This window comes from Aliiroseovarius pelagivivens (genome assembly GCF_900302485.1).
In the GTDB taxonomy this organism is placed as follows: Bacteria; Pseudomonadota; Alphaproteobacteria; order Rhodobacterales; family Rhodobacteraceae; genus Aliiroseovarius; species Aliiroseovarius pelagivivens.
This window is the reverse complement of record NZ_OMOI01000001.1, coordinates 1,250,570-1,307,160: the sequence shown is the minus strand read 5'-3', so window position 1 is coordinate 1,307,160 and position 56,591 is coordinate 1,250,570. Positions and strand designations below refer to the sequence as shown.

Here is a 56,591-nt window from a genome sequence, read left to right as displayed (position 1 = left end):
TGATCACGGGCGGTAGCGGCAGTAGCGGAAACGGCAGCGATCGCCAGGGTTGAGGCGGTCAGTTTCACGAAGGACATGGATAACTCCTGTTTGATCATTGTGACGCCCGTTGGACGTCTTGGCGCTGTCCTAGCGCCGCTGATCAAAGCTTTTGTGAATGTTATGTAACAGCCGTGTGACAATCGCCGATTTTTGCCAGAAAAACGGATAACCTAGGGGAAAATCTCGCCTCGGCACCGCCATCACAAAGTTAAAGATCGTCACGCAACAAAACCGAGAACTTGCTGCCCTGCCCTTCGTCGCTTTCAATCCGCAAGCGCCCGCGATGGCGATTGATGATGTGCTTCACAATCGCCAACCCCAGCCCGGTCCCACCCAATTCGCGCGAGCGGTGGTTGTCGACGCGATAAAACCGTTCGGTCAATCGCGATAGGTGATGCCCCGGAATTCCCGGTCCATCATCTTGAACAGACACGCAAATTGCAGCGCCTTTAAAGGCGGGAAACACCGGCATCCGAAAGACCGAGACCGCTACCTTCCCGTCCTTACGGCCATATTTGATCGCGTTCTCGATCAAGTTTGTGAAAACCTGAGCCAATTGGTCCAGATCGCCTGCAACCAGAACCGGGGGCTCAAGTTCTGTCTCAATGGACACGGAAACGCCCCGGGCATCGGCGGTTTGCGACAACGCATTGCGCACCGAATTCAGCACAGCGCAAAGGTCTACGCTATTGGCAGGACGAATACGCGCCATATCTTCGACCCGACTTAGCGACAGAAGATCGGCGACCAATCGATTCATGCGCTTGCCTTCGGTTGCCATAATGCCCAGAAACCGATCCCGTGCTTCTTCATCATCGCGCGCAGGACCACGCAGTGTTTCGATAAATCCGGTCAGTGCCGTCAGCGGAGTGCGGAGCTCGTGGCTGACATTTGCAACGAAATCAGACCGCATCTGGCCAGCCTCTTCATGCGATTTGACGTCCATGAAGGACAGAAGAACGCCATTTTCACGGGCGTCATCTGTGATGATCCGCCCAAGATGAACTTCGTAGACGACTTCTCGTCCAGCTTCGGTGTGTAGAAAGTCGACTTGGCCGCCAACACCCTCGGTCATGGACTTTTCAATCTGCTCCAAAAGAGATGGCTGGCGTAGCGCAGTCACATAGTGGCGACCGTCGATTTGCATATTCAGCAAGACCCTTGCCTGCTCGTTGGAACGCCGAATACGACTGTCTTCGCCGATGAAGATCGCCGGGATGGGCAATGCATCCAGCATGCTGTGCGCAACCATTGGTCGTCCTACCCCTTTGTCTCGCAGCCGTCGTTTTCAGCCTCGCAAGACATGACGTGCCAATCAATATGGGTCAATTGTTGATTTTGTCTTCTCAGGTTGCATTGTCGCTTCATCATTATTCTTATTGGTGATATTTCTTTGTGACCATCGAATGGCACAGGCTAAGCACGCCCCCCCCCAATCTCTGAACATGATCGAATGAAGAAATAATCGTGCAATCATCACCAAAAACCTTACTTCTGGGAAACACCCGAGACCTCGTCACCGTGGATGATACCTCGGGGCAAGAGATTTTCATGTCATGCAGTGATTTCGAGCAGCTTGACGAAAAGCAACTTGCAGATCTGCGCCTCGATGTTGTCGCATCTCTGTTCGTCTGCGGGACACTGGATTGCCTGGAGATCGGTCAGCGATTGGTCGAGGCCGGGTTTTCGGGCAGGTATTATGTGCTGATACCCGAGCTTCCGGATCCACAGATCATAGTCGACGAAATTACCCAATCCTGCCCAAGTATCGACATTCAGGTCGTCACAAACCCGCTGCTTATCTAGTTGCAAATCAATAGATAAGCTCGTGATCATCGCCCGATTGACCATCATAGTGGCGCGCAAGGTATTTAAGCGCGATCCGAAGCATGTACTTGCCGGACCTGGCCGGCATCAACAACTCGCGCTCAACACATTCCATACCCTTTTCATGACAGCAAACCGCCACAGCCAACTCTGCCAGTTCCGGACCAATCGCCTTTATGGCGGCGGCAAACCTGCGGCGCGCATCCAGTTTTCGATCTGAGCGATGACTGGCAGGATCTACAGACAGGCTGTCCACTCCATCCCGCATCCAAGCTGACCATCCCCCTTGCGTTTCCGAATGCTCAAGCTGACCAAGGGCAAAATCCCGATTTAGGCGTTCCGCTGCCATGACGAGATCTGCGCCAAGATAAGGTTTGTCTTTTTGGCGTTTGCGCGCCAATACCCGGACCGGGCTTTCGGTGCCTGCAGAGCGCGGATTGCGTCGCGCCGATCTTGATCGCCGCTTAGAATGATCGCCAACGGCCTGAACAGCGATCCCACCCTTTCCTGACAAGAAGGCCGTCTGGCTTTCAGAAAATCCTGTCGCACGTGCCTCTTGCTGGGCTAACAATTTGTTGAAAGCCTGACGTCCAGATTGCGTGATTTGATAGCGAACGACACGACCTTTGGCACCGCCCTGGATCCAATCCAATAGCGCCATCAATTCAACCACACTGACGGGGGCTTTTGCGATGGCTGTCGGGTCTTCCTCTGGCCCGGTTTTCAGCACGACCGCCGTTTCAACGCCTTCTGCGACCACAAGGCTTGTATCAGGGGTCGACAACGCTCGAAGCACACGGGTCAGATGCGGTGTCATCGGGTCTTTGTCTGAAGACTGAAACGAGAATGTCGCCCTTTGTTGCGATTGATCACGCAACTCATCCCCCAGGCGCGACAAAAGCGAGTCCACCAAAGGATCATCCCGGCGCGCTTCCGTCTTGCGCACTTGGCGCAGTACAGTTGACGCGTGGACCCCCATATTGCGGGCGATCGCTCGGATGGATTCACCCTCTTCGGTATGTTTCAGATAGGTTTGAACCTCGTTGGGCAACCAGTTCATGATGGACTTGCAGTCGATTTCAGTCCCGAATGAGTTTTGCATTTATGCCCCTCCAGTTTGAAACACCGTGGCGTGTATCGAACCGCTCTCACACGCAACCCCCGGTTGTTTTTGAGCCGAACAGGCCTATCCATTTATGGTTACCCGTTCGTTAACTATGTCATTAGTTATCAACACTAGTTTCTAAAATGATAACAACTGTTAACGCCTGCGTACGGCAGATCTGAACAGCGCAACACCCCCTTAGGTTGAGTCATTATCGCCCTGAATCACAACAGCGAGGCCACAATGACTACAACCATCGACATGCTGAAAACCCTACGCCGTCCCCGCCTTCTGGTTCGCGCTGCGCGGTTTGGCTTGAGCGAGTACAATCGTGACAAGGATCTGAGAAAGCTGATGAAAACGTCTTCGACTCCCTCACCCACCCAAGCGGTAGACGGATTGCTGGTGGCCGAGGCTCAACTGGAACACACGCGCAAATCAGGGGATGCGTCTTATTCCTGCGCGCAACACGTAGAAGTGTTGATCGCGCTTCTTGCTGAACTGCAATTGCTTCCACGAAGCAACCAACAGGCATAGTTCTTCGTTCTCAGCCGACTGCAAAAAAAGGGGGCTCGTTAAGCCCCCTTTCCGGATTGTTAATCAATCTGAATGCTAGACAACTTACGTAAACGCGTCCGGCATCGATGCTTTCTTCTCGGCGATATAGTCCTTCAGACCCTCTGCAATCCCCGGATCCAGCGTCGGTTCCTGATAGTCGGACAGCATCTTCTTGACCTTCTCGGTGGCAAGCGCCTGCGTGTCGCGCGCGCCTTCCTCTTCCCAGGTCTCGTAGGGTTTGTAGTCCAGTAACTCAGAACGCCAGAAAGCCGATTTGAAGTTTTGTTGCGTGTGGTCACAGCCAAGATAATGACCACCCGGCCCTACTTCGCGGATCGCGTCCATGGCTTGCCCATTCACGTCCACTTCGACACCCTTGGCGATGCCATGCAGCACGCCCAGTTGATCGGCATCCATCACGAACTTCTCGAACGACGACACAAGCCCGCCTTCCAGCCAACCGGCCGAGTGCAGCATGAAGTTCACGCCGGACAGAAGGCCAGTGTTCAGGCTGTTTGCGGTTTCATAGGCCGCCTGTGCGTCAGGCAGTTTCGATCCGTTGAACGACCCGGCCGAACGATATGGCAGGCCCAGACGGCGGAACAGCTGCCCCGCCCCATAGGTCACGTTGGCCGCTTCCGGAGTGCCAAAAGTGGGCGCACCCGAGTTCATGTCGATCGAGCTTACAAAGGTCCCGGCAATCACCGGCGCGCCTTTGCGGATCAGCTGGCTGTAGGCCACGCCGGCCAGAACCTCGGCCAGAACCTGCGTCAGCGTACCAGCGACCGATACGGGCGCCATTGCGCCGCCCACGATGAACGGCGAAATGATCGAGGCTTGGTTGTTGGCCGCGAACACTTCCAGTGCCCCCATCATCACATCGTCGAACTGCATCGGCGAGTTGATGTTGATAAGCGAGGTCATCACGGTGTTCTGCTGTACGAAGTCTTTACCGAACAGAATACCGGACATGTCGACACTGTCCTGCGCACGTTCAGGCGCCGTGACCGAACCCATGTAGGGCTTGTCCGACAGGGTCATGTGGGCGTGCAACATGTCCAGGTGACGTTTATTCACCGGTACGTCGGTCGGTTCACACACTGTGCCGCCCGAGTGGTGCAGCCATTTGGACATATAGCCCAGACGCACGAAGTTGCGGAAATCCTCGATCGTGGCATAGCGGCGACCGCCATCAGCGTCGCGTACGAAGGGCGGACCATAGACCGGGGCCAGAACCATGTTCTTGCCACCAATCTCGACACTCCGCTCTGGGTTGCGAGCATGCTGAGTGAAGCTGGACGGGGCTGTCTTGCACAGCTCGCGCGCCAAACCACGCGGAATGCGCACGCGTTCACCGTCTACATCAGCGCCAGCGTCTTTCCAGCGCGCAAGAGCGGCTGGGTTCTCGACGAAGTTAACGCCAATCTCTTCCAGCACGGTTTCCGCGTTGTATTCGATGATCTCCATCGCCTCTTCATTGAGGATTTCGAGATTCGGGATGTTGCGCGTGATGAACTTTGCACATTCAAAATTGACAGCAGTACGTTCAGCGCGACGGGCGGCACCTCCGCCACCACGGCGGCGTGTTCGAGCCTCGGCCATGGGAAACCTCCTATTTGTCCTGTTGCATCTTTGATATGTGACACCGGCGCGTAAAGCTGTCCCCAAACGGCTTTGCAGAGGCAAAAACGACATTCCGACAATTTTGACGTTTTTCACCCGTTGCCGCGTCAGGTTTTTAGTCGTCGTTGGCAGATTCCCACGACAGCGATCGGATGTTGGAATCAAGCATCAACGGAGCCACAGCCGTCTTGATCAGACTGTCGCTGTTGTCTTCCACATTGACCAACACCTCTAGCGTGCTCTCGTCACCGTTTTCTGTCACGTCGATCGACACAAGAGCTAAACCCGGCAGGGCAAGCTTGTGCACAATGGTCGAGCGCACCTTGTTTTCATGCTTAGAACGACAGGTAATCCACAGCCGAAACTCCAAAAGTAATGGCTGGCCCGCACGGGTTTTACGTTTCAGGAATTTCACCAAGGGGCGCAGGCCAAGATTCACAAAAATGATCAATCCGCACATCAACGCAGCAAACCCAACGGCTCCGACACCTGCCATGACGCCGATTGCGGCCGAACACCAAAGAGTCGCTGCCGTGTTCAGACCATGAACGGTAAAGCCATGACGAAAGATGATTCCTGCGCCCAGAAAGCCAATGCCGGATACCACTTGCGCGGCGACACGCGTTGGGCTGACCTCATGCGGGAAAAGGGCAGCAAAGACGACGAATCCCGCCGCGCCAAGCGACACAAGTGCATTGGTCCGCAATCCCGCCATGCGTTGACGTACCTGCCGTTCTGACCCAACCAACGCGCCCAAAATCACCGCCACTGTCAGGTTTATGGCGGCCACGTCCAATGTGATGGCTTCTGGTGTCATGCGCGTTACCTCTTTTTGGAAAGTGTCATGCCTGTGCGGATCTGATGATCAGGCAAATGCGACGGTTTTGACGCCGGAATGATACAAAGGTGCTTATTACGGGTTCTTCTAGGTCGGAAATCTACGTTCACACCCGGCTTGGGGCTTGCGAAAACCCGCCCCCTGCCCTAATCGGTCAACATGACAGATCAGAGCCACGACCGCCTTCTTATCATCGACTTCGGAAGCCAGGTGACGCAGCTGATTGCGCGTCGCCTACGCGAGCTGAACGTCTATTGTGAAATCCACCCCTATCAGAACGTCACGATGGAGTTCGTGCGCGAGATGGCACCCAAAGCGGTGATCTTCTCGGGCGGACCGGACAGCGTGACCCGCGAGGGCAGCCCACGCGCCCCGCAAGAGATTTTCGACTATGGCGTGCCGATTCTGGGCATCTGCTATGGTCAGCAGACAATGATGACCCAATTGGGCGGCAAGGTCGAAAGCGGCCATGGCACCGCTGAGTTTGGCCGCGCCTATGTGACCCAGAAAGGCCAGCTGGATCTGCTGGATGGCTGGTTCGCGGATGGTGACGAGCAGGTCTGGATGAGCCACGGCGACCATGTCTCTGAAATCGCACCGGGTTTTGAGGTCTACGGAACCTCGCCCAACGCACCGTTCGCGATCACTGCGGACACGGAACGCCACTTCTATGCCGTGCAATTCCACCCGGAAGTGCACCACACACCGAACGGCGCCAAGCTGTATGAACAGTTCGTGAAACTGGCCGGCTTCAAAGGCGACTGGACCATGGGTGCCTATCGCGAGGAAGCCATTCGTCAGATCAAGGAACAGGTCGGTGACAAACAAGTCATCTGTGGCCTGTCCGGTGGCGTAGACAGCTCGGTCGCGGCGGTTCTGATCCACGAAGCGATTGGCGATCAGCTGACCTGTGTGTTCGTGGACCACGGCCTTCTGCGCAAAGGTGAGGCCGAAGAGGTCGTCACCATGTTCCGTGACCACTACAACATGCGGCTGATTCACGCGGACGAGCAGGAACTGTTCTTGGGCGAGTTGGACGGTCAATCCGACCCCGAAACCAAGCGCAAGATTATCGGCAAGCTGTTCATCGACGTGTTCCAGAAACATGCCGATACCATCGAGGGCGCCGAGTTCCTTGCCCAAGGCACACTGTATCCGGACGTAATCGAAAGCGTCAGCTTCTCGGGCGGACCTTCGGTGACCATCAAGTCACACCACAACGTGGGTGGCTTGCCTGAAAAGATGGGTCTGAAACTGGTCGAGCCGCTGCGCGAGCTGTTCAAAGACGAAGTACGCGCCTTGGGACGCGAGCTGGGCTTGCCTGCAAGCTTCATTGGGCGCCACCCCTTCCCTGGACCGGGTCTTGCCATCCGTTGCCCGGGCGAGATTACCCGCGCCAAGCTCGACATTCTACGCGAGGCTGACGCGGTCTATATCGACCAGATCCGCAAGCATGGCCTGTATGACGAAATCTGGCAGGCCTTCGTGGCCATCCTGCCCGTGCGCACCGTAGGTGTGATGGGTGACGGACGGACCTATGACTATGCTTGTGCGCTGCGCGCAGTGACCTCGGTCGATGGCATGACGGCAGATTACTATCCGTTCACCCATGAGTTCCTTGGTGAAACCGCGACACGCATCATCAACGAGGTCAAAGGCATCAACCGCGTCACCTATGACGTGACCTCGAAGCCTCCGGGCACGATTGAGTGGGAGTAAGCGCCGACCCGAAGGGGAAAATCAGTCCGGTGGATTGATTTTAGGTGCGAACACCTGAAGGCTTTGCCTGAAGGTCGGAAGCAAAATCACAAATACGCCGTCCATCTGGGCGGCGTTTTCTTTTTCCTCTCGCCAACCTGCACCTTGCTTGCTAGCCCTTGGGGCATGACACAGACACCGAACATCGTTCTGACCGGCCACATCGACGTGCCTGAAGACCGCCTTGAGGCCGTACGCGCCGCTTTGCCAGCACATATAGCGCTGACGCGCGCCGAACCCGGCTGCTTGTCCTTTCTGGTGGTCGAAGATCGCTGTCACCCCGGTCGCTTCAACGTCTCGGAACGTTTTACGGATCGCGCTTCCTTTGACGCCCATCAGGAACGTATGAAAGCATCCAACTGGGCACAAATCACAGCTGGCATCCCGCGCCACTATTCAGTGACCGAGGTCGCTTCGTGACCCCAACCGCCCGCGCCGCAATCTGGATGAGCGGTGCCATTGGGTCATTTTCAGTCATGGCCTTGGCCGGGCGTGCGGTCAGCTTGCAGTTGGATACGTTCGAACTGATGCTGTACCGGTCATTTGTCGGGCTCAGCATCATTCTAGCCGTTCTGACCATGACAGGTCGCTGGCACATGGTCTCGCGCCGGAATCTTGGCCTGCATTTCACCCGCAATCTAGCCCACTTCGCGGGGCAAAATCTGTGGTTCTATGCGCTGACTTTAATTCCCTTGGCACAAGTTTTCGCGTTGGAGTTCACATCGCCGCTTTGGGTCGTGTTTCTGGCCCCCTTTCTGTTGGGTGAACGTCTGACGCTTTCGCAAATCCTTTGCGTTGCCAGCGGCTTTGTCGGAATACTAATCATCACGGCACCAACTCTCTTTGAACCGGCGACCACGACAGGCACATTGGCGGCAGCTCTTTCCGCGATCTGCTTTGCCCTGACGGCCGTCTTTACGCGCAAGTTAACCCGAGATCATTCCACCCTATCGATCCTGTTTTGGCTGACCAGCATGCAGTTGGGTCTCGGCCTTATCTGTTCTGGAGTGGATGGTTCGATTGCTGTACCTCACGGCTTGAACATTCTCTGGCTGTTTGTCATCGGCTGTGCCGGACTGTTGGCCCATACCTGTCTGACACTGGCTTTGTCGCTTGCACCAGCATCTGTCGTTATCCCAATCGACTTCACCCGACTTCCTTTGATCGCTCTGGCCGGAGCAGTTTTCTATGATGAACCCATCGGGATTGCGCTGATCATCGGTGGCGTCATCATCGTTGCAGCGAACATCGTCAGCATCCGATTGTCAGACAACCGACGCTCTGCGTGAACTATCAAACGTATGTAAATGCACATTAAAACAGAGATTGTCGTGTCATATCCACATCGCTGATCAGCCAATTTGCGACCTGACGTCACATGACCTCAGGTAAAGATTGACCAAAGAACACCGCTCCAAATACATTTTTTCGCAATGCTGTCGCCAAGGAGGAGGCGGCCAACACGAAAGAATTCCCTGGGAGAAGACATGAAAAAGCAAACCTTAACGATTGCAGCTGCGTTAACCGCTGCGGCGACATCCGCTCACGCTGGTATTGACCGTTCTGGTCAGGACATCGGCGTGCTATTTGAAGAAGGCAACTACTTCAAATTCAGCTTCGCCAATATCAGCCCGAACATCACCAGCGACGTGACTGGCACCACTCAGTCAGCTGTAGATTTCTCGACCTTCTCGTTTGGCTACAAGCAGCAGTTCAACGAAAACTTGAGCTTCGCTCTGATTTGGGACCAGCCTTACGGCGCAGACATCCAGTATGTCGACGGCCCGGCAGTTGGGGGCTTTGCCTTTATCGACAGCCGTCAGATTACCGGCATCCTGCGCTATGAAATGGGCAACGGTTTCTCGGTTCACGGTGGTGCTTTCTCGCAGAAGATCTCGGGCCGCGTTTTGACGGCATCAGGCCTGCTAGATGCGGACAGCCGAAACGAATGGGGCGGGGTTGCTGGTGTCGCCTATGAGAAGCCAGAAATCGCCCTGCGCGTTGCTCTGACATATTTCAGCGGCATTGATCACGAACTGACCGGCACACATTCCCTGCCGCCCGGCGCACACCCCTTCTTCCCCGCAGGTGTGACCACAGCCGCGACCGGCAGTGTTTCGATGCCAGAAGCCTTTAATCTGGATTTCCAGACCGGCATCGCAAAAGACACCCTGCTTTTTGGTTCGATCCGCCACGCAAAGTACAAAGGTATCTCGCTGGATACGACCAGCACCTTGGGTGATGTGGCTCTTGGTGCGTCAAATGACGTGAACTGGGTTAACTTCGTCGATGATGTCACCAGTTTCGAGCTGGGACTGGGCCGCAAGCTGAACGACAACTGGTCGGTTGCCTTGATGCTGGGATACGAAGCTGGCGCTGATACCGGGACCACCTTCCTGGCCCCGGCTGGCAGCTCGACATCCATTGGCCTTGGTGCGACCTACACCCACGAGAACATCAAGATCTCGGGCGGTGTACGTTATACCAAGTTCAGCGAAAAATCTGTGCTTGGCGTCCCGTTTGAAGGCGACGCTCTGAGCGCCGGCCTGAGCATTGGCATCGGGTTCTGATCCTAAGATCATATGACACGAAAACGCCTCGCCTTACCGCGGGGCGTTTTCTTTTGAAGCTAAGGGTTTGACCCGCCCGTTGCAGCCTATTACCAAAGGCTGAAGCAAACGAGGCCGCAGATGATCTATCAAACCGCTCAGGACTGGCAAAACGCTCCGCATAAACGCGTGCTGTTTTTCGGCATGTCTGGTCTGGGCAAGACGTATTTGTCCAACCTTCTGCGCGACCAAGGCGACTGGTTTCACTATTCGATCGATTATCGCATTGGCACCCGTTACATGGGCGAACATATCGCGGACAACTTTAAAGCCGAAGCGATGAAGGTGCCTTTCCTGCGCGAGCTTCTGATGTCGGATTCGATCCGCATCACATCCAAGATCAGCTTTGAAAATCTGTCCCCCGTCGCGACCTATCTGGGCAAACCCGGCAACGTCGAAAAAGGCGGGCTGCCCATTGATGAATATCGTCGTCGGCAAGAGCAGTTCAAAGCGGCTGAGATTTCGGCCCTGATGGACACCTCTGCCTTCATTGATCGCGCCGAGCGCATCTATGGCTATCCGCATTTCATCTGCGACAGCGGGGGCTCTATCTGTGAATGGATTGACCCTGCACTCGGGGAACATGATCCCATTCTGGCTGAACTCAGCAAACACTGCCTGCTGGTCTGGCTAAGGGGTGACGCAGCGCACACGCAAAAGCTGGTCGAGCGATTTGACCGCGCGCCCAAGCCAATGGCGTATCAGCCAGAGTTCCTTGCGCGTGTTTGGGGTGAATATCTGAACGAATTCAATGTCAAAGAAGATGATATTGATCCTGACGCCTTCATCCGCTGGACCTATGCACAGGCCCTCAATCATCGCCAGCCGCTTTATGAACACATGGCGCGCTATGGCGTGTCCCTCTGCGCCCATGAAGTCGCCCAGATCAAGTCCCCACAGGACTTCGACCGGATGATCTCTGCGGCCATTGACGCGCACTAAACGCGCCCCATCTATACACCCTACCCGAACAATAAAGGACCGGTTCCATGCCCATTAAGATCCCCTCGACCCTCCCAGCCGTAGACGTGCTGAAGGACGAAGGCGTAATGGTCATGCCCGAGGATCAGGCCGCCAAGCAGGACATCCGCCCGATGCGGATCGCGCTTCTGAACCTGATGCCCAAAAAGATCGAGACCGAGACGCAGTTTGCCCGTCTGATCGGATCCCATCCGCTTCAGATTGAACTGACATTGCTGCGTCCATCCGAACATATCTCGAAGAACACGAGCGAAGCCCATATCGGGGCCTTCTATCAGCCGTGGGAAGAGGTGAAGGACCAGAAGTTTGATGGGCTGATCATCACCGGCGCTCCGATCGAGCATCTGCCCTTTGAAGAGGTCACCTATTGGGATGAACTGACCCAGATCCTCGACTGGACCCAAACGAACGTGCACTCCACCTTCGGCGTCTGCTGGGGTGGCATGGCAATGATCTATTACTTCCACAAGGTAAAGAAACACATGCTGGATGCCAAAGCATTCGGGTGTTTCCCCCAGAAAAACTTGGCGCCGGCCTCGCCCTATTTGCGTGGATTTTCCGATAGTTGTGTGGTTCCCGTCAGTCGCTGGACTGAAATGAAGCAAGACGAAGTCAATGCCGCTACCGGGTTGAAAACCCTGCTTGGGTCAGACGATACCGGGCCCTGCCTGATCGAGGACAAGGCTCATCGTGCGCTCTATATCTTCAATCATTTTGAGTATGATGATCTGACCCTGAAGGGCGAATACGACCGCGACGTGGCCAAGGGTGCACCGATCAACGTACCTATGAACTATTACCCTGGTGACGATCCGACGCATACGCCTGAAAACCGCTGGCGTAGCCATGCGCATCTTTTGTATCAGAACTGGATCAGCGAAATGTATATGACCACTCCCTATGACATTTCCGAGATTGGTCAGTCGATCGAGGATCGCCGCGGCTGAGGTGATTGCCAAACCCAACCCGCATGCCCATATTGGTGTGAAATCAGGAGTTTGCGCATGTCACTGCCCTTTGACGGAGCCATTTCAAAGTTTTACCGCGAGGCCGCGCCCAAAGAGGTGCGCGCCGCCATTAAAGGCGCGTCGAAAAAGGACATCCTGTCGGATAGCTATCCCTATGAAAAGCCTATCGACAAAGACGACTATGAGGCCATGCTCGAGGCACTTCAGCTAGAACTTGTGAAGTTTCAAGCTGATGTAAAGGCCACCGGCAAGCGGGTCGTCGTGGTGTTTGAAGGTCGCGATGCTGCGGGAAAAGGTGGCACAATCAAACGCTTACGCGAAAACCTGAACCCTCGTGTTGCACGGGTTGTGGCGCTCTCCAAACCCTCGGACCGCGAGGCGGGAGAATGGTATTTTCAGCGCTATGTCCAACACTTGCCGACCGAAGGCGAGATCGTCCTGTTCGACCGAAGCTGGTACAATCGCGGCGTGGTCGAAAAGGTTTTCGGCTTTTGTGAAGACAAACAGCGCGAGGCGTTCTTCCGGCAACTGCCTGAGTTCGAAGATATGTTGGTCGATGAGGGCATCCATTTCGTAAAAATCTGGCTGAATGTCGGCCGTGCAGAACAGCTACGCCGCTTTCTGGCACGCGAAAAGGATCCCCTGAAGCAATGGAAACTAAGTTGGATCGATGTGGAAGGCTTGAACCGCTGGGATGCCTATTCCGAGGCGATCAAAGAAACTTTCGAGCGCAGCCACCGCGACGTGTCCCCTTGGACCGTCATCCGATCCGACGACAAAAAACGCGCACGTTTGTCTGCCCTAAAAGCCGTCCTGCAAGGGGTCGACTATGCTGGTAAAAATCTGAACGTCGCAAATGCGCCGGATGACAAGATCTGTGGCGGTCCCGAGATCTGGTCTGGGATGAAGAATGCCTAAACGTGGCTATCATCATGGAAATTTGCGTCAGGCCCTGATCGACGCAGCCCTTGCTCTGATCGAAGAGAAAGGACCAACCGGCTTTACCCTATCCGAGGCCGCCAAGCAGGCTGGGGTGACGCCAGCTGCTGTCTATCGTCACTTTGCCGGGCGCGAAGACCTGATCGCCGAAGCCGCGCGACAAGGGTACGAAATTTTCGCCGACCTGATGGAATACGCCTATGACAAAGGCCAACCCTCGGCGCTTGCCAGTTTTGAGGCGACGGGACGCGCCTATCTCGCCTTCGCCCGCAAATATCCGGGCCACTATATCTCGATGTTCGAAAGCGGTATCTCGGTCAATCACTCGCCTGATCTGGCCTTGGTGTCTTCCCGCGCCATGGGCGTGCTTGAAAAAGCCGCTGCAAAACTGACCGAGAACATGCCCGAGGACAAGCGCCCACCAGCCCGCATGGTCAGCGCCCACATCTGGGCCATGAGCCACGGCGTGGTCGAGCTGTTCGGCCGCGGCAGCCCCGGACAGAAAAGCCCGTTTCCCCCCGAAGAGCTTCTGGAAAGCGGGATCGGCATCTATTTACGTGGGCTTGGATTGATCAAGTCGGACGACTAAGTCGCACTCTTACATTTTCTTACCAGAAATATCCTGGGGGAGTCAGAGGCCCTATGGCCTCGGGCGGGGGCAAAGCCCCCTCTAGGCTCACGAAGTGAGCGATCTTCGGTTCAGGCCAACAGCTTGTGGCACAGCTCCAGACCCTCAACCAACCGATCAACTTCCTCGGTCGTGTTGTACAAACCGAAAGATGCTCGTGCTGTCGCGGCCACGCCCAGATGCTCCATCAAAGGCTTCGCGCAGTGATGCCCTGCACGTACGGCAATGCCCTTCTTGTCCAAGATGGTCGAGATGTCATGCGCATGCGCTGCCCCGTCCATCGTGAGCGAGAAGATCGCCGCCTTGCCCGTCGCATGACCCTGTACATTCACCCAGTTCAGCCCCGACAACCGTTCGGTCGCATAGGCAGCCAACGCCGCCTCATGAGCTGCAACATTCTCCATCCCCAGATCCATCAGGTATTCCAACGCCGCGCCCATCCCAATGGTTTGAACGATCCCCGGCGTCCCTGCCTCGAACTTCAAAGGCGGCTTGGCATAGGTCACAGCCTCTTTCGAGACCTCATTGATCATGTCACCGCCGCCCATGAAGGGCTGCATCTCGGCCTGACGATCGGCGCGGATATAGATCGCGCCTGACCCTGATGGGCCATAAAGCTTGTGACCAGTGATCGCGTAGAAATCACAGCCAATATCCTGCACATCCACCGGCATATGCACGGCCCCTTGCGAGCCATCCACCAAAACCGGCACGCCCTTCGCGCGCGCGCCCGTGCAGATCGTTTTCACATCGACCACCGTGCCCAACACGTTTGAACACTGCGTGATCGCAATCAGCTTGGTTCGATCCGTGATCGCGTCCAAAACCTTCTGCGGATCAAGCGACCCGTCCAGTTCCGGGTCGATCCATTTCAGAACAACGCCCTGACGTTCGCGCAGGAAATGCCACGGAACGATGTTGGCGTGATGCTCCATCGTGGACAGGATGATCTCGTCCCCTGCCTGCATCTGCGGCGCCGCCCAGGCATAGGACACAAGGTTGATGCCTTCTGTCGTGCCCGAATTGAAGATGATCTCGTCCTCGGACCCGGCGTTCAGAAACCTTGCCACGATCCCGCGCACAGCTTCGTAACGCTCGGTCGACAGGTTCGACAGGTAATGCAGCCCGCGATGCACGTTCGAATATTCTTCCGCGTAGCCGCGCGTAATCGCGTCGATCACCACCTGCGGCTTCTGCGCCGATGCGCCGTTGTCCAAATAGGTTAACGGCTTGCCGTTCACTTCGCGCGCGAGGATCGGAAATTCACTGCGGATCTTTTCGATATCATACATGGTCAATTCCGATCATTGAGCAGGCAATTGGATGGGTTCGACACCAAGCAGCACCAAGATAAAGGACAGAGCAAACACAGCCAGAACCATGAAAACCAGGATCGAGGTAAAGACGAGCCCAGCCGACTGGAACGCATGATTTTCCACTGTGAAATGGGTCAAAACCCAAAAGAAGATAAAGACCGAGGCAAAGATCAGCAGAGCCGCCATCGCCGGTGCGATCAATGTCAGGATCACGGTCAACACCTGCAAACCCAGAAAGACGAACTCCATCCAGACCACGGTCATAATCGCGTTTTCCAGACTGCCCTGCCCGCCCATCAAGCGACCAATCACATAGATCGCCATGGTGAGCCCGAACATGAACGCTCCCTCGACGACGCCCAATATGATGGGGCTGGACAAGACCGGCCCCATAAGCCGTGCATCAATCGGGAAAATAATGTCGGCCACAACGCTTATACCGGTGGCCAATATGACCATCAGCAGCAGCGCGGTCCACAGGGTTTCGCGGCTCAGACCGAGGTTGAACAGATCACGCGCGACCTTGCGCGGCTCTGGCACGGTCTGAAGCGCCATTCCAAACAGGTATCCGGGTGTAAATTGCATCAATCTGCCTTGCCAGTTTCAATGAGACCACGTTCAGCCTCGCGCAGATTGATAGACCAGAACAGCACAAACACCACAAGAGCCAGAAGTCCGACCAGCGACAATTGGACACCTGGGCCGATAAAGCCAGCCACAAGTCCCCAGAGAAGCCAGATCGGAGCCGCGCAGAGAAGTGCCCAAAACAGCGCGAAACGCGCAGTATATGAGCTTCCTTTGCCGCCAAATATCCGGGCAATGACATGGCTGACCGTCCCCAGCGCATAAAGCACCAAGGGCATGATGAAGAGCCATCCCAACAGGGTCGCCCCCAGCAGCATGTTCAGTTCTTCACCAGTTTCATGTGCCTGACGGGCCAGACGTGGCATTTGGGCGGCGAAGACCAGTGCGCAGGCGAACATCAGAACCGCCAGCGCCCGATCTTCACGCGGGACGTCCCCCACGCGGCGGCGAAACACCGCGCGCGGGTTGCGATAGGACTGAACCATATCATGCAGGACCGACACCAGACGCCCCCCTCAGATCAACCGCGACGACGTGCTAGCCAGGCGTCCAGACGCCCGGTGACATCAGCAGCGATATCTTCGTCCTCGATCTCTTCGATGGCGTCGGCCAAGAACGCCAGCACCAGAAGATCGGTCGCAATCGGCGTCGGAACGCCACGCGAACGCAGATAGAACAGTGCCTCTTCGTCGATCGCACCTGTGGTGGACCCATGCGAACAGATCACGTCATCGGCGTAGATCTCAAGCTCGGGCTTTGCCTGGAAGCTCGCATCGTCATCCAGAAGAAGCGACTGGGACTTCTGATAGCCATCCGTTTTTTGCGCGTCCGGTTTCACAAGGATCTTGCCTTGGAACACACCTTTTGCACCGTTCTTCAGCACTTTCTTGAAGACCTGACGGCTTTCGCAAGCCACAGCATCATGCGTGATGAAAACCGTGTCGTCGTGATGGAATTCGTGTTCAGCCCCGTCACCAAGCGCCGCGCCAGCAATATGGGCCACGGCGTTGTCCCCGATGATATCGATCACGCATTCATTGCGCGTCAGCTTGCCGTTCACCGTCACGGTGAAGCTTTTGAAGGTCGCTTCTGCATCAACCCGCGCGAAGATATGCGTTACGGCCTGACGGTCATGATCACGGCCCTGCGCACGCACATGGTGGAAGGCCGCGCCTTTGGCGACATCCACCTCGAGAACACTCGAGAACCGCGCAGCGGCTGGACCGTTTTCAAGCAACGTCAGCTCGGCCCCGTCTTCCAGCCGAATGACGCTGTGCAAAATCGCATCCGAGTTGGCATCTTCGTGGCGATACACCAGGCTAACAGGACGGCTGACTGCGCCCGTAACCCGGATCACCACCCCGTCGGTGGCCATCGCGGTGTTGTGCACGGCGATGGGGCGCTTGACGGGGGTTTGCCCACAGGTTTCCAGCACACCATACAAATCTTTTGCCCAGTGAATGTCCTTGGCTGCCGCATCCGCGAGGCGCTCGATCTCAAGCCCTTCGCCTTCCAGCGCATCAGATTCCTCGGCACTAAACACACCGTCAACAAACACGACCTTCAGGCGATCAATGTCGCTAAAGAGCGGCTCTTCACCTTCATAATCAAGAACTTCTGCGGTGTCCGCGACGGCGCTGATCAGGCTGTCGGGGCGGGTCCATTTCCAATACTCATCCCGGCGCGTGGGCAGGCCCATCGTAGCCAAACGGCTTGCGGCATCTGCACGTGCATCCGCCAACCAAGCCCCCGAGGCCGGGCGCGCGTCGGCGCTGATCAGAGCTGCCTGCATTTTCACAGCGGTGCTCATGCGTCGATCTCCGCCAGGATATCGGCATAGCCGTTGTGCTCAACTTCCAGTGCCAGCTCGGGACCACCCGATTTCACGATGCGGCCAGCAGCCATGATGTGCACCACGTCAGGTTTGATATGGTCAAGCAGACGCTGATAGTGGGTGATCACAAGGAACGAACGTCCCGCATCGCGCAGCGCATTTACGCCTTCCGACACCAGCTTCATCGCGTCCACGTCCAGACCCGAATCCGTTTCGTCCAAGATGCACATCTTGGGTTCCAGCATCGCCATCTGCAGGATCTCGTTACGCTTCTTCTCACCGCCCGAGAAGCCCACGTTCACGGGGCGTTTCAGCATATCCGCGTCGATTTTCAGATCTTTGGCCTTGGCACGGACAAATTTCAGGAAGTCGGCGGCCGACATCTCGTCTTCGCCACGCGCTTTACGCTGTGCATTCACGGCGGTCCGCAGGAAAGTCATGTTGCCCACGCCGGGGATCTCGACCGGGTATTGGAAGGCCAGAAACAGACCCGCAGCGGCGCGCTCTTCCGGCTCCATTTCCAGCAGTTCTTCGCCGTCCAGCGTCGCATCGCCCTCGGTCACTTCATAGCCGTCGCGACCCGACAATACATACGACAGTGTCGACTTGCCCGAGCCGTTCGGCCCCATGATCGCATGCACTTTGCCGGCAGGCACCTCTAGGTCGACCCCTTTAAGGATCTGCTTGTCTTCTTCTTCAAGTTTGACGTGCAGGTTGTTGATTTTAAGCATTTATTCGTCCTTACGAAACAGTGACAGCCGTGCCCGAGGCCGACACCATCAACATGTTGTTTATCACTTCATAGTCGAGGTCCACGCCCACGACCGCATTGGCGCCCATTTGGGTCGCTTGTTCTTCCATCTCCGCCAAGGCCGTCCGACGCGCCTTGCCAAGCTCAACCTCATATGCGCCTGAACGCCCACCTACGATGTCGCGCACCTGCGCAAACAAATCGCGGAAAATATTGGCGCCCAGAATGGCTTCGCCCGTGACGATGCCGTGATAGGTTGCAATGGACTGGCCTTCGACGGATGGGGTCGTGGTGATGATCATCCAACCGACCCTTCAAGCGAGATCGCCACAAGCTGTTGCGCTTCCATGGCAAATTCCATCGGCAGGGCTTGCAGCACTTCCTTGGCAAAGCCGTTGACGATCAGGGCCACGGCCTCTTCTTCGTCCATGCCCCGCTGGCGGCAATAGAACATCTGTTCTTCGTCCACCTTGGATGTGGTTGCCTCGTGCTCAACGCGGGATGAGTTGTTCTTCACCTCGATATAGGGAACCGTGTGCGCCCCGCACTGGTCGCCGATCAGCAAACTGTCACACTGCGTATAGTTGCGAGAGTTTTTGGCTTTCGGGTGCATCGACACAAGACCACGATAGGTGTTCTGCGCCTTACCCGCCGAGATCCCCTTGGACACGATGCGCGATTTCGTATCACGGCCCAGATGCACCATCTTTGTGCCGGTATCGGCCTGCTGATAGTTGTTGGTGATCGCGATCGAGTAAAACTCGCCCTGGCTTTCGGCTCCGCGCAGGATGCAGGACGGGTATTTCCACGTCACCGCTGATCCGGTTTCCACCTGCGTCCACATCACTTTCGAGCGGTCGCCACGGCAATCCGCACGCTTCGTCACGAAGTTATAGATGCCACCCTTGCCGTTTTCATCACCGGGGAACCAGTTCTGAACGGTCGAGTATTTCACTTCGGCGTCTTCTTCGATGATGATCTCAACCACGGCGGCGTGCAGCTGGGCGGTGTCACGCTGCGGCGCGGTACAGCCTTCCAAATAGCTGACATAGCTGCCTTTATCGGCGATGATCAGCGTACGTTCGAACTGGCCGGTGTTTTCCGCGTTGATACGGAAATAGGTCGACAGCTCCATCGGGCAGCGCGTGTTGGGCGGGATGTAAACGAACGATCCGTCCGAGAACACGGCCGAGTTCAGCGTCGCATAGTAGTTGTCCGAGACCGGCACGACCGAGCCCAGGTACTTTTTCACCAGCTCCGGATGCTCTTTAATCGCTTCCGAGATCGAGCAGAAAATTACGCCCGCCTCTTTTAGCTCTTTTTGGAAGGTGGTGCCGACCGACACACTGTCAAACACAGCGTCCACGGCGACCTTGCGGCCTTCTGCGGGCATATCCTCGGCGCCTTCGACGCCGGCTAGGATCATCTGCTCTTTCAGCGGAATGCCCAGTTTCTTGTATGTTTCCAGAAGCTTGGGATCTACATCATCAAGCGACTTGGGCTTTTCTTCCATCGACTTGGGACGGGCATAATAATACTGGTCCTGAAAATCGATTTCCGGATAGTTCAGCAGCGCCCAGCTCGGCTCGTCCAGCTTTTCCCAGCGCGCGAACGCCTCGAGACGCCATTCGGTCATCCACTCGGGTTCGTCGTTCTTGTCTGAGATCAGCCGGACGATATCGGGGTTCACGCCTTTGGGGGCGTATTCCATCTCGATCTCGGTTTCCCAGCCGTATTTATAGGCCCCGGCAAGCGATTTTACCGCTTCTACGGTTTCCTCTTCAACGCCTTCCTTGGCGATCAGTTCATCCACACCGGCCACTTTTTGTCCTTTCAATCCGCAGGGGACTAACGTCCACGCGTGCGGAATTTCTCATGTTCGCGAAGCCAGGCCTGTGCAAAAGCCCGGACTTCCGTCTCACTTGTCAAAGGTCCAAGCGAGACGCGCAAAGCGCATCCCGCGTGTTCCTGATCAAATCCCATTGCCGCCAAGGCAGCGCTGGTTTTTACCTTCCCAGATGAACAGGCCGAACCTGCGGAAACCGCAAATCCGGCCAGGTCCATCACCATCACCTGTGTCTCACCTTTCCAGCCCGGAGAGACGATACACGATGTGTTGGGAAGCCTGTTCGCGTCTTTCCCGACAAAAATAGTCTTATTCGCCGATTCCGCAATGGTGTTTTCTAGAATCTTTCTAAGTTTCTCGACCTTTGACCAGGTGCCTGCCTCCAAATCTCTCTGAGCGGCGACTGCAGCGGCTGCAAAACCTGCGATTCCGATGACGTTCTCGGTTCCAGAGCGGCGGCCCATTTCCTGCCCGCCTCCTTTGATCCGCGCTTCTATCTCTGTGCCGCGCTTGACGATCAGGGCACCTACGCCTTTTGGTCCGCCCAGCTTATGGGCCGATACGATGGCCATATCTGCCCCGCACCAATTGAAGGCAAATGGGATTTTACCAAAGGCCTGCGTGGCGTCAGTCATCAGCAACCCTGCGGGCAGTTTCTGAATGATCCCGGTTTCTGAATTGGCAAGCTGTAGGGTACTGCCTGCGGGATCTGGAACACTCACGGCACCTTGTCCGTCAATCACCAGTTCTTCGTTGCACCATGACCGAACAGCATCATGTTCGATCCCCGCGCAGGACAGATCACGCCCTGCAAGCGCAAGCGCGGCTGCCTCGGTTGCCGATGAGGTAAAGATGATATCCGCCCCTTCGGCCCCTAGCGCCGCCGCCAGATCCTTGCGCGCACGTTCGATCAGCCCTTTCGCAGCACGGCCCTCGGCATGAACCGAAGACGGGTTGCCCACAAGCTCCATCGCCTCGATCATCGCGGCCTTGGCCTCGGCCCGCAAAGGCGTTGTGGCGTTCCAATCCAGATAGACGCGGCTCACCGGCGCCCTCCTTTGTATTTTCTTGTTACTGATATCTTCGCCGAGGGCATCCTATCCACCCGACGGTTAGTCTTCGTCCACCACAGAAAACAGCGTGGGCACAGCGGGGCATGGGGTGAGTTCGTTCCGCACCACATCCGACAGGCGGGTTTGGTGCAAGAACACATAAACATGGGCCGAGAGCCCTTCCCACAGGCGATTGGTCATAGATTGCGCACGCGAGCCCGAGGACGCGCCGGATGCGCCTGCCCCTTTGTGCATGGCCGAAACGGTTTCATCCACCGCCTCGAGAATTTCGGAAACGCGAATATCCGATGCCGAACGGGCCAGCTTGTAACCTCCACCCGGTCCACGGACACTATCCACCAGCCCTGCGCGTCGCAGTTTGACAAAAAGCTGCTCCAGATAGGGAAGGGAAATATCCTGCCGTTTGGCCAGATCGGTCAGCGACAGAAGCGCGCCGTCGTCCTGCATCGCCAGATCCGCCAGCGCAACCATTGCATATCGGCCTTTTGTGGACAGCTTCATACCGTTCCCCCTGCAAAAACATTGACCTTTTCGGCCCCGACCACTAGGTCACTTAGGACTGGTGACAGCGCGGCCAACCCCCGTTCGGATCACCTACTCCGTATTATGGTGCGGGTCAGCCAGCGTCAAGAAAACCGGTTTCCGGACCGCTGCTGCCCCAAACAAACGAAAAAGAGGCCCAGACCAGATGCCCGAAGTGATTTTTGCAGGCCCCGAGGGCCGACTTGAAGGCCGTTATCACGCTCAGAAAGAAAAAGACGCCCCCATCGCCATCATTCTGCATCCGCATCCGCAATTCGGCGGCACGATGAACAACAAGGTCGTCTATAACCTGCACTATGCGTTCCACAACATGGGCTTCAACGTGCTGCGCTTCAACTTCCGTGGCGTCGGCCGTAGCCAAGGTGAATATGATCAGGGCGTCGGTGAACTGTCCGATGCAGCCTCGGCGTTGGATTACCTGCAGTCGATGAACCAGAACGCCAAGCATTGCTGGGTTGCCGGGTTCTCGTTCGGGGCATGGATTGGCATGCAGCTGCTGATGCGCCGCCCAGAAATTACCGGCTTCGTGTCGGTAAGCCCGCCCGCGAATATGTACGACTTCAGCTTCCTGGCACCCTGCCCCAGCTCGGGTCTGATCATCAACGGCACCGCAGACCGCGTGGCTCCGCCTGCTGACACGCATACGCTGGTCAACAAGCTGCATGAACAGAAGGGCATCACCGTCACCCATGAAGAAATTCCAGGGTCGGGTCACTTCTTCGAAGATGATCACATGGATACGATGATCACGCATGTCGACGAATATGTCCGTCGTCGTCTGACCGAGACCACGCGCTGAGGCCGACATGGATCTTCTGGAGCAAGTCGCCGACAAGTTGGCACAAGAAGTTCTTGATGCCACGCGGATGACCGGAAATGACGCATTGGTGGATGAGGTTAAGAAAACCATCGGTGCGTCTTCCACCACTTTGGAAGAGGCATTCATGACCGCCGTGCGCATCCGTCGCGCGGAAGCCCGAGGACGTGATGCCCTGCGCCGGTTATTGAAAAACGAGAAACTGGACTAGATGCGATCTGAGTGAATCAGACGCGTCTTTTCTTCCTGTTTTGCATCAAAAATCCCCTATCTCAGATAGAGGTCGTGTTCCCGTTTCTCCCCATCAGGTCAAACGCCTCAATCTGCAGCAAGAATTTTCCCCATACTTTTGGTTGCTTAGCCGCAATTCGGACACAATTGGCACTCAATTGTGGCCATTTTGAGATATCTGTGACAGACTAAATATTATTTGGCTAAAGTTAGTGTCTTTTTTTGACCAACGAATTTGTGAAGCAGAAGTTTAAGAGGGGTGAAAAATGCTTAAACGTAAGACAGCGCTGGCCGCGCTTGCAATGGCCGGTGTGGTCTGGGGGGGATCCACGCAGATCGCACAAGCTCAGAGTACCTGTAATTTGGCGACGGCGAAGCTTTCGCTTGAAACCGAGGTTCTCTGTGAATGTAAAGTCGTAACGTCGCAAATGCTGCGGTATATTCAGCGTCAGGACGAGTTCCTGAATGTTCTGGCAAATGTAACGCAAGAGTGCCCGGCCTTTGCCAACGCACTGAACGCACTTCCGACGGCGACAACCTTTGTCGAACGCATTTTACATCGCGACAAAGATGGCGGCGGACCATTTGAGGTTCCAACTTCCCCGCCCACTAAACCACCTACGAATACTGGTGGCGGCGGTGGCGGTGAAAATCCGAATCCAGAACCCGGCGGTGGCGGTGAAAATCCAACTCCTGGCGGTGACAACCCCACTCCTGGTGGCGGTGAGAACCCCACTCCTGGAGGAGGTGAAAACCCTGGTCCTGAGGGTTGCAGCGGCGGCGGATCCGTCGAAGGTGGTGGCCTTAAAGCAAGGTCCGCGTCTCGCGAGGGCTGCGCCAGTTAATCCACCTTCAGCCTAAACAAAGAAGGGCGCATCCAATTGGTGCGCCCTTTTCGTTTGTCTGCTTGGTTTTTCAAGCAGCCAGTTTCAGATCAGGTCAACCACCTGCAATGACATTCACCCAGCGCGATGGTCGTTTAGGGTCCTGCATCCGCAAGAAAACATAGCGTGTGTCACGCCAGTTCCGAATGGAATTGGTAACGTTGTCCAGAACCATATCACCCTCATCAGTGCGCACGATAAGGACAGCATGTGGGCGACGGCTGCGGTCCAGTACAGTCGCGATCAGCAACCGTTGCGGGTCGATCCCCTTCCCGATCAATGCTCGTTTCTTTGCCAACGCATAGTCTTCGCAATCACCACCACGGCTGGTGGGCATAGCCCAGCGTTCGGCCTCGCCATACTGTTGGCTGTCTTCGATCGCCGGAGTCGATCGATTAATCTGCGAGTTCACCGTACGGACAACCTGCATTTGCCCCTGAGTGACAACACCACTAGAGGTCCCGCGTGCGCAAGCCCAGCTATAGGTGGAACACAGGCGTTGCGCACCAGGAGGAGCGGCCCCCTGTCCACGTACTTTCAGGAAATCAGATCCGCTAGCGAATCCATCAATCGGGGCGGCAAAGCTTGCCAAGGCGGCCAACACGGCGGCGCCTACGATTTTGCGTCCAGGTATACGAATATTGCCTAGACCAGAGAGCGTGGTCATCCAAGAACCTCCATCGATCGCGAAACTAAAGGCACAAACATTTACAATTCGTGTCCTTGGCGTCAGCGACCAAAGTTGCCCCCCTCAGGCAAATTCGACCATGAACATAACCAATGACCAAATCCACAGTTACTTGCGCACTTACTGCAACATTTTTGCGACTGGGACCAAACGCACACACCCTCTACGCGCATAAATCCGCCGACCTGCTCCAAACATGGCAGCAGGATATAACTCGCGAACAGGGTAAAGAATCGAGTCCATTCCCCCCTGGCGGGATTGTGTCAGCGGAAATAGATGCCTTCGAACTTGTCTTCGAGATAGCGAAGCAGCGGCTCGACCGAGACAGGTTTGCCAGTGGCATGCTCGATCGTCTCGCGGGGAGTACGCAGACTTCCATGTTGTTGCAGCTTGTCGGTCAACCAAGCGGTCGCATAGGTCGCGTCCCCCTGCCCCAACTTTGCGTCAAGCTTTGGCAGGTCCTCGCGAAGGGCATCATACAGACATCCAGCATAGATATTGCCAAGCGCATAGGTCGGAAAATACCCGAACAGGCCAACGGACCAATGCACATCCTGCAACACGCCGTTCGAAGCCTTATCGACCTTGTATCCGAAATCGGCTGCAAACCGTTCGTTCCACGCCGTCTCAAGATCTGCCACGTCCAGCTGGCCACCGATCAGGCGACGTTCCAGATCGAAGCGCAGCATAATGTGCAAGTTGTACTGAACCTCGTCCGCCTCGGTGCGGATAAAGCCCTTCTGAAGCCGGTTCACCATCCGATAGAACGCATCCGCATCTGATGCAGGTGTCTTTCCGAACCGCTTTTCCATCTGGTCAAACAACCATCCAGTAAAGGCGCGCGAACGGCCCATCTGGTTCTCATAGATGCGCGATTGGCTTTCATGCACACCCATCGACGCCCCGCGCCCAATGGGCGTCAGCAGATAGGCGGTGTCGATGTTTTGTTCGTAACAGGCGTGCCCGACCTCGTGGATCGTGGAATAGAAGCAGTTGAACGGGTCCTCTTCCGAGGTGCGCGTCGTGATGCGCACATCCAGGCCCGAACCCGAGCTGAACGGATGCACCGCCTTGTCGATACGCCCGTGGGTCAGGTCATAGCCAAAGGTTTTCGCCAGCTTCGTAGACTGTTTCAGCTGCTTCTTTTCGGCCCAGTTACCTACAAGAATTTCAGGCTGGTTAGCGGCCCCCAACGCCTTGTCGCGCAGCGTCACCAAACGCGGGCGCATCGCATCAAACAAGGTTTGGATGTCACCACCCGTGATGCCCGGTTCATAGTCGTCCAGCAGCGCATCATACAAATCGCCACCATCGGCAAGCGCACTGGCTTCCTCGCGGCGCAGTTTGACGACCTCTTCCAAAACCGGTCTGAACGCTGCGAAATCATCTGCCCCCCGCGCTTCGGCCCATTTGCCCTGCGCGGCCGAGGTTACACGGGCCAGCTCTGCCGCCAGCGCCACAGGCACCTTCGCAGCACGGTCGCGCGCACGGCGGATTTCGCGGATCTGAGCACGCCCGGCGTCGTCCAGAGCCCCTTCGTCGATAGCCTCCAGCCAATCGCCAATACGCGGATCGTTGCGGCGGCCATGCAGCACCTTTTCAAGCGCGGCCATTTCTTCAGCACGTTGCGGCCCTGCCCCTTCGGGCATCACCGTTTCCTGATCCCAACCCAATCGTCCTGCAACCTCGCCCAAAGCTTGAGTGTCGCGGGCAAATTCCATCAGTTCGTCAAAGGCGCTCATGATCAGCTCCGGATGCTTTGTTCAGTTGGATAGCCCGCAAGGAAACGGGCGTTCAGGACCAAAACCCAAACCAGCATCGCGCCGATCTGGTGGGTGAGCGCTACATGCAAGGGCGAGGCCTGCAGAACAGTTGTAATACCAAGAACCGCCTGCGCGCCAATCATCAAGCAGGCCAAGGTAAAGCCCGTACGCACCATCTGGTTGCCCGACTTACGCGAGACGCGCCAAACGACGACGGCAAAGATGACAAGCACATAGCCCACAATCCGGTGCATGAATTGCACAAGGCCGGCATTTTCAAAGAAGTTGCGCCAGATCGGTGTGATGTCGAATGCCTCGGGTGGGAAGAACTGATCGCCCATCCACGGCCAATCCACAAAAGACCGCCCGGCATCGATACCGGCCACCAAAGCCCCCAGCAGGATTTGCAGGAAGGCCAGATGTAACAGCCCGGTGCCCATGCCAAACAGCTTACGCTCGCGCAGGCGGCGGGCAGCCATCAGGCTGGCCTCTTTCCGGCCCAAAAGCAGCACGTACCATGAAATGAAGCCCAAGATGATGAAAGCTAGCCCCAGATGCACCGCCAAACGGTACGAGGCCACATCCACGCGGTCCCCCGTCAGACCCGAGGACACCATCCACCAGCCAATCGCCCCTTGAAGCCCGCCAAGCGCGCCCAGAAACAACAAGCGGCCTGTCCAGCCATTTGGGATCTTGCGAGCGGCCAGAAAACCGAAGAACCCAACCGCCCAGACAAGACCAATGAAACGCCCCAGCTGGCGGTGGCCCCATTCCCACCAATAGATTGATTTGAACGCCTCAAGATCCATATGGCTGTTTTGCAGCTTGAACTCGGGGATTTCCTGATACTTGGCGAACTCGGCTTCCCACGCGGCCTGATCCATCGGAGGCATCGCCCCGGTGATCGGCGCCCATTCCGTGATCGACAGACCAGAATCGGTCAAACGTGTCAGACCGCCCACGACGACCATGACGGCCACCATTGCGAACAGGATCATTAGCCAAACACGAATGGCTCCACGCGCGCCGCCGCCGCCCGATCCACGCTCGATTGCGCCGGTCTTTGGAACATCGCGCACCTCGGGTGTGGCGTCGCTGACTTCCTCGAAAATGCTACGGGGCTTGGACATCTGGATCTCCGTTTCGCGTTTGCGCGATAATGGCCTTAGCCGCGGGGAAAGCCAAGGGGCCAAAGGGCGAGAAATTACGCAAAAAACTGCCCTCAGAACGCATCAGGCAGCCCCTTTTGGTTGCCCCCAGATCAGGCGTTCTGCTAAGGTGGCGTGACCTATATATAGTGTGAAACGCACCAAAACGGCGGACAACGTGACAGATACCCCTGATACCCCGGAAAACATGGACGACATGCCCCAGCGCCCCGTCTATGACGGCCCCCAGATTTCCATCGAAGAGGAAATGAAAAGCTCGTATCTCGACTACGCAATGAGCGTGATCGTGAGCCGCGCCATCCCGGATCTGCGCGACGGTCTGAAGCCGGTACACCGCCGCATCTTGTATGCGATGTACGAGACCAATAACGGTCACGACAAACCCTATCGCAAGTCGGCCCGTCCGGTCGGCGACACGATGGGTAAGTATCACCCGCACGGTGACTCAGCCATCTATGACGCGCTTGTTCGGATGGCGCAGCCATTCTCCATGTCGCTGCCGCTTCTGGATGGTCAGGGTAACTTTGGCTCGATGGACGGCGATAACCCGGCGGCCATGCGTTACACCGAAGTGCGGATGGATAAGCCTGCTGCCTCACTGCTGGCAGACATTGAAAAAGACACGGTTAATTTTCAGGACAACTATGACGGCAAAGACCTTGAGCCGACCGTCCTGCCCGCCCGCTTCCCCAACATGCTGGTCAACGGCGCTGGTGGGATCGCGGTCGGTATGGCCACGAACATCCCGCCGCATAACCTGGGCGAGGTGATTGAGGCGACTTTGGCATTGATCGAGGATCCGGATCTGACCTCGGAAGGGCTGATGGAATACGTCCCCGGCCCCGATTTCCCCACTGGCGGGATCATGTTGGGCCGGACTGGTGCGCGCAAAGCCTATCTTGAAGGCCGTGGCAGCGTCATCATGCGCGCCAAGACGCGGATCGAAGAAATCCGTAAAGACCGCTATGCGATCGTTCTGGACGAGATCCCCTATCAGGTAAACAAAGCCACCTTGGTAGAGCGCATCGCCGAGGGCGTGCGCGACAAAAAGCTCGAAGGCATTTCGGCCGTGCAGGACGAAAGCGACCGGATTGGGGTTCGTGTTGTCGTCGAGCTGAAACGCGATGCGACGCCAGAAGTCGTCTTGAACCAGCTGTTCCGCCACACCCAGATGCAAACCTCGTTCGGGTGCAACATGCTTGCACTGAATGGTGGTCGTCCTGAACAACTGACGCTGCGCGATTTCCTGAGCCATTTCATCACCTTCCGCGAGGAAGTTGTGACACGCCGCACGGCATATGATCTGCGCAAAGCACGCGAACGCAGCCATGTCCTCTGCGGCCTGGCAGTAGCCGTTTCCAACGTGGACGAAGTCGTCGCGACGATCAGATCATCGGCCGACCCCGCGGATGCGCGCGCAAAACTGATGTCCCGTCGCTGGCCGGCCCATGACATCGCGGAATACATCCAGTTGATTGACGATCCGACCCACAAGATGAACGAGGACGGCACCTATAACCTGTCCGAGACACAGGCCCGCGCCATTTTGGAACTGCGCCTGCAACGTCTGACCGCCATGGGTGTGAAAGAAGTCACAGATGAACTTCAAGAACTTGCCGCAAAGATCCGGGATTACTTGGATATTCTGCGATCGCGTGAGCGGATTATGTCCATCATCTCGGACGAATTGGTCGAGGTAAAAGACGCCTTCGCAGTACCGCGCCGCACTCAGATCGTGGACTGGTCGGGCGATATGGACGACGAAGATCTGATCGAGCGCGAGGATATGGTGGTGACCATCACCGCCTCGGGCTGGGCCAAACGTACGCCGCTTGCCGATTTCCGCGCGCAAAAGCGTGGCGGCAAAGGGCTGTCGGGTATGCAGACCAAAGACGAAGACGTGATTACCACGCTGTTCGTCGCCAATACGCATACTCAACTGCTGTTCTTCACCGATGACGGCATGGCCTACAAGCTGAAAACCTGGCGCCTCCCCCAAGGGGGCCGGACCGCCAAGGGTAAGCCGCTGGTGAACATCCTGCCGATCCCGACCGGCGTGTCGATTGCCGCCATTCTGCCCGTGGATCGCGACGAGAAAGAATGGGACGACCTTCAAATCGTGTTTGCCACGTCCAAAGGCTCGGTCCGTCGTAACCGCCTGTCGGATTTCACCAATGTGAAGTCGAACGGTAAGATCGCGATGAAATTCGAAGGCGACGATGAAGGCACCCGCCTGATCAACGCTCGTATTTGCGACGAAAATGACGACGTGATGCTGGTGACCTCTGGCGGGCGGGCCATCCGCTTCCCAGTCACAGATGTCCGTGTGTTCAACTCGCGCTCATCAACTGGTGTACGCGGCATCAAACTGGTGAATGAAGGAGACGAGGTCGTCTCGGCCTCGGTCATCAGCCACTTCGATGCCACCCCGGACGAACGAAACGCCTTTATCAAGCGCTTCCGCGCCGAATTTGGCAGCGACTCCGACGACGAGGCCGGCGAAGAAGCGTCCGGAGATCTGGGCGAGGATCGCTATCAGGACATGCTGACCGCCAATGACCTGCTGGTCACGATCAACAAAGGCGGCATCGGCAACCTGACATCCAGCCATGATTACCGCGTCAGCGGCCGTGGTGGTCAGGGTGTGGGCGCCATGAAAGGCGGCGACATTGTGGCCTGCTTCCCGATCGAGATCGCTGATCAGATTATGCTGGCAACCTCGAAAGGCCAGTCGATCCGCTGCCCCGTAAACGGGATCAGCTTCCGGTCGCGTAGTGCGGGCGGTGTGAAGGTCTTCAACACTGGTAAAGGCGAAGTGGTCGTATCGGTTGCGCGGATTGTCGAATCCTCGGACGAGGATGAAGATGCTGATACCACCGAGTAATCGGATACCTGACTGATGTAATCTACAGCGTCGCATGTATTGCGGCGCTGTTTTTTCATCGACTGTCCCTATAATGCAGGTTCTATCGTACTAACACCGGACTGCACAACTGGACCTTTCTCATGACCAACTGCCTCGCACTCGTCACCTTTCTGACCGACGACTATGACAAGGCCATCGCGTGGTTCCAGACCGCACTTGGCTTTGTATTGCTGGAAGATTCCGACATGGGCGGGGGCAAACGGTGGGTGCGCATGGCCCCCTATCCCAAGTCAGAGACAGCATTTCTGATTGCGAAAGCCATTGGAAATCAGGCCGACAGCATTGGGCGTCAAGCGGGCGGACGCGTGGGGCATTTCCTGTTTACGGATGATTTCGACGGAATGATTGCACGGATGCAAAGCGCCAGCGTGGTATTTCGCGAATCCCCGCGTAACGAGCCCTATGGGAAGGTCGTTGTCTTCGAAGATCTACACGGAAATCCGTGGGATTTGATGCAACCTGCCAAGACATAAAGCATCACCTCTATTGGATGTATGCTGGCGTAAATAATCTGCCACAAATTGTTTTACCTCACAATTCCGCCACTCATTTTCATATTTTTGCCCCATTTGCCCATATATTGACTTCAACTCTAACGCGCCAACCAAGACCAACGAACAACTTCACATTCGACCAGAATACGGGTGTTTGATTGCCTTTCCGCAATCTTGAAACCCTCGATCTGTTCTGAAGCAAATCCTTTCTGATCCACCCCACCCCAAAGATCAGGAAGGGCGTCCCCGATTACCGGGGCACGGGTGAATTTCCCCTCACCCGGAAAAGCTCGCCATTCCCCATGGCGGGCTTTTCTTTTTCCGGATGATGCCCTATCTGCGGGGCATGACAGACAAGACTTTACATATCGTTGGCGGCGGAATGGCCGGATCGGAAGCGGCCTGGCAGGCCTCGCATATGGGTGTGGACGTGGTTTTGCACGAGATGCGTCCACAGGTTGAAACATTCGCCCACCAAACTGGCGATTTTGCGGAGATGGTGTGCTCGAATTCGTTCCGGTCGGATGATGATGAACAGAACGCTGTTGGACTTCTGCATTGGGAGATGCGCGAAGCCGGCGGGTTGATCATGCAGATGGCCGACCAGAACCGCCTGCCTGCTGGCGGCGCGCTGGCCGTTGACCGCGACGCCTTCAGCGCCGCTGTGACCGAGAAACTGCGCGCCCGTGACAATATCCGCGTGGAATATGGCGAAGTGTCTGATTTGCCGACTGACGGTAACTGGATCTTTGCAACCGGTCCTCTGACCTCTCCCGCCTTGGGCGAGGCGATTGCCCGTGAAACCGGCACCGATCGGTTGGCCTTTTTCGACGCCATCGCCCCCATCGTCTATGCCGATACGATCAATATGGATGTGGCATGGGCACAGTCCCGTTATGACAAAGGCGAGACCGAGGAAGAACGCAAAGCCTATCTGAACTGCCCGATGACCAAGGACCAGTACGAAGCCTTCATCGACGCGCTTCTGGCCGCCGACAAGACCGAGTTTCACGAGGGTGAAACCGCCACCTATTTCGACGGCTGCCTGCCGATCGAGGTGATGGCCGAACGCGGCCGCGAGACCTTGCGTTTTGGTCCGATGAAGCCGGTCGGCCTGACCAACGATCATGACCCAGAAAACAAACCCTATGCTGTGGTGCAGTTGCGCCGCGACAACGCTTTGGGGACGCTGTTCAACATCGTAGGCTTCCAGACCAAGATGAAATACGGCGCGCAGGCTGAGGTGTTCAAAATGATCCCCGGCCTGGAGGACGCCTCTTTTGCGCGCTTGGGCGGCATCCACCGCAACACGTTTATGAACTCACCCACACTTCTGGATAACCAGATGCGCCTGAAGTCACGTCCGAATTTGCGTTTTGCAGGGCAGGTTACCGGGGTTGAAGGCTATGTGGAAAGCGCAGCTATGGGTCTGCTCGCCGGACGTCTGGCGGCAGCCGAGATCCTAGGGCACGACCTGCCCACCGTGCCGCAAGACACCGCTATGGGCGCGCTGATCCACCACATCACCGGCGGCGCCGAAGCCAAGACTTTCCAGCCGATGAACGTGAATTTCGGCTTGTTCCGCCCTGTCGACGGGCTGAAAGGCGGACGTCGCGGACGCAAGGATCGTTACAAAGCCTATACCGACCGCGCCAAAGAAGAGTGGTCGGACTGGCTGGCGAACTTCTCGTAAGGACTGCGCGCAAATGACTGATTTCATAACCAGATTTGCGCCCAGCCCTACCGGCCCTTTGCATCTGGGCCACGCCTATTCCGCGCTTCTGGCCCATGACATGGCACGTGCCGCAGGTGGCAAGTACCTGCTGCGTATTGAAGACATCGACCGCACCCGCTCCCGCCCAGAATGGGAAGAGCAAATCTATGACGATCTGACTTGGCTGGGCATCACTTGGGACGAGGCCCCAACGCGCCAGTCAGACCGGCTGTCAGTATACAAGAAGACATTACGCGCCCTCTGGGGCCGTGGTTTGCTGTTTCCCTGCTCTTGCACCCGCCGCGACATCACCGCCGCCGCCAGTGCCCCGCAAGAAGGCACGGAACCCGCTTTCGGTCCTGATGGGCTGATCTATCCGGGCACCTGCCGCGCGAGGACCGACCGAAGCCAAAGCTTCCCAGAAGGAGAAGCCCTTCGCTTGGACATGCAGGACGCGCTCAGCACCGCGAACCAATCAGAGTTCTGCTACACCGAGCAATCATCAGGGCAAGATGAAACCCTCTGCTCACCAGCCCGCAACTTTGTACAGGAGGTCGGAGACATCGTCCTGTCGCGTCGAGATTTCCTGGGCTCCTACCACCTATCCGTCGTGCTGGACGATGCAGCCCAAGGCATCTCCCATGTGGTGCGCGGCAAAGACATCCAACCCGCGACGCAAATCCACGTCCTGCTGCAAAACCTTTTGGGCCTACCCACGCCGATCTACCACCACCATCGCTTGATCCGTGATGAAAACGGCAAGCGCCTTGCCAAACGGGACGACGCCCGCGCCATTGCAACCTATCGCGCCGAGGGTAGAACCCCCGACGACATCCGCCGAATGGTCGGGCTCTAACCCTTCATTTTCTTACCTAAAATATCCTGCGGGGGTCTGGGGGTGCAAAATCCCCGGCGCGACATCAGGTCATCGGCGCCATCAGCTCGACTTCTTCCCCGTCCCGCACAGCCGTATAGAAACAGGTCCGCCGGTTAGTGTGACAGGCCGCACCCGTCTGACGGATCCGCACCAGCAAGCAATCCTTGTCACAGTCGAACCGGAAATCCACCAGCTCCTGCACATGGCCCGAGGTCTCGCCCTTGATCCAGAAAGATTGACGCGAACGCGACCAATAGGTGACACGACGCGTCTCAAGCGTCATCTCCACTGCCTCAAGGTTCATCCACGCCATCATCAAAACCTCGCCGGTTTCGTCATCCTGCGCGATGGCCGGGATCAGGCCCTTGTCGTCAAACTTCAGCTTGCTCGCATCAAACTTCATGGCCCGTCCTTTTCTTTCCGGTACTGCGCTTCTATGTAGAGCGGATCAACGCCCGACGAAAGGCCCGGACATGAGCGATACTGACCTGATCAAGCTTTATTCAAAGCAGATCCTGTCCTTGGCGGCGTCCATCCCGCACCAAGCCCCGCTGGACGCGCCTCAGGGTGAGGCCAAAGTGCGCTCACCATTGTGCGGGTCGACTGTGACGGCGTCGGTGTCCCTCGACGATGACCGCATCTCGGGCTTTTCGCAGAACGTCAAAGCCTGTGCGCTGGGACAGGCATCTGCGTCGATCTTGGGCAAAGTAATCATCGGCTTGGACCGTCCAACCTTGGAGCGTGGCCGCACTGAACTGACAGCTATGCTGAAAGATGCAGGTCCCGTGCCGTCTTCCCCCTTCGACGGCTACGAGGTTCTGCAGCCCGCGCGCGAGTTCAAAAACCGCCATGCATCGATCCTTCTGGGCTTTGACGCTACGATTGAGGCGTTCGACGACGCAAAAGCCAAAGCATAAAAAAACCGCCGCGCTCCTGGCAGGGAGGCGGCGGAAGTGATGCGGTTCAGGTCATCCAATTGGCGTCGGGAAGAGGCAAACATTCCGACAGGCAGGTGACGGGCGGTACTCCGTCGAATGCATCGTGAAGGCTTCGGGACAGAAGGCTTCGTTGGGACATGATGCTGGATCAGACCATCCGCAGGCAGAAACTGTGTGGGATCAAATCATCCCGGGCAGATGCAGCGCACCCAAAAGCAGTACAAGCAAGGAAATCGCCCCAAGCGTATCCGAGACAATCGTGGCCGAGGATCGGGACAATGCGATTTTGACATCGTTCAACATGGGGTTACTCCTGCTCTCTGTCTTTGTGGGCAGTGTGTGTCACTGCATCCGTGTTGCTATTTTGTTCGCATATCACGGAACGTTTTGTAAAGAACTTTTTAAGAACATTTGTGAACTTTTGAGAACAAAAGTGCTAACCCACTGAAATCAAACGGATCGCTTCGTCCTGCCGCATGAGCCATAGAAGAACACGCGCTGCATGCCCCCTCGGGGTGCTCAGATCGGGGTCCTGCTGCAGCAACAGGCGCGCGTCTTTTTGGGCCACGGCCATCAATCCTGCCTGATGTTCCAGATCCGCGACCCAGAACCGCGGCAGCCCCGATTGCGCGGTGCCCAGCACATCACCTGCCCCGCGCATTTCCAAGTCTGCCTCGGAAATCACGAACCCGTCTTCCGTATCGCGCATCACCGACAGGCGTTTTTCACCGCCCTCGGTCAGCGGGGCCTGATACATCAACAAGCAGGTCGAGGCCGCCTGCCCGCGCCCGACCCGTCCGCGCAACTGGTGCAGCTGCGCCAGCCCGAAATGCTCGGCCCGTTCAATCACCATGATCGAGGCATTGGGCACGTCCACACCAACTTCGATCACCGTAGTCGCAACCAAAAGCTTGGTCTTGCCTGCCACGAAATCCGCCATCGCGGCGTCTTTCTCGGCCACAGGCATTTGGCCATGCACCATGCCCACGACACCCTCGCCCAGCTCAGCGCGCAGATGTTTGAACCGCTCTTCAGCGGCGGTCATATCCATGACCTCGCTTTCCTCAACCAACGGACACACCCAATAACACTGCGCCCCGTCCGCGATGGCCCCGCGAAGCCGTTCCACAACTTCCTCCAGCCGCCCAGTGTTGATCAGTACCGTTTTGATCGGTTTGCGTCCCGGCGGTTTTTCGTCCAGCACCGAGACATCCATGTCGCCATATTGCGCCAAGGCAAGGCTGCGGGGGATCGGCGTGGCGGTCATCACCAACACGTCCGAGGCCGCGCCTTTTGCCCCCAGCTCCATCCGTTGGGAGACGCCAAAGCGGTGTTGTTCGTCTACCACAGCAAGGCGAAGGTCATGAAATGCCACGTCTTTCTGGAATACCGCGTGGGTTCCAACCAGAATATGAACATCACCGGCCTTGAGCGCCTCAAGCTTGCGCCGCCGTTCCGCGCCCTTGTCACGCCCCGTCAGGATCTCAACCACCACGCCAGCTTCGTCTGCCAGTGGGCGCAGTCCTTCCAGATGCTGGCGAGCCAAGATCTCGGTCGGGGCCATCATCACGCCCTGCCCGCCTGCTTCGACCGCGACCAGCAAAGACAGAAGCGCAACCAGTGTCTTTCCCGCGCCCACATCCCCCTGCAACAGTCGGTTCATTCGGGTCCCTGCGGCCATATCTGCCGCGATTTCCTCGACCGCGCGAGATTGGGCGCCAGTGGGGGTGTACGGCAGAGCGCCCAGCACCTTGTCGCGCAGCGCGCCGGTTCCGATGCTGACACGTCCCTTGCCACGACGCACCGTCGCACGGGCCAGCGCCAATGTCAGTTGATGCGCGAAAAATTCATCATAGGCCAACCGGCGACGTGCTACAGACTGCGGCGACAGGTCATCCGGCCCTTCGGGTGTATGAGCGTCGCGCAGGGCCTCGTGCCAATCTGGCCAGTGTTCACGGGTTTTCAGCGCCGGGTCGACCCATTCTTGCAGCATCGGCAAGCGGATCAGAATGTCGCCAACACCCTTGATAACCGTCTTGCCGGTGACGCCCGCTGTCAGACGGTAAACGGGTTCGAAATCGGGGATCAGCCCCGCCTCGGCCGGGGGCAGGATGAAATCAGGATGCACGATCTGTGCACGTCCGTCGAAGTGTTCAACCTTGCCCGAGATCACACGCTTCGCCCCGACCGGAAGCTGTTGTTCAAGCCATCGCGTATTGGCGTGAAAGAACACCAGTTCGAACGTCGTCAGGGGGTCCGAGACCTCGACCCTGTAAGGCGCGCTCTTTGACCGTCCGGGACGATGCGGACCAACCTCGATCTCGACCGTGGCCATATCACCCGGCTGAACCTCGGTGACCGAGGCGCGGAACTTGCGGTCGATCCCTGCATGGGGCAACCAGAGCAACAGGTCACGCGGCAACGTTATCCCAAGCGTTTCCAATGACTTGGCAGTCTTCGGCCCGATCCCGCCCAGCGTCTCCAGCTTGGCGAACAAAGGGAACAGGATTTCAGGCCGGGTGGACATCAGGCGTCTCCGATCAGCTCAAGCCAGCCATCTTCGTCGATGGTTTCGACCCCCAGATCGGCGGCTTTTTTGGCCTTCGACCCCGCCCCCGGCCCGGCAACCAAAAGGTCCGTCTTGCCGGAAACCGACCCCGAGACCTTAGCCCCAAGGGATTCAGCCCGGGCCTTGGCTTCCGCGCGGGTCATCTTCTCGAGCGTGCCGGTGAAAACGACCACCTTGCCCGCGACCGGGCTGTCATCGGATTTCGGGGCTTCGACGGGTTGTATATCCAGTTCGGCCACCAGACGGTCGATCGAGGCGCGTTCACGCTCTTGCGCGAAGGCTGCAACCAGTGATCCGGCCATTACTGCGCCGACCCCATCAATGGACACCAGATCGTCCCATTCGGGTGTGTCGGGCTTGGCTGCGGTCACCGCAGTTTCGAACGCATCCCATGTGCCATGTTGGCGGGCCAACAAATTGCCTGCGCTTTCACCTACATGACGAATGCCAAGCGCAAAAATAACTTTATTTAAAGGGATTACACGCCGTTCTTCAATTGCCTGAAATAGCTTTTCGGCACTTTTCTCACCCCAACCATCACGGTTCTTCAGCCGTGCCAATTGCCCCGCATCACGGGTTCTCAGCGTGAAGATGTCGGCGGGTTCACGGATCGGTAGGACCTCGTCGTGATAAAACATCTCGACTTGTTTAGCCCCCAACCCGTCGATGTCAAACGCGCCGCGGGACACAAAATGCTTCAGCTTTTCAACTGCCTGCGCTGGGCAAATGATACCGCCCGTGCAGCGGCGCACTGCGTCGCCTTCATCGCGGATCGCATCCGACCCGCATTCCGGGCATTCACTGGGAAAGGCAAAGACCACGGCGCTTTCAGGCCGCTTCGACAGGTCCACGTCCGAAATCTTGGGGATCACATCACCCGCGCGATAGACTTCGACCCAATCGCCGACCCGGATGTCCTTGCCACCCCGGATTTCAGCACCGGAATTGTCGCGTCCGGCGATGTAGTCTTCATTGTGCAGGGTCGCGTTCGACACAACCACACCCCCGACTGTGACAGGCGTCAGGCGCGCGACCGGCGACAAAGCCCCTGTGCGGCCCACCTGAATGTCGATGGCCTCAAGCCGCGTCCACGCCTTTTCGGCAGGAAACTTATGCGCAATCGCCCAACGCGGCGTGGTCGAGCGAAAGCCAAGCCGCGCCTGAAGCGCAAGGTCGTCCACTTTGTACACCACCCCGTCAATGTCATAGCCCAGCGTGGCGCGCTGCGCTTCGATGCGGCGATAATGGGCTAGAAGCTCTTGAAGATCGGTAAACTTTTGGGTCAGCGGGTTGGTCTGGAAGCCTAGCGCGGCCAGACGCTCCACCGCGCCCATCTGGGTCTCGGCCAACGGTGCTGACAGCGCGCCCCAAGCATAGGCAAAAAAGCGCAGCGGGCGATCGGCTGTGATCGAGGCATCCAGCTGGCGCAACGATCCCGCCGCCGCGTTGCGCGGATTGGCAAAGCTCTTGCCGCCCCGCGCCGTGTAACGCGCGTTCAGGTCGGTGAAATCCTCGTGGGACATATACACTTCGCCCCGCACCTCAAGCACCTCGGGCGCACCTTTAAGAACTTGCGGTATGTCTTTGATAGTTCGCGCATTGTCGGTGACATTTTCGCCCACAGACCCATCGCCACGGGTCACCGCATGGACCAACTTTCCGTGTTCATATCGGATCGACAAGGACAGACCGTCAATCTTCGGCTCGGCGGTCAGCGCCAGCGCGGCGTTATCGCCCAAACCTAGGAATGACCGAATGCGCCCGACAAATTCAGCAACATCCTCATCGCTGAACGCATTTCCCAAGGACAGCATGCGCACCTCATGCGCGATCTTGCCAAACCCGTCCGAGGGCGCAGCGCCCACTTGGTCCGAGGCACTGTTTGCGTGTTTCAGCTGGGGAAACCGGTTCTCGATCTCGGCATTCCGGCGCTTGGCCGCGTCATAATCTGCGTCCGAAATCTCGGGCGCATCTTTGCCGTGATAGGCCAGATTGGCAGCAGCCAAAAGCGCGGACAGGCGGGCAAGTTCATCCATTGCCTGTGCTTCGGTCAGGTCTGATACAGCGATTTGGCTGGGCGCGGTCATCGGGGGTCGGCTACTTTCTGATTGGGTCACTTAAGAAAGTGATAGGCGTATCTGTAACAGCACGTCCAGCCCCAACCGGTGCACCTTACGCCTAAGCCCCTGAAAATACCTGCTTCACCGAGCAACTAACAGGGCAAATTGACGTTACGGCTATTGCCGATTTCTCCCCAAGCACATAAGTTTTGCGCAAGAAGAAGCGGGAACCCACCTTCATGAACGAATTGGACGACCATCACAGGCGCAAGTGGCGCCCCTTTACCGGTCTGCGCAATAACTTCCTTGCGGGCCTTGTGGTCGTGGTTCCTATCGCCATCACCATGTGGATGATCTGGACCTTCGTGGGCTGGATCGACAGCTGGGTTTTGCCCTTTGTGCCCGCCGCCTATCAACCTGACGCTCTGATCGATTGGCTGTTTGGCGACAGCACGTGGTTCAAGATGCTGTTTGGCGAAGATGTGCGTGTGAATGTGCGTGGCCTGGGTGTGGTTGTATTTCTGATTTTCACCGTGCTTGTGGGCTGGGTCGCTAAGGGTTTGATTGGCCGGTCTTTCCTGTCTTGGGGTGAGGGTCTTGTGGACCGCATGCCAGTCGTGCGGTCGCTCTATAACGGGCTGAAACAAATCGCCGAGACCGTCTTCAGCCAGTCGACCGACACCAAGTTCGACAAGGCCTGCTTGGTGGAATACCCACGCAAGGGGATCTGGGCGATTGCCTTCATCTCGACCAAGGCGAAGGGCGAAGTCGACAAACGTATCCCGGTGAATGAGGATATCATCTCGGTCTTTCTGCCGACCACGCCGAACCCGACCTCGGGTTTTTTGCTGTTCGTGCCGCGCCATTCAGTGATCGAACTGGATATGTCTGTCGAAGATGCGGCTAAGCTGGTGATTTCGGCTGGGCTTGTCTATCCGAACTCCAAAGACCCAAGCCTGCCACCCGAGACGCCAGACAACTCATGAGCATTACCCCTGCCCTGACTGGCTTTGCCACCGGGTTCTCCCTGATCCTTGCGATTGGAGCGCAGAACGCCTTTGTCTTGCGACAAGGGCTGATGAAAAAACATGTCTTCTGGCTGTGTCTGTTCTGCGCTGCCTCGGACGCGTTCCTGATCGCCGCAGGCGTGGCCGGATTTGGCGCCTTGGTCGAGGCGATGCCATCGCTGCCGACAGTCATGGCGTTGGCCGGTGCAGCCTTCCTGATCATCTATGGCCTGATGCGCTTCATGGCCGCGTGGAAAGGCGACTATACGATGGAGATCGCGGGGCAATCGCGTGGGCTTTGGGCCACTTTGGCGATTGCGGCGGCTTTCACGTGGGCCAATCCCCATGTCTATCTGGACACGCTAGGTCTGATCGGCGCGATCTCGACGTCGTATCCTGACTGGCCCACGCGGGTCACCTTCGGCGCGGGGGCTGTGATTTCCAGCTTCGTCTTTTTCTTTTCTCTGGGCTACGGCGCACGCTTTCTGGCCCCTGTCATGCAAAAACCCGCCTCGTGGCGGGTTCTTGACGTGATCATTGGCCTGGTAATGTGGGCGATCGCCGCAAAGCTGTTGCTGGGTGTGACGAACGGCACGCTACACTAAATACGCCCCGTTCTGATCGCTCGCTTCGACGATGCTATATCTTAAAGAGCCGTCCAGCCCCCATCGACCGAGATCGTTGTCCCCGTGATCTGCGCTGCTGCGTCCGAACACAGGAAGGTTGCTGTACCGCCCATCTGTTCGACCGTCGCGAAATCCTTCGAGGGCTGGCGGGCAAGCATCACCTCGCGCACAACCTGATCGCGGTCCATGCCATGAGTTTTCATCTGGTCCGGGATCTGGCTTTCAACCAGCGGGGTCAGCACGTAGCCGGGACAAATCGCATTCGCGGTGATCGGATCCTCGGCGGTTTCCAACGCCACGGTCTTGGTCAGCCCGACAACGCCGTGCTTCGCGGCGATATAGGCGGATTTATATGGCGAGGCTGTCAGACCATGCGCCGACGCGATGTTGATCACGCGGCCCCAGCCATTCGCCCGCATCTGCGGCACGGCGACAGCCGTTGTGTGGAAAGCCGAGCTGAGATTGATCGCAATGATCGCGTTCCATTTGTCGATCGGAAACTCCTCGACCGGCGCCACGTGTTGAATGCCCGCATTGTTCACCAGAATGTCACAGCGCCCTGCCTTCTCGACCAGCGCACGGCATTCCTCGGCACTGGACATATCAGCCTGGATATAACGTGCGGTCACGCCGAACTCCTGAGCAATGGCGTCGGCAATGGCATGGTCATCCGCCGAATCGGTGAACGAGTTCAGAACAACATCTGCGCCTGCGCGCGCCAGTTCCTTGGCAACCCCAAGCCCGATGCCCGAGTTTGATCCGGTAACAACGGCTGTTTTGCCTTCCAGTGACATTGTGATGGCCATATTTGGTTTCCTTATCCACAAGGTAAAATCTGTTGCGCTGCAGCATAGCGCAAGGAATCCAAGGCACCAGTGCTTTCACGACAGAAGACGACATTGTGGAATCACCCGATTCTTCATCCCGTCGCGATGCGTTCTGCAGGATCGGCCCCGCCCGGAATCACCATAAAAAAAACGCCCGCACAAGGCGGGCGCAAAGTTATTGAGGCAGGTTTCATACAGGCAAGAAACCTATCGAGCAGTGCATTCTTTATAAGCGGTTCAGCGCCTTTATCCAAGCTAAAAGTTTGAAAAGGCGGATTTCCACCTCTAGTGTTTCGCTAAACAAATCAGGGACGTGAAGGATTGTTTCGCAATGAGAACAAATATACCCCAGAAGCTTCGCGGGATGGTCGCAACAGGCATTGTGACGCTTTCGTCAGTGCTGGCAGCACAGGCAGAACCGCAACACGGCATAGCCATGTATGGCGAACCCGCCCTGCCCGCTGACTACACCGCACTGCCTCATGTGAACCCTGACGCACCCAAAGGAGGTCGCATCGTTTTCGCGGAGTCCGGAGGATTTGACAGCCTGCATCCCTATATCCGCAAAGGCAGCACCCCATGGCAGCTTCGATTCTTGCTGGCCGAAAGCCTGATGGGCCGCAGCTGGGACGAACCCTTTACGCTGTATGGCCTGCTGGCTGAAACCGTTGAAACCGACGACGCCCGCACGTGGGTCGAATTCACTCTACGCGAAGAGGCGACATTTTCCGATGGCACGCCCCTCACCGTGGAAGACGTGATGTGGTCTTACGAGACGCTCGGCACTAAGGGCCATCCACGCTATCACGGAGCGTGGAACAAGATCGAAACGATGGAGCAAACCGGCCCGCGCTCGGTCAAGTTCACCTTCAACACCGAAGACCGCGAACTGCCTTTGATTTTGGGGATGCGCCCCATTCTGCAGAAAGCACAGTGGGAGGCCGCAGATTTCGACGCATCAGGTGTAGACGTGCTGCCAATTACCTCTGGCCCTTACGTGATTGGCGAATTTGAACCCGGCCGCTATCTGACCCTGAAGCGTAACCCGGATTACTGGGGCAAAGACGTGCCCTTTATGAAAGGTCAGGCCAATCTGGACGAAATCCGATTTGATTATTACGGCGATGGTGGTGTGACCTTCGAGGCGTTCAAAGCGGGCGAGGCCAATACCCACCGCGAAACAAACGCCCACAAATGGGCCACGCAGTTCAACTTCCCGTCTGTGCAGTCGGGCGACATCGTTCTGTCGGACGTCCCGCATCAACGCCCCACGGGCATCAAAGGCTATGTGATGAACACCCGCCGCCCGGTGTTTCAGGACATTCGCGTGCGTGATGCGATGATCCATGCGTTCAACTTCGAATTTATCAACCAGACGATCCACGGCAACACGAAACGCCGCATTCTGTCCTATTTCCATAACTCGGTTCTGGGCATGGCGCCCGGAGAGGAAGCCCAAGGCAAGGTACGTGCCCTGCTGGACGGACTGGCGGATGATCTACCCCACGGCGCAATCGAGGGCTACAGCCTGCCCGAATCCGACGGCTCGGAACGCAACCGCGCAGGTATCCGCACAGCCATGGGCCTGATGGAAGAGGCCGGCTGGACCGTGCAGGATGGCGCCATGAAAAACGCCGCGGGCGAGCCCTTCACTTTTGAAATCCTTCTGAAGTCCGGCGCGGATGAGAACCGGCAGGAAATCGAGATCTTCTCGGCCGCCCTTTCGCGTCTTGGGATCTCGCCGACAATCACCTCGGTCGATTCTGCGCAGTACAAGGAACGCACCACCGCGTTCGATTTCGACATGGCCTATTACTGGCGTGGCTTGTCGTTGTCTCCGGGCAACGAACAGAAGCTCTATTGGGGCGGCGAGAGTGCGGACACGGACGGTTCGCGCAACTGGATGGGTGTGAAGAACCCCGCCATCGATGCGCTGATCGATGCCATGCTGACGGCCGAGGATCAGGGGGATTTCCGCGCCGCCGTAAAGGCTTTGGACCGTGTCCTGACCGCCAGCCGCTTCGTCATTCCGCTGGGGTATAGCGACAAATCGCACATCGCCCACGCCAAGGAACTGCACTTCCCCGATCGCGTTCCGATGTATGGCGACTATCTTGGCTTCCAACCCGAGATCTGGTGGTACGAGGAATAAATACGTTTCCACATTGTGTTAGCGAAACATGATGTGGAAACGTTGCGCACCCCATTAAGCTTGTGGGCGTTTCCAATTCTTGTTGTGATCCGACAAAAACTGGAAACGCTTTAAACTTGAACTGACTTCGGGCGGCGGCTAGGCATCGCAGAACGCGATCATCTGCCGCCCGGAGGTCACATGGGTATTTTCGAACGCTTTCTGTCCGTCTGGGTAGCCTTGTGCATCATTGCGGGCGTTTTACTGGGCAACCTGATGCCCGGTCTTTTCCAAACCATCGCAGCGCTTGAGATCTCGAAGGTGAACCTTGTGGTCGCCGTGCTGATCTGGGTCATGATCTATCCGATGATGGTGCAGGTCGATTTCGCCTCGATCAAAGATATCGGCCGCCGCCCCAAGGGGCTGGTTCTGACGCTGGTGATCAACTGGCTGATCAAACCCTTCACCATGGCAGCACTCGGCTGGCTGTTCTTTCGCGTGATCTTTGCCGGTCTTGTCGAACCCGAAACCGCCAATGAATACATCGCAGGTATGATCCTATTGGGCGTGGCGCCGTGTACGGCCATGGTCTTTGTCTGGAGCCAGCTGACCAAGGGCGATCCGGCCTATACGCTGGTGCAGGTCAGCGTCAACGACGTGATCATGATCTTCGCTTTCGCCCCCATCGCGGCCTTCCTTCTGGGCATCTCGGACGTGACTGTCCCGTGGGAGACGTTGCTCTTGTCCGTGATCCTCTACGTGGTCCTGCCGCTGGCAGCGGGCGTCGTGACGCGCGCGCGTCTGGCCAAAAAAGGACCGGCCGCGCTGGACGGGTTCCTGGCCCGTCTGAAACCGTGGTCGGTCGTCGGGCTGCTGGCCACTGTCGTGCTGCTCTTTGGATTTCAGGCGCAGACCATTCTGGCCAAACCGCTGGCGATTGTCCTGATTGCTGTGCCGCTTCTGATCCAAACCTATGGGATCTTCGCCATCGCCTATGGCGCGGCGAAAGCGATGAAGCTGCCGCACAACATCGCAGCGCCTGCCTGCATGATCGGCACGTCGAATTTCTTTGAGTTGGCTGTGGCTGTAGCGATTTCGCTTTTCGGCCTGAACTCGGGTGCTGCGCTGGCCACAGTTGTCGGCGTGCTGGTCGAAGTGCCTGTGATGCTGTCGCTGGTCGCTTTCGCCAACCGCACCCGTCACTGGTTTCCGAACGCCTAACCCTTAGGTCAGCGAGGTCACCCACAGGATCAACGCGTCCTCTTCGCTGACCGAAATCACGTTATGTCCCATCGAGGCATCGTAATAGGCGCTGTCCCCGCGACGCATCTCGACCGGTTCATAGAACTCGGTGATCAGACGCACAGCCCCGGTCAGGACATACAGAAATTCCTCGCCATCATGGCGGACCCAGCCGTCAAATTCGTCGAACGAGCGGGCACGGACGCGCGCACGGTAGGGCAGCATGGATTTCTTGGTCAGAGCACCCGCCAGCATCTCGTGTTCATAGGTCGTGGTGGGATGCGATGCGCCCTCGCCCGATTTGGTCACGGCCATACGGCCCGACACCTGCGCCGATTTGGGCGCGGTGAACAGTTGAGGCACCGAAATCTCAAGCCCGACAGCCAGTTTCTTCAACGCCTCATAGGTGGGCGACATCTGGCCGTTCTCGATCTTGGACAGGGTCGAGCGCGCAAGCCCCGCCTGCCCCGCCGCCTGTTCCAGCGTCCAACCACGTGATTTGCGCAACTCGCGCACGCGCTCGCCCAAGTTCAACGGATTGGGGTCGGGCAGGTCTTCCCCGGTTTCGCGGGCAAGTTGGATCAGGCTGGGTTGGTCTGCTTTCGTCATGCCCCTTGAATACAGACAATCTGTGATGATGCAACCGCGCGGCTTGCATCCGAGGCCATCCCTTGGCACATCAGGACGATGATCTCGGAACTGACACCCACAACGCCGCTCGCGCCGGCACCTTCGCCCTTCAACATGGCCGGGTACGTGCTGCAACATGCAGAACGGCTGGGCGACAAGGTGGCTTTGAAGATCGTATCGGCGGGCTCTGATGACGGTTCGACATGGACCTATGCACAGCTTGAACGCGCAGTTCTGGGCGTGGCGACAGGTCTATTGGACCAAGGCCTACAGCCCGGGGATCGCGTGCTGCTTCGGCTTGGCAATACTGTGGACTTCCCGCTGGGCTTTCTGGGGGCCATTGCTGCTGGTCTTGTCCCAATTCCCAGCTCTTCACAGCTGACCAAGACCGAGATCACGCGCATGGCCGCGCTGGTCACCCCGTCCCTGATCATCGCAGACCCAGGTATCGCCCTGCCCGATCCAGCCCCTTGCCCGGTGATCGATACCGAAACGCTGCATGGCTTCACCGACCTGCCCCCAGCGCCATATCACCAAGGAAGTCCAGAACGGCCCGCCTATATCATCTTTACTTCGGGCACATCGGGACAAGCACGCGCCGTTTTGCACGCCCACCGGGCCATCTGGGCGCGCCAGATGATGTGGCATGGCTGGTATGGGATCACGACCGAAGACCGCGTTATGCACGCGGGCGCTTTCAACTGGACTTACACGCTGGGCACCGGGCTCATGGATCCGTGGTCTGTCGGGGCGACAGCACTCATCCCGGCGGCTGGTAGCACGCCCGATGACCTGTCCGCGCTGTTACAGCGTGAAAGCGTCAGTATTTTCGCCGCCGCCCCCGGCGTGTATCGCCAGATGCTGAAACGCGACCTACCCCCGCTTCCCAATTTACGCCACGGGTTGTCGGCGGGCGAGAAGCTTCCTGAAATGACCCGCACACGGTGGGTGGAGCAGACCAACACCCCCATTCACGAAGCGTTCGGCATGTCCGAATGCTCGACCTTCATCTCTGGATCTCCCACGCGGCCCGCGCCGGATGGGGCGCTGGGCTTTGGACAGGCCGGGCGGCATTTGGCTGTATTGGATGGCGACGGCATACCCGTGCCTTTAGGCTCCGCTGGTACGCTCGCCATTCACCGCAGCGACCCCGGCCTAATGCTTGAGTATCTGAATGCCCCCGAGGCCACAGCCGCGAAGTTTCACGGAGACTGGTTTTTGACTGGTGATAGTGCCTCGTTGTCCCAGACCAGCGCGTTCATCTATGAAGGGCGGTCTGACGACATCATGAATGCCGGCGGGTATCGTGTTTCCCCAATCGAAATCGAAGCCGTCATTGCCCAACACCCGGGCGTCAGCGAAGCCGCCTGTGTTGAAGTTTCCGTGAAGGCGGATGCAAGTGTTATCGGATGCTTCTATATCCCTACAGATGCCCCCCTATCCGATGACGAGCTGTCCCGACATGCCCATGCCCTTTTGGCCCACTATAAATGCCCACGGCTGTTCAGGGCCGTCGATGCTCTGCCAAGGTCCACCAACAACAAGCTTTCACGAGCGGCATTGCGCCTGTCGGTTGATGATCATAACAATGAAGTCACCTGACCTCTTCCCAAAGCTATCAATCCCAGATAGAGCTAACCTCCATAGGAGTATCGTATGATCCGTCTGGATATTTTCTCTGATCCGATTTGCCCCTGGTGCTATATCGGAAAAACGAGGCTTGATTACGCATTGGAAACACGCCCTGACCACCCTTTTCAGGTTCATTGGCACCCATTCCAGCTTAACCCGGAAATGCCTCCAGAAGGCATGGATCGACGCACCTATTTGGAAAACAAATTTGGCGGACAAGAGAAAGCCGTTAAGGCCTATTTGCCGGTGATCGAAGAAGCCGCAGCATCGGGTGTCGAGATTAACCTGGAAGCGATCAAGCGTACGCCGAACACGATGAACGCCCACCGCGTGATCCATTGGGCGGGGCTTGAAAGCAAGCAGAATGCCGTGGTTGATCGCCTGTTCCGTGCCTATTTCGTGGAAGGCCGCGACATCGGCGAAAATGATGTGCTGTGCGATGTTGCTGCGGGTGCAGGAATGGATGGCGAAATGGTGGCGCGTCTGTTGTCCTCGTCTGCCGATGCAAGCGACCTTTTGGCCCGTGATATGGATGCGCGCAGCAAAGGTGTGAACTCAGTCCCGACCTTCCTGATTGCAAACCAGCATGTGGTGCCCGGCGCACAACCCATCAAGCTGTGGCAACAAGTCATTGATGACATCACCGCCCAGTTGGATGCTGATGACGTTCAGAGTGGGACGCCTCTTCAGTGAGGATTATGACGAACCCTCCAGTCAAGCCATTGCGCTTGCGGGAATACGTGTTGCTGATGGCAGCCTTGTTTTCGATGGTGGCGTTCTCGATTGACTCGATCCTGCCAGCCTTGCCCGAAATCGCCTCGCTGCTGGTCCCTGAAGATGTAAACCGCGCGCAGCTTCTGATTAGTTCCTTTGTAATCGGAGCAGGCGCTGGTCAGCTGATCTTCGGCCCCCTGTCAGACTCGATCGGACGACGTTGTTCCCTGGCGCTGGGCATGCTGCTTTACATGGCTGCGGCCTTCGCAGCCCTCTGGGCACAATCGCTCGAGGCCCTTCTGTTCTGGCGCTTTGTACAGGGCATGGGCGCCGCTGGCCCGCGCACCTGTGGCATGGCGATGACCCGCGACCTCTATGAAGGCCGGCAGATGGCGCGGGTCAACTCGATGGCCTTTACCTTCTTCGTCCTCGTCCCAGCTGTGGCGCCGTTGATCGGACAATGGGTGGTTCTGGGCTTTGGCTGGCGGCATATGTTCACCACTTATATCCTGCTGGCCATCGCCATTCTGACATGGTTCCTTCTGCGCCAGCCCGAAACACTGGCACCAGAACGCCGGCGCCCGCTGTCTCCGCGACCGACACTGGAAGCCTTTGCAATCGTTATGAAAAGCCGTGTCACGCTACTGTACATGGCAGTGATCACCTTCGCGTTTGCCCAGTTGATGGCGTTCATCAGTTCCGCCCAGCAGATCTTTGTCGATGTGTTGGGTGCAGGTGCAAAGTGGCCGGTCTATTTCGCTCTTATTACGATCTTCTCGGCCGCCTCTGGCCTTTTAAACGCGCGTTTGGTGATGCGGATCGGCATGCGCCGCTTGGCTCAAGCGGGTTTTGCCACACAGACGGTTCTGGCAGGGCTGACCCTGACCATCTGGTGCATGTACGAGCCGCAAGGAAACAGTGCGCTGATCATGTTTTGCCTGTGGGCCTCCACCTTGTTCTTCCTAAATGGTCTGAGCTTTGGAAACCTGAACGCGCTGGCCATCCAGCCCCTTGGACATGTTGCCGGGACCGCAAGTGCGCTCATTGGCGCGCTTCCGACTATGGCCGCGATTGCGATCGCCGCGCCCATCGGACTTGCCTTCAACGGCACACCCCTGCCCCTGATGACCGGCGTCACGATCTGTTCCGGTCTGGCACTGGCGCTAATGCAGTTTGATCGCAAGAACGACCACTAACCCTGCCCAGTTCAGGTCTCACTTCAAAAAAAAGCCGCCCAAACCATGTGTCTGAGCGGCTTTTATCGTTTCTAGTCTGTGACTTAGAACGGCGCTTCCAGATCGCTTAGACGGACATAGACCGTCTTCAGCTCGGAATAATGTTCGATCGCCGCTTTCGAGTTTTCACGCCCCACACCCGATGCCTTCGAGCCACCAAAAGGCGCTTCAACCGGCGCGTCGTTATACGTGTTGATATAGCAGGTGCCCGCCTCGAACCCGGCAACCACGCGATGCGCGCGGGTCAGGTCATTGGTAAACACGCCTGCGGCCAAACCGAACTCGGTATCATTGGCACGGGCCAGGACTTCATCCTCGTCATCGAAGTCCAGAACCGACATGACAGGTCCGAAGATCTCTTCACGGGCGATGGTCATGTCGTCGGTCACATCGGCAAAGACGGTGGGCTGCAAATAGAAGCCCTCGCCATCAATGCGCGCACCGCCAAAGGCCAGACGTGCGCCCTCTTCCTTGCCCTTTTCGATGTAGTTCATGACGATGTTCAACTGCCCTTCGCTAACCATCGGCCCGAATGAGGTTTCCGGGTCCAGAGGATCACCGATAACCGCATTTTCCAGACGTTCGGCCAGACGCTTCAGGAAGGCTTCCTTGATACCTTTCTGAACGAACACGCGAGTCCCGTTCGAGCAGACCTGCCCCGACGAATAGAAGTTGCCCAAAATGGCACCCGATACGGCGTTCTCTACGTCGGCGTCATCAAAGATGATCATGGGGGACTTGCCACCCAGCTCCATCGTGACATGCTTCATGCCAGCAGCGGCCGCGGCATAAACCTTGCGCCCCGTCGGCACCGATCCCGTCAGCGAGACTTTGGCAACGCGCGGGTCTGTGACCAGCGCTGCGCCCACATCGCCATAACCTTGAATGACGTTGAAAATACCTGCCGGTGCGCCGGCTTCAATCATGATCTCGGCCACTTTCAACGCGGACAGCGGTGTGGTTTCAGACGGTTTGAAGATCGAAGTGTTGCCGCAGGCCAGCGCAGGGGCGGCTTTCCAGCAGGCGATCTGGGTCGGATAGTTCCACGCCCCGATGCCCACGCAGACGCCAAGCGCTTCGCGGCGGGTATAGACGAAATCTCCGTCCGGCATCTGGATATGCTCACCCGTCAGCGACGCGGCCAGACCTCCGAAATACTCCAACGCATCCGCGCCCGAGGTCGCGTCCGCCACGCTGGTTTCCTGATAGGGCTTACCGGTGTCCAGTGTCTCGAGCACCGACAGATCGTGGTTGCGTTCGCGGATGATGTCGGCAGCGCGGCGCAGGATGCGGCCACGCTCGGTCCCGGTCATGGCTTCCCAATCGGCCTGTGCGGCCAGCGACGAGGTGATCGCCTGTTCGATGATCGCAGGCGTCGCGGAATGTAGTTTTGCAATGACCTCGCCGGTGGCGGGGAAGATCACGTCAATTTCGGCCCCGGCGGTGTCTTCCACGTAAGCGCCGTTGATGAAATGGCTGGCTTGAGGTTGTGCGCGCATATTGCACCTTTCCAGTTTGCCCCGGCGATCTGGCAGGGCGTCAGTTCAGTTTGATCCGGTTGTGCCAGATGTGACGAAGGGCTGCTATTCAAAAGACGACAGACTAAGGGCAGAGCGCGCCTTGCAGCGCGACCCTCGTCGTTAGAATTGCGCCCAAAAAGGGATCAGCCCTTGTAGTCCATGGCAACGACAAATTTTTCCGAGCTGTCGGATCGGCTGGAGGGCGGTTTCACGTTCATCACCTTGTTGAACTTCGTCTTCAACAGCTTCTGAAGCTCACCCTCGGCCCCACCTGCAAGCACTTTGGCCACAAATGTACCGCCTTCATCCAGCACGTCGAAGGCGAAATAGGCCGCCGCTTCGCACAGCGAGATGATACGCAGGTGGTCCGTTTGCTTGTGGCCGGAACTGGACGCGGCCATGTCCGACATGACCACATCCGCCTTGCCACCCAACCAATCGCGTACAACCTGATCAGCATCTTCGTCCATGAAATCCAGCTGTTCGAAGCGGGCACCTGCCAGCGGCTCGACCTCTTGCAGGTCCACACCCAGATAGGTGCCGACGCGTTTGCCGGATTTCTCGCCCAGTGCATTGATGCGGGGCACGGCGACCTGCGCCCAGCCCCCCGGCGCGCAGCCAAGGTCCACCACGCGAGCACCATTTACGAGGAACCGGTATTTGTCGTCCAATTCCATGATCTTATAGGCCGCACGACCGCGAAAACCTTCGGCCTGAGCACGCTGCACATACGGGTCATTCAACTGACGCTGCAACCAACGTGTCGACGAACTGCGTCGGCCCCGTGCGGTTTTCACCTTCACGGTCAGATCGCGCTGTCCCCGGCCCGAGCTTTTGCGCGTGCGTTTTGAATACTTGTTGCCGCCCCCTTGGGGGCCGTCGGAATTACCATCGTTTTGAGACATTAGAATGGTCCGCCTTCCAACACACCGTCCAAGGACATTTGAGAATAGAGGATACCTTCGCGCAGACCACGATCGGCGACGCTTAGGCGATCGGTCGGCCAGACGCGCAAAAGCGCCTGCAGAATGGCCGAGCCGGACATGATCAACGATTGCCGATCTCGTCCAATATGAGAATTTATGCGTCGCCCTTTCGGACCCATGGCTAGATAGCCTTGGATCACGCGTTCAATCTGCTCGGACGTCATACGCAATCCGTCCACGCGGGTCCGGTCATAACGACGCAAACCCAGATGGGTCGCGGCAACGGTCGTAACCGTGCCCGAGGTGCCGATGATCTGGAACCCTTCGCGTGGGGGTTCGTGGTGGAACGGACTGAAATCGGCCAGTTGCTCTTCAAAATGGACCGACATCAGGGCATAGCGCCCGGCATCGTCTTCCACATCGTCAAACATCTCGCGCAATGTCGCCACGCCCAGCGGGACGGAAATCCAGTCCACGACGCTGGCGGCCGGGAAGTCACCCACCCCGCCTGAGAAGCCACGCCCCATCCGCATGATGGATTGTGCGCGATCCAACGGGGGGACCTTCGACAGGTCGATCCAGACAAGTTCTGTCGAACCGCCGCCGATATCCACCACCAAAAGCTGCTCGGTCTTGGTCGAGACCAGGGGCGCGCAGGACACCACGGCCAGACGCGCTTCTTCCTCGGGCTTGATGATTTCCAGATCCAGACCAGTCTCGCGACGGATACTGGCCATGAAATTCTTGCCGTTGGTCGCACGGCGGCAAGCCTCGGTCGCGACAAGGCGCATCCGTTTCACATCATGCTTGATCAGCTTCTTGCGGCAAATACGCAGCGCCTGAATGGTGCGCGACATCGACGAACGGCTAAGCCGCCCGGATGCTTCCAGACCACGGCCCAGCTGCACCGACTTCGAGAAGCTGTCCACGACATGAAACTGACTGCCCTTTGGTTGGGCAATCAGCATACGACAACTGTTTGTGCCGAGGTCCAGAGCCGCATACAGGCTGGCTGGATCCACGGGGGATGGCGCGGGGGCTACTACCGCTTTCGGGAACACGCCCGCACCTTCGGGACGCTTGGGCGTCATAGGTCACGCCCTCCATTTTCAAGTTACCTTTAAGATAGGGTGCATGGCCGGTGCTGGCAATCCCTGCAAGGCGGCAAATGTAACACTCGCATGTCATAATCAACATGAAAGGATTTCACGGCGGACGGCATGGCCTGCGCCGCTCATTTTCCGTATTCCAAGGGGGCGGATCGTTTGAACGTGAATTCGGTTGGGGCTTCGAAGTCGCTTGTGAAACGCGGCGTGTCGAAAACCGACACAAGCCAACCGGCAAGCGCGCTTACGAATAGAGAACGAAGAACAGGGAGAATCGCAATGCCAGACGTCACCATCGTTTATTGGAGGGACATTCCCGCCCAAGTGATCGTCGGCAAAGGACGCCGGGGAAGCAAAGCCCCCCTGCCCGAGCGGTTCGAACAGGCCATTGACCGGGCCGCCATGAAAGTGAACGCGAAAGACAGCGACGCTTATCTGGCGGAATGGCGCAAGGCTGAACCTTTTTCTGTCGAAGGTGACCCGCAAGAAATCGCGACGGCCGAGGCTGCGCGCTTGGATGCGGAATATGACAAAGAGCGTCTGGTCGCTCTGATTGGCAACGACGGATGGGCTTGATCCCACCCTCTATCAAGGAGGCAGCCATGGCGCTGTTAAACTTCCGCAAGAAGCCGACCGATGGTCAGGCCAATGCCGCATCCCCCGAACTTCAGGCCTTCCTGAAGGGCTATTCGATCGAAATCATGCCCCGCACGGCTGGCAAGGTCGAAGACTTCCGTGACCTTCTGCCAGAAGGCACGCGGGTCTATATCGCCCATATCGAAGGCACGCCGATTGAAGACATGGTCGCCACCGCCAAACGCGTCAAAGAAGAAGGCTTCGACGTGATGCCCCACTTCCCGGCGCGCATTATCAAAGACAAAGCCACGCTGGCCGACTGGATTGCCCAGTATCAGGGCGAAGCCGACGTCAAGCAGGGCCTGATCCTTGCAGGCGGCGTAGCCCAGCCGGTTGGCGAATTCGACAGCTCGATGCAGCTGCTGGAAACTGGCCTGTTCGATCAGGCGGGATTTACCCATCTGAACGTCGCAGGTCACCCCGAGCCAAACTTGGACATCGACCCCAAGGGCGGTCGCGCCAACACCTATGCGGCGCTGGACTGGAAACAAGAATTCTCGAAACGCACCGACGCCGAGATGGCGCTGGCCACTCAGTTCTGCTTTGAAGCCGAACCGGTCATCGCATGGGCCAATGAATTGGCCGAGCGTGGCATGAACCTTCCGATCCATATCGGCATCGCGGGTCCGGCCAAGCTTCAGACCATGATCAAGTTCGCCATCGCGTGCGGTGTCGGTCCCTCTCTGAAAGTGCTGCAAAAGCGCGCCAAGGACGTGTCGAAGCTGCTGCTGCCGCATGAACCGAACGACGTTCTGAACGATCTGGCGCTGCACAAGGCCGCCAACCCCGACTTCAACATCACCCAAGTGCACTTCTTCCCGCTGGGCGGGATCAAGACCAATGCCAACTGGGCCATCGAGCATGGCGGAGACAACACCGCCCACGTGAACGCGACCAAAGGATAATCAAGAATGACCCGTACCATCGTCGAAAGCGCGACCAAAACCTCGATCATCGGCTTTGACCAGCCGTTCTCGGTGATCGGCGAGCGCATCAACCCGACTGGCCGCAAAATCCTAAATGAAGAGCTGGAGCGCGACGACTTCAGCCGGGTCGAGCGTGATGCGCTTGCGCAGGTTGCCGCTGGCGCGACCATCCTCGACATCAACTCGGGCGCTGTGTTCTCGAACAAGATGGCCGAAGATCCGCGTTACGCCGACAACAACTTTGTCGAACCGGATCTGATGCGCAAACTGGTTGAAACCGTACAAGCCGTCACCGACTGCCCGCTGTGCATCGACTCGTCGGTTCCCGGCGCGCTGGAAGCAGGTCTGGAAGCCGCCAAAGGCCGCCCGCTTCTGAACTCGGTCACCGGTGAAGAAGATCGTCTGGAGCTGGTTCTGCCGCTGGTCAAAAAATACAACGTGCCTGTTGTGGCGATTTCCAATGACGACACCGGTATTTCGGAAGATCCGGAAGTACGCTTTGCCGTCGCCAAGAAAATCGTGGAACGCGCTGCAGATTTCGGCATTCCCGCGCATGACATCGTCGTTGACCCGCTGGTCATGCCGATCGGCGCGATGGGTACCGCTGGCCTGCAGGTGTTTGAACTGAACCGCCGTCTGCGCGACGAGCTGGGCGTGAACACCACCTGTGGCGCCTCGAACATCTCGTTCGGCCTGCCCAACCGCCATGGCATCAACAACGCGTTCCTGCCGATGGCGATGGCGACCGGCATGACCTCGGCGATCATGAACCCGATCGCCCTGCCCGTTGGTCCCAAGAAGCTGGCCGAGAAGAAGGCCGAGATCGAAGCAAAGGGCATCGTGGTTCCGGCAGATATGGATGACGAAACCTTCTGCCAGCTCTTCGGTCTGGGCTCGACCAAGCCGCGCGCTGGTAAGGAAATGGAGGCCATCCGCGCTGCCAACTTCCTGACCAACAACGACGAAGGCGGGGCCGAGTGGATCAAGTTCAACTCGACCAATGCTGGCGCCGCAGGTGCTGCTGGTGGCCGTCGCGGCGGTCGTCGCCGTCGCGGCTAAAACGCGTCCCCAGAACACAAGAAAAGGCCCGCCACTTTGGTGGGCCTTCTACTTTACGTATATGTAAACCATGGAAAAACTCTAGATAAACCGGACTTTGACTCCCGCTGGGTTGCTTCATCGTCCAACTTGCCTATCATTTACTTTGCTTGCAGCTCCGCCCCTAGGATCACGACATTTCGGGGATCACGGAATTCTTGCAATTACCTTTTAAGACAGAAAACATCGGAGTTTTATCCATGAAAGTTACTGCCACACTTCTTTTGATTGCAATGACAACCCTCGCTGCCTGCGCTACCGAGCCGGAACCCGCCCCCATCGCGGCCGAGCCCGTTTATGACAAAATGGGCAACCCCATGTAATTGACGCACTAGCAAAGCAAAAGCCCGCGCCTATCGCGGGCTTTTTCGTGCGTTGGTAAGGCAACCTGACATACAGGCACCTGCCGACAAACTTTCTGCATCCCGCGCAGAAAATGATCCAGACACTTTGACTTCACTCAAAGAAACCACCATGACGCGAGCGATAACTGCCCATAGTGCCCGTGAATCGAAGGATCTAGATCGTGTCGAAACTCAACTGCCCTCCGCTTTCGGACATTACCATACTGGACCTGACGCATGTGTTGGCGGGGCCCTATTGCTCGATGATCCTGTCGGATCTGGGAGCAAAAGTGATCAAGGTGGAACAGCCCGATATTGGCGATGACACGCGGCATTTTCCGCCGTTCCGTGACGGTCACAGCGCCTATTTCGCCACCATCAACCGGGACAAGCAGTCCATTGCCCTAAATCTGAAGGATGATACCGACCGTGCCGTCTTCGAACGGCTTCTGGCACAAGTCGATGTGGTGATGGAAAACTACCGCCCCGGCGTCATGGAGCGTTTGGGCTATGGGTGGGACACCCTGTCAGCACGTCATCCGCATCTGATCTATGGCGCGGTTTCGGGTTTTGGGCACACCGGACCGGACGCATTGAAACCGGCTTATGACATGGTGGCGCAAGCACGTGGCGGCGTTATGTCGATTACGGGCGAAAAAAATCGTGAACCAGTCCGCGTGGGGGCTTCGGTCGGCGATATTGTCGCCGGCATGTTTCTGGGTCACGGGTTGCTCGCCGCACTGTATCAACGCGAGAAGACCGGCAAGGGTCAGAAGGTCGATGTGGCGATGCTGGACAGCCAACTGGCCATCATCGAACATGCCATCGCCATCACTGGCGAAACCGGCGTTCCGCCGGAACCCTCGGGGGCACGCCATCCCTCGATCGCCCCGTTCGAAACCTATCACACGGCAGATGGTCTGATGGTCATCGCCTGCGGCAACGATGTCCTATTCAGAAAGCTGTGTCAGGTCATCGGCAAACCCCATTGGGCCACCCGTCCCGAGTTTGAAAACAACCTTGCCCGCTGCGAAAAC

The 56,591-nt window shown here is 57.4% G+C and carries 56 protein-coding genes (2 of these 56 running past the window's edge); 30 read left to right on the top strand and 26 right to left on the bottom strand.

Translation table 11 applies throughout. The annotated features are described in order from the left end of the window. Both ALP8811_RS06410 and ALP8811_RS06405 read right to left on the bottom strand, forming a co-directional pair. Positions 1-77, bottom strand: partial view of a substrate-binding domain-containing protein gene (locus ALP8811_RS06410; RefSeq protein ID WP_108856310.1) — the start only. Its footprint begins 976 nt before the window's first position; the window shows 77 of its 1,053 coding nt (coding positions 1-77); its start codon is at positions 75-77; its stop codon lies off the left edge, out of view. 173 nt (positions 78-250) lie between these two features. Next, entirely contained in the window at positions 251-1,294 is a 1,044-nt protein-coding gene (locus ALP8811_RS06405; protein ID WP_108856309.1) for an ATP-binding protein, read from the bottom strand. Positions 1,295-1,509: 215 nt separating this feature from the next. Between ALP8811_RS06405 and ALP8811_RS06400 the strand changes: the two genes are divergently transcribed. Further along, on the top strand, positions 1,510-1,848 hold the full coding sequence (locus ALP8811_RS06400; RefSeq protein ID WP_146183996.1) for a hypothetical protein: 339 nt from the start codon (positions 1,510-1,512) through the stop codon (positions 1,846-1,848). A gap of 7 nt (positions 1,849-1,855) precedes the next feature. Here the strand turns inward: ALP8811_RS06400 and ALP8811_RS06395 are convergent, their stop codons facing one another. Beyond that, a complete protein-coding gene (locus ALP8811_RS06395; protein ID WP_108856307.1) occupies positions 1,856-2,971 on the bottom strand; it encodes a DUF6456 domain-containing protein in 1,116 nt (371 codons plus the stop codon). A 246-nt stretch (positions 2,972-3,217) separates the two neighbouring features. On the opposite strand from ALP8811_RS06395, the gene ALP8811_RS06390 reads away from it, so the two are divergent. Continuing rightward, positions 3,218-3,511, top strand: coding sequence for a DUF6477 family protein (locus tag ALP8811_RS06390; protein ID WP_108856306.1), 294 nt, complete (start codon positions 3,218-3,220; stop codon positions 3,509-3,511). An 84-nt stretch (positions 3,512-3,595) separates the two neighbouring features. Here ALP8811_RS06390 and ALP8811_RS06385 read toward each other — a convergent pair whose 3' ends face one another. Next, complete coding sequence (locus tag ALP8811_RS06385) at positions 3,596-5,134, bottom strand: trimethylamine methyltransferase family protein (protein WP_108856305.1); 1,539 nt, start codon at positions 5,132-5,134, stop codon at positions 3,596-3,598. Between the two features lie 136 nt (positions 5,135-5,270). Further along, complete coding sequence (locus ALP8811_RS06380) at positions 5,271-5,972, bottom strand: MgtC/SapB family protein (protein WP_108856304.1); 702 nt, start codon at positions 5,970-5,972, stop codon at positions 5,271-5,273. Between the two features lie 180 nt (positions 5,973-6,152). Between ALP8811_RS06380 and guaA the strand changes: the two genes are divergently transcribed. The 8 genes from guaA to ALP8811_RS06340 all read left to right on the top strand — a co-directional run bounded on the left by guaA (position 6,153) and on the right by ALP8811_RS06340 (position 13,837). Continuing rightward, positions 6,153-7,712, top strand: a complete 1,560-nt coding sequence (gene guaA, locus ALP8811_RS06375) for a glutamine-hydrolyzing GMP synthase (protein WP_108856303.1) — start codon at positions 6,153-6,155, stop codon at positions 7,710-7,712. A gap of 165 nt (positions 7,713-7,877) precedes the next feature. Beyond that, complete coding sequence (locus tag ALP8811_RS06370) at positions 7,878-8,171, top strand: putative quinol monooxygenase (RefSeq protein WP_108856302.1); 294 nt, start codon at positions 7,878-7,880, stop codon at positions 8,169-8,171. Continuing rightward, positions 8,168-9,040, top strand: a complete 873-nt coding sequence (locus ALP8811_RS06365) for a DMT family transporter (RefSeq protein WP_245924582.1) — start codon at positions 8,168-8,170, stop codon at positions 9,038-9,040. The genes ALP8811_RS06370 and ALP8811_RS06365 overlap by 4 nt, the downstream gene beginning before the upstream one ends. A 198-nt stretch (positions 9,041-9,238) precedes the next feature. Next, a complete protein-coding gene (locus tag ALP8811_RS06360) occupies positions 9,239-10,321 on the top strand; it encodes a hypothetical protein (RefSeq protein WP_108856301.1) in 1,083 nt (360 codons plus the stop codon). 120 nt (positions 10,322-10,441) lie between these two features. After that, positions 10,442-11,302 carry an ATPase gene (locus ALP8811_RS06355; RefSeq protein ID WP_108856300.1) on the top strand — a complete coding sequence of 287 codons (861 nt, stop codon included), beginning with the start codon at positions 10,442-10,444 and terminating at the stop codon, positions 11,300-11,302. Between the two features lie 47 nt (positions 11,303-11,349). Further along, positions 11,350-12,288: a homoserine O-acetyltransferase MetA gene (gene metA / locus ALP8811_RS06350; protein WP_108856299.1), complete on the top strand. Its 939-nt coding sequence runs from the start codon at positions 11,350-11,352 to the stop codon at positions 12,286-12,288. A gap of 57 nt (positions 12,289-12,345) precedes the next feature. After that, positions 12,346-13,227 (top strand): polyphosphate kinase 2, encoded by an 882-nt coding sequence (gene ppk2, locus ALP8811_RS06345; protein ID WP_108856298.1) that lies wholly within the window; start codon positions 12,346-12,348, stop codon positions 13,225-13,227. Further along, positions 13,220-13,837: a TetR/AcrR family transcriptional regulator gene (locus ALP8811_RS06340; RefSeq protein ID WP_108856297.1), complete on the top strand. Its 618-nt coding sequence runs from the start codon at positions 13,220-13,222 to the stop codon at positions 13,835-13,837. Before ppk2 ends, ALP8811_RS06340 begins: the two co-directional genes overlap by 8 nt. A gap of 110 nt (positions 13,838-13,947) precedes the next feature. Here ALP8811_RS06340 and ALP8811_RS06335 read toward each other — a convergent pair whose 3' ends face one another. The 9 genes from ALP8811_RS06335 to iscR form a co-directional block, all read right to left on the bottom strand. Then, positions 13,948-15,168, bottom strand: coding sequence for a cysteine desulfurase (locus ALP8811_RS06335; protein WP_108856296.1), 1,221 nt, complete (start codon positions 15,166-15,168; stop codon positions 13,948-13,950). A gap of 12 nt (positions 15,169-15,180) precedes the next feature. Continuing rightward, a complete protein-coding gene (locus tag ALP8811_RS06330) occupies positions 15,181-15,777 on the bottom strand; it encodes a YIP1 family protein (protein ID WP_108856295.1) in 597 nt (198 codons plus the stop codon). Beyond that, a complete protein-coding gene (locus ALP8811_RS06325; protein ID WP_181363698.1) occupies positions 15,777-16,280 on the bottom strand; it encodes a YIP1 family protein in 504 nt (167 codons plus the stop codon). The genes ALP8811_RS06330 and ALP8811_RS06325 overlap by 1 nt, the downstream gene beginning before the upstream one ends. Before the next feature lie 17 nt (positions 16,281-16,297). Then, positions 16,298-17,587, bottom strand: a complete 1,290-nt coding sequence (gene sufD / locus ALP8811_RS06320) for a Fe-S cluster assembly protein SufD (protein WP_108856294.1) — start codon at positions 17,585-17,587, stop codon at positions 16,298-16,300. Then, positions 17,584-18,342, bottom strand: a complete 759-nt coding sequence (gene sufC / locus ALP8811_RS06315) for a Fe-S cluster assembly ATPase SufC (RefSeq protein WP_108856293.1) — start codon at positions 18,340-18,342, stop codon at positions 17,584-17,586. Before sufC ends, sufD begins: the two co-directional genes overlap by 4 nt. A 10-nt stretch (positions 18,343-18,352) precedes the next feature. Continuing rightward, positions 18,353-18,664, bottom strand: a complete 312-nt coding sequence (locus ALP8811_RS06310) for a heavy metal-binding domain-containing protein (protein WP_108856292.1) — start codon at positions 18,662-18,664, stop codon at positions 18,353-18,355. Then, positions 18,661-20,184, bottom strand: a complete 1,524-nt coding sequence (sufB, locus tag ALP8811_RS06305) for a Fe-S cluster assembly protein SufB (RefSeq protein WP_108856291.1) — start codon at positions 20,182-20,184, stop codon at positions 18,661-18,663. Before sufB ends, ALP8811_RS06310 begins: the two co-directional genes overlap by 4 nt. A gap of 26 nt (positions 20,185-20,210) precedes the next feature. Then, positions 20,211-21,254, bottom strand: a complete 1,044-nt coding sequence (locus ALP8811_RS06300) for a cysteine desulfurase family protein (protein ID WP_108856290.1) — start codon at positions 21,252-21,254, stop codon at positions 20,211-20,213. Between the two features lie 66 nt (positions 21,255-21,320). Then, on the bottom strand, positions 21,321-21,782 hold the full coding sequence (gene iscR, locus ALP8811_RS06295) for a Fe-S cluster assembly transcriptional regulator IscR (protein ID WP_108856289.1): 462 nt from the start codon (positions 21,780-21,782) through the stop codon (positions 21,321-21,323). Positions 21,783-21,969: 187 nt separating this feature from the next. Between iscR and ALP8811_RS06290 the strand changes: the two genes are divergently transcribed. The 3 genes from ALP8811_RS06290 (at position 21,970) to ALP8811_RS06280 (ending at position 23,717) form a co-directional block, all read left to right on the top strand. Next, positions 21,970-22,623, top strand: coding sequence for an alpha/beta hydrolase (locus tag ALP8811_RS06290; protein WP_108856288.1), 654 nt, complete (start codon positions 21,970-21,972; stop codon positions 22,621-22,623). 7 nt (positions 22,624-22,630) lie between these two features. After that, the gene (locus tag ALP8811_RS06285; RefSeq protein ID WP_108856287.1) at positions 22,631-22,852 is read left to right on the top strand and encodes a hypothetical protein; all 222 of its coding nucleotides are present in this window, start codon (positions 22,631-22,633) and stop codon (positions 22,850-22,852) included. Between the two features lie 286 nt (positions 22,853-23,138). After that, complete coding sequence (locus ALP8811_RS06280) at positions 23,139-23,717, top strand: hypothetical protein (RefSeq protein ID WP_108856286.1); 579 nt, start codon at positions 23,139-23,141, stop codon at positions 23,715-23,717. Between the two features lie 94 nt (positions 23,718-23,811). On the opposite strand, the gene ALP8811_RS06275 is transcribed toward ALP8811_RS06280, so the two are convergent. The 3 genes from ALP8811_RS06275 to ctaA all read right to left on the bottom strand — a co-directional run bounded on the left by ALP8811_RS06275 (position 23,812) and on the right by ctaA (position 27,337). Next, positions 23,812-24,423 carry a transglutaminase-like cysteine peptidase gene (locus ALP8811_RS06275; RefSeq protein ID WP_108856285.1) on the bottom strand — a complete coding sequence of 204 codons (612 nt, stop codon included), beginning with the start codon at positions 24,421-24,423 and terminating at the stop codon, positions 23,812-23,814. A 284-nt stretch (positions 24,424-24,707) separates the two neighbouring features. After that, positions 24,708-26,186, bottom strand: coding sequence for a carboxypeptidase M32 (locus ALP8811_RS06270; RefSeq protein WP_108856284.1), 1,479 nt, complete (start codon positions 26,184-26,186; stop codon positions 24,708-24,710). Between the two features lie 2 nt (positions 26,187-26,188). After that, complete coding sequence (gene ctaA / locus ALP8811_RS06265; RefSeq protein WP_108856283.1) at positions 26,189-27,337, bottom strand: heme A synthase; 1,149 nt, start codon at positions 27,335-27,337, stop codon at positions 26,189-26,191. A gap of 196 nt (positions 27,338-27,533) precedes the next feature. On the opposite strand from ctaA, the gene gyrA reads away from it, so the two are divergent. From gyrA to gluQRS, 4 genes are all read left to right on the top strand, one after another. Next, the gene (gene gyrA, locus ALP8811_RS06260; protein WP_181363697.1) at positions 27,534-30,260 is read left to right on the top strand and encodes a DNA gyrase subunit A; all 2,727 of its coding nucleotides are present in this window, start codon (positions 27,534-27,536) and stop codon (positions 30,258-30,260) included. Positions 30,261-30,382: 122 nt separating this feature from the next. Then, the gene (locus ALP8811_RS06255) at positions 30,383-30,775 is read left to right on the top strand and encodes a VOC family protein (protein ID WP_108856282.1); all 393 of its coding nucleotides are present in this window, start codon (positions 30,383-30,385) and stop codon (positions 30,773-30,775) included. A 367-nt stretch (positions 30,776-31,142) separates the two neighbouring features. Next, the gene (gene trmFO / locus ALP8811_RS06250; RefSeq protein ID WP_108857459.1) at positions 31,143-32,489 is read left to right on the top strand and encodes a methylenetetrahydrofolate--tRNA-(uracil(54)-C(5))-methyltransferase (FADH(2)-oxidizing) TrmFO; all 1,347 of its coding nucleotides are present in this window, start codon (positions 31,143-31,145) and stop codon (positions 32,487-32,489) included. A 13-nt stretch (positions 32,490-32,502) separates the two neighbouring features. Beyond that, entirely contained in the window at positions 32,503-33,366 is an 864-nt protein-coding gene (gene gluQRS / locus ALP8811_RS06245) for a tRNA glutamyl-Q(34) synthetase GluQRS (RefSeq protein ID WP_108856281.1), read from the top strand. A gap of 64 nt (positions 33,367-33,430) precedes the next feature. Here gluQRS and hisI read toward each other — a convergent pair whose 3' ends face one another. Continuing rightward, complete coding sequence (gene hisI, locus ALP8811_RS06240) at positions 33,431-33,790, bottom strand: phosphoribosyl-AMP cyclohydrolase (protein WP_108856280.1); 360 nt, start codon at positions 33,788-33,790, stop codon at positions 33,431-33,433. Between the two features lie 70 nt (positions 33,791-33,860). Between hisI and ALP8811_RS06235 the strand changes: the two genes are divergently transcribed. Next, positions 33,861-34,304, top strand: coding sequence for an iron-sulfur cluster assembly scaffold protein (locus tag ALP8811_RS06235; protein ID WP_108856279.1), 444 nt, complete (start codon positions 33,861-33,863; stop codon positions 34,302-34,304). A gap of 201 nt (positions 34,305-34,505) precedes the next feature. On the opposite strand, the gene ALP8811_RS16495 is transcribed toward ALP8811_RS06235, so the two are convergent. The 3 genes from ALP8811_RS16495 to ligA all read right to left on the bottom strand — a co-directional run bounded on the left by ALP8811_RS16495 (position 34,506) and on the right by ligA (position 38,981). Beyond that, positions 34,506-34,628, bottom strand: a complete 123-nt coding sequence (locus ALP8811_RS16495) for a hypothetical protein (RefSeq protein ID WP_281260697.1) — start codon at positions 34,626-34,628, stop codon at positions 34,506-34,508. A 133-nt stretch (positions 34,629-34,761) separates the two neighbouring features. Then, the gene (gene recG, locus ALP8811_RS06230; RefSeq protein ID WP_108856278.1) at positions 34,762-36,852 is read right to left on the bottom strand and encodes an ATP-dependent DNA helicase RecG; all 2,091 of its coding nucleotides are present in this window, start codon (positions 36,850-36,852) and stop codon (positions 34,762-34,764) included. Beyond that, positions 36,852-38,981: an NAD-dependent DNA ligase LigA gene (ligA, locus tag ALP8811_RS06225; RefSeq protein ID WP_108856277.1), complete on the bottom strand. Its 2,130-nt coding sequence runs from the start codon at positions 38,979-38,981 to the stop codon at positions 36,852-36,854. Before ligA ends, recG begins: the two co-directional genes overlap by 1 nt. Positions 38,982-39,193: 212 nt before the next feature. Between ligA and ALP8811_RS06220 the strand changes: the two genes are divergently transcribed. Together ALP8811_RS06220 and ALP8811_RS06215 are read left to right on the top strand one after the other, a co-directional pair. Then, entirely contained in the window at positions 39,194-39,940 is a 747-nt protein-coding gene (locus ALP8811_RS06220) for a DUF502 domain-containing protein (protein WP_108856276.1), read from the top strand. After that, the gene (locus tag ALP8811_RS06215) at positions 39,937-40,566 is read left to right on the top strand and encodes a LysE/ArgO family amino acid transporter (protein ID WP_108856275.1); all 630 of its coding nucleotides are present in this window, start codon (positions 39,937-39,939) and stop codon (positions 40,564-40,566) included. Before ALP8811_RS06220 ends, ALP8811_RS06215 begins: the two co-directional genes overlap by 4 nt. A 41-nt stretch (positions 40,567-40,607) precedes the next feature. Here the strand turns inward: ALP8811_RS06215 and ALP8811_RS06210 are convergent, their stop codons facing one another. Continuing rightward, entirely contained in the window at positions 40,608-41,381 is a 774-nt protein-coding gene (locus ALP8811_RS06210; RefSeq protein WP_108857458.1) for a 3-hydroxybutyrate dehydrogenase, read from the bottom strand. A 364-nt stretch (positions 41,382-41,745) separates the two neighbouring features. Between ALP8811_RS06210 and ALP8811_RS06205 the strand changes: the two genes are divergently transcribed. Then, entirely contained in the window at positions 41,746-43,566 is a 1,821-nt protein-coding gene (locus tag ALP8811_RS06205; protein WP_108856274.1) for an extracellular solute-binding protein, read from the top strand. 180 nt (positions 43,567-43,746) lie between these two features. Further along, complete coding sequence (gene arsB, locus ALP8811_RS06200) at positions 43,747-44,766, top strand: ACR3 family arsenite efflux transporter (RefSeq protein ID WP_108856273.1); 1,020 nt, start codon at positions 43,747-43,749, stop codon at positions 44,764-44,766. 3 nt (positions 44,767-44,769) lie between these two features. Here arsB and ALP8811_RS06195 read toward each other — a convergent pair whose 3' ends face one another. Beyond that, positions 44,770-45,396 (bottom strand): helix-turn-helix domain-containing protein, encoded by a 627-nt coding sequence (locus ALP8811_RS06195; protein WP_108856272.1) that lies wholly within the window; start codon positions 45,394-45,396, stop codon positions 44,770-44,772. A gap of 78 nt (positions 45,397-45,474) precedes the next feature. Here ALP8811_RS06195 and ALP8811_RS06190 point away from each other — a divergent pair, with 78 nt between their 5' ends. The 3 genes from ALP8811_RS06190 to ALP8811_RS06180 are packed head-to-tail and all read left to right on the top strand — an operon-like array spanning position 45,475 to position 48,959. Further along, a complete protein-coding gene (locus ALP8811_RS06190) occupies positions 45,475-47,019 on the top strand; it encodes a class I adenylate-forming enzyme family protein (protein WP_108856271.1) in 1,545 nt (514 codons plus the stop codon). A gap of 54 nt (positions 47,020-47,073) precedes the next feature. Beyond that, positions 47,074-47,742 (top strand): DsbA family oxidoreductase, encoded by a 669-nt coding sequence (locus ALP8811_RS06185; RefSeq protein ID WP_108856270.1) that lies wholly within the window; start codon positions 47,074-47,076, stop codon positions 47,740-47,742. 5 nt (positions 47,743-47,747) lie between these two features. Beyond that, on the top strand, positions 47,748-48,959 hold the full coding sequence (locus ALP8811_RS06180; RefSeq protein ID WP_108856269.1) for a multidrug effflux MFS transporter: 1,212 nt from the start codon (positions 47,748-47,750) through the stop codon (positions 48,957-48,959). Positions 48,960-49,042: 83 nt separating this feature from the next. Here the strand turns inward: ALP8811_RS06180 and betB are convergent, their stop codons facing one another. The 3 genes from betB to ALP8811_RS06165 form a co-directional block, all read right to left on the bottom strand. Next, positions 49,043-50,497: a betaine-aldehyde dehydrogenase gene (betB, locus tag ALP8811_RS06175; protein WP_108856268.1), complete on the bottom strand. Its 1,455-nt coding sequence runs from the start codon at positions 50,495-50,497 to the stop codon at positions 49,043-49,045. A gap of 164 nt (positions 50,498-50,661) precedes the next feature. Further along, a complete protein-coding gene (locus tag ALP8811_RS06170) occupies positions 50,662-51,423 on the bottom strand; it encodes an RlmE family RNA methyltransferase (RefSeq protein ID WP_108856267.1) in 762 nt (253 codons plus the stop codon). Continuing rightward, positions 51,423-52,535: a Ppx/GppA phosphatase family protein gene (locus ALP8811_RS06165; RefSeq protein ID WP_108856266.1), complete on the bottom strand. Its 1,113-nt coding sequence runs from the start codon at positions 52,533-52,535 to the stop codon at positions 51,423-51,425. Before ALP8811_RS06165 ends, ALP8811_RS06170 begins: the two co-directional genes overlap by 1 nt. A gap of 294 nt (positions 52,536-52,829) precedes the next feature. On the opposite strand from ALP8811_RS06165, the gene ALP8811_RS06160 reads away from it, so the two are divergent. From ALP8811_RS06160 to ALP8811_RS06145, 5 genes are all read left to right on the top strand, one after another. Then, positions 52,830-53,126: a virulence factor gene (locus tag ALP8811_RS06160; RefSeq protein ID WP_108856265.1), complete on the top strand. Its 297-nt coding sequence runs from the start codon at positions 52,830-52,832 to the stop codon at positions 53,124-53,126. A gap of 26 nt (positions 53,127-53,152) precedes the next feature. Continuing rightward, a complete protein-coding gene (locus ALP8811_RS06155) occupies positions 53,153-54,091 on the top strand; it encodes a methylenetetrahydrofolate reductase (RefSeq protein ID WP_108856264.1) in 939 nt (312 codons plus the stop codon). Positions 54,092-54,097: 6 nt separating this feature from the next. Continuing rightward, positions 54,098-55,171 carry a methyltetrahydrofolate cobalamin methyltransferase gene (locus ALP8811_RS06150; protein WP_108856263.1) on the top strand — a complete coding sequence of 358 codons (1,074 nt, stop codon included), beginning with the start codon at positions 54,098-54,100 and terminating at the stop codon, positions 55,169-55,171. 239 nt (positions 55,172-55,410) lie between these two features. Next, positions 55,411-55,533, top strand: a complete 123-nt coding sequence (locus ALP8811_RS16490; RefSeq protein WP_281260696.1) for a hypothetical protein — start codon at positions 55,411-55,413, stop codon at positions 55,531-55,533. Between the two features lie 203 nt (positions 55,534-55,736). After that, positions 55,737-56,591: the 5' portion of a CaiB/BaiF CoA transferase family protein gene (locus ALP8811_RS06145; protein ID WP_108856262.1), read on the top strand. It continues 315 nt past the right edge of the window; the window shows 855 of its 1,170 coding nt (coding positions 1-855); its start codon is at positions 55,737-55,739; its stop codon lies off the right edge, out of view.

What these genes read in the sequence shown, in the direction of transcription:
- ALP8811_RS06405 (WP_108856309.1), bottom strand. Translation starts at nt 1,294, where the DNA reads ATGGTTGCGCACAGCATGCTGGATGCATTGCCCATCCCGGCGATCTTC.
- ALP8811_RS06395 (WP_108856307.1), bottom strand. Translation starts at nt 2,971, where the DNA reads ATGCAAAACTCATTCGGGACTGAAATCGACTGCAAGTCCATCATGAAC.
- ALP8811_RS06390 (WP_108856306.1), top strand. Translation starts at nt 3,218, where the DNA reads ATGACTACAACCATCGACATGCTGAAAACCCTACGCCGTCCCCGCCTT.
- ALP8811_RS06385 (WP_108856305.1), bottom strand. Translation starts at nt 5,134, where the DNA reads ATGGCCGAGGCTCGAACACGCCGCCGTGGTGGCGGAGGTGCCGCCCGT.
- ALP8811_RS06380 (WP_108856304.1), bottom strand. Translation starts at nt 5,972, where the DNA reads ATGACACCAGAAGCCATCACATTGGACGTGGCCGCCATAAACCTGACA.
- guaA (WP_108856303.1), top strand. Translation starts at nt 6,153, where the DNA reads ATGACAGATCAGAGCCACGACCGCCTTCTTATCATCGACTTCGGAAGC.
- ALP8811_RS06370 (WP_108856302.1), top strand. Translation starts at nt 7,878, where the DNA reads ATGACACAGACACCGAACATCGTTCTGACCGGCCACATCGACGTGCCT.
- ALP8811_RS06360 (WP_108856301.1), top strand. Translation starts at nt 9,239, where the DNA reads ATGAAAAAGCAAACCTTAACGATTGCAGCTGCGTTAACCGCTGCGGCG.
- ALP8811_RS06355 (WP_108856300.1), top strand. Translation starts at nt 10,442, where the DNA reads ATGATCTATCAAACCGCTCAGGACTGGCAAAACGCTCCGCATAAACGC.
- metA (WP_108856299.1), top strand. Translation starts at nt 11,350, where the DNA reads ATGCCCATTAAGATCCCCTCGACCCTCCCAGCCGTAGACGTGCTGAAG.
- ppk2 (WP_108856298.1), top strand. Translation starts at nt 12,346, where the DNA reads ATGTCACTGCCCTTTGACGGAGCCATTTCAAAGTTTTACCGCGAGGCC.
- ALP8811_RS06340 (WP_108856297.1), top strand. Translation starts at nt 13,220, where the DNA reads ATGCCTAAACGTGGCTATCATCATGGAAATTTGCGTCAGGCCCTGATC.
- ALP8811_RS06335 (WP_108856296.1), bottom strand. Translation starts at nt 15,168, where the DNA reads ATGTATGATATCGAAAAGATCCGCAGTGAATTTCCGATCCTCGCGCGC.
- ALP8811_RS06330 (WP_108856295.1), bottom strand. Translation starts at nt 15,777, where the DNA reads ATGCAATTTACACCCGGATACCTGTTTGGAATGGCGCTTCAGACCGTG.
- sufD (WP_108856294.1), bottom strand. Translation starts at nt 17,587, where the DNA reads ATGAGCACCGCTGTGAAAATGCAGGCAGCTCTGATCAGCGCCGACGCG.
- sufC (WP_108856293.1), bottom strand. Translation starts at nt 18,342, where the DNA reads ATGCTTAAAATCAACAACCTGCACGTCAAACTTGAAGAAGAAGACAAG.
- ALP8811_RS06310 (WP_108856292.1), bottom strand. Translation starts at nt 18,664, where the DNA reads ATGATCATCACCACGACCCCATCCGTCGAAGGCCAGTCCATTGCAACC.
- iscR (WP_108856289.1), bottom strand. Translation starts at nt 21,782, where the DNA reads ATGAAGCTGTCCACAAAAGGCCGATATGCAATGGTTGCGCTGGCGGAT.
- ALP8811_RS06290 (WP_108856288.1), top strand. Translation starts at nt 21,970, where the DNA reads ATGCCCGAAGTGATTTTTGCAGGCCCCGAGGGCCGACTTGAAGGCCGT.
- ALP8811_RS06285 (WP_108856287.1), top strand. Translation starts at nt 22,631, where the DNA reads ATGGATCTTCTGGAGCAAGTCGCCGACAAGTTGGCACAAGAAGTTCTT.
- ALP8811_RS06280 (WP_108856286.1), top strand. Translation starts at nt 23,139, where the DNA reads ATGCTTAAACGTAAGACAGCGCTGGCCGCGCTTGCAATGGCCGGTGTG.
- ALP8811_RS06275 (WP_108856285.1), bottom strand. Translation starts at nt 24,423, where the DNA reads ATGACCACGCTCTCTGGTCTAGGCAATATTCGTATACCTGGACGCAAA.
- ALP8811_RS06270 (WP_108856284.1), bottom strand. Translation starts at nt 26,186, where the DNA reads ATGAGCGCCTTTGACGAACTGATGGAATTTGCCCGCGACACTCAAGCT.
- ctaA (WP_108856283.1), bottom strand. Translation starts at nt 27,337, where the DNA reads ATGTCCAAGCCCCGTAGCATTTTCGAGGAAGTCAGCGACGCCACACCC.
- ALP8811_RS06255 (WP_108856282.1), top strand. Translation starts at nt 30,383, where the DNA reads ATGACCAACTGCCTCGCACTCGTCACCTTTCTGACCGACGACTATGAC.
- trmFO (WP_108857459.1), top strand. Translation starts at nt 31,143, where the DNA reads ATGACAGACAAGACTTTACATATCGTTGGCGGCGGAATGGCCGGATCG.
- gluQRS (WP_108856281.1), top strand. Translation starts at nt 32,503, where the DNA reads ATGACTGATTTCATAACCAGATTTGCGCCCAGCCCTACCGGCCCTTTG.
- hisI (WP_108856280.1), bottom strand. Translation starts at nt 33,790, where the DNA reads ATGAAGTTTGATGCGAGCAAGCTGAAGTTTGACGACAAGGGCCTGATC.
- ALP8811_RS06235 (WP_108856279.1), top strand. Translation starts at nt 33,861, where the DNA reads ATGAGCGATACTGACCTGATCAAGCTTTATTCAAAGCAGATCCTGTCC.
- ALP8811_RS16495 (WP_281260697.1), bottom strand. Translation starts at nt 34,628, where the DNA reads ATGTTGAACGATGTCAAAATCGCATTGTCCCGATCCTCGGCCACGATT.
- recG (WP_108856278.1), bottom strand. Translation starts at nt 36,852, where the DNA reads ATGTCCACCCGGCCTGAAATCCTGTTCCCTTTGTTCGCCAAGCTGGAG.
- ligA (WP_108856277.1), bottom strand. Translation starts at nt 38,981, where the DNA reads ATGACCGCGCCCAGCCAAATCGCTGTATCAGACCTGACCGAAGCACAG.
- ALP8811_RS06220 (WP_108856276.1), top strand. Translation starts at nt 39,194, where the DNA reads ATGAACGAATTGGACGACCATCACAGGCGCAAGTGGCGCCCCTTTACC.
- ALP8811_RS06215 (WP_108856275.1), top strand. Translation starts at nt 39,937, where the DNA reads ATGAGCATTACCCCTGCCCTGACTGGCTTTGCCACCGGGTTCTCCCTG.
- ALP8811_RS06210 (WP_108857458.1), bottom strand. Translation starts at nt 41,381, where the DNA reads ATGTCACTGGAAGGCAAAACAGCCGTTGTTACCGGATCAAACTCGGGC.
- ALP8811_RS06205 (WP_108856274.1), top strand. Translation starts at nt 41,746, where the DNA reads ATGAGAACAAATATACCCCAGAAGCTTCGCGGGATGGTCGCAACAGGC.
- arsB (WP_108856273.1), top strand. Translation starts at nt 43,747, where the DNA reads ATGGGTATTTTCGAACGCTTTCTGTCCGTCTGGGTAGCCTTGTGCATC.
- ALP8811_RS06195 (WP_108856272.1), bottom strand. Translation starts at nt 45,396, where the DNA reads ATGACGAAAGCAGACCAACCCAGCCTGATCCAACTTGCCCGCGAAACC.
- ALP8811_RS06190 (WP_108856271.1), top strand. Translation starts at nt 45,475, where the DNA reads ATGATCTCGGAACTGACACCCACAACGCCGCTCGCGCCGGCACCTTCG.
- ALP8811_RS06185 (WP_108856270.1), top strand. Translation starts at nt 47,074, where the DNA reads ATGATCCGTCTGGATATTTTCTCTGATCCGATTTGCCCCTGGTGCTAT.
- ALP8811_RS06180 (WP_108856269.1), top strand. Translation starts at nt 47,748, where the DNA reads ATGACGAACCCTCCAGTCAAGCCATTGCGCTTGCGGGAATACGTGTTG.
- betB (WP_108856268.1), bottom strand. Translation starts at nt 50,497, where the DNA reads ATGCGCGCACAACCTCAAGCCAGCCATTTCATCAACGGCGCTTACGTG.
- ALP8811_RS06170 (WP_108856267.1), bottom strand. Translation starts at nt 51,423, where the DNA reads ATGTCTCAAAACGATGGTAATTCCGACGGCCCCCAAGGGGGCGGCAAC.
- ALP8811_RS06165 (WP_108856266.1), bottom strand. Translation starts at nt 52,535, where the DNA reads ATGACGCCCAAGCGTCCCGAAGGTGCGGGCGTGTTCCCGAAAGCGGTA.
- ALP8811_RS06160 (WP_108856265.1), top strand. Translation starts at nt 52,830, where the DNA reads ATGCCAGACGTCACCATCGTTTATTGGAGGGACATTCCCGCCCAAGTG.
- ALP8811_RS06155 (WP_108856264.1), top strand. Translation starts at nt 53,153, where the DNA reads ATGGCGCTGTTAAACTTCCGCAAGAAGCCGACCGATGGTCAGGCCAAT.
- ALP8811_RS06150 (WP_108856263.1), top strand. Translation starts at nt 54,098, where the DNA reads ATGACCCGTACCATCGTCGAAAGCGCGACCAAAACCTCGATCATCGGC.
- ALP8811_RS16490 (WP_281260696.1), top strand. Translation starts at nt 55,411, where the DNA reads ATGAAAGTTACTGCCACACTTCTTTTGATTGCAATGACAACCCTCGCT.